Origin of the sequence: Alloalcanivorax dieselolei B5, from assembly GCF_000300005.1 — a bacterium.
Taxonomy (GTDB): domain Bacteria; phylum Pseudomonadota; class Gammaproteobacteria; order Pseudomonadales; family Alcanivoracaceae; genus Alloalcanivorax; species Alloalcanivorax dieselolei.
Genome location: NC_018691.1, coordinates 1716648 through 1774318, shown reverse-complemented (window position 1 = coordinate 1774318; position 57671 = coordinate 1716648). Strand labels below are relative to the sequence as shown.

General features: G+C 60.8%; 50 protein-coding genes (2 of these 50 cut by a window edge). 18 read left to right on the top strand and 32 right to left on the bottom strand.

Annotated features, from left to right (window positions below; all coding sequences use genetic code 11):
• The 7 genes from B5T_RS08140 to B5T_RS08110 all read right to left on the bottom strand — a co-directional run.
• Positions 1-905, bottom strand: partial view of a branched-chain amino acid ABC transporter permease gene (locus B5T_RS08140; protein WP_014994011.1) — the 5' portion only. The gene continues 139 nt to the left of window position 1, outside the view; the window shows 905 of its 1044 coding nt (coding positions 1-905); it begins with the start codon at positions 903-905; its stop codon lies off the left edge, out of view.
• Complete coding sequence (locus tag B5T_RS08135) at positions 905-1768, bottom strand: branched-chain amino acid ABC transporter permease (RefSeq protein WP_014994010.1); 864 nt, start codon at positions 1766-1768, stop codon at positions 905-907. The genes B5T_RS08140 and B5T_RS08135 overlap by 1 nt, the downstream gene beginning before the upstream one ends.
• Before the next feature lie 280 nt (positions 1769-2048).
• Positions 2049-3725 (bottom strand): long-chain fatty acid--CoA ligase, encoded by a 1677-nt coding sequence (locus B5T_RS08130; RefSeq protein ID WP_014994009.1) that lies wholly within the window; start codon positions 3723-3725, stop codon positions 2049-2051.
• Between the two features lie 350 nt (positions 3726-4075).
• Complete coding sequence (surE, locus tag B5T_RS08125; protein ID WP_014994008.1) at positions 4076-4846, bottom strand: 5'/3'-nucleotidase SurE; 771 nt, start codon at positions 4844-4846, stop codon at positions 4076-4078.
• 103 nt (positions 4847-4949) lie between these two features.
• Positions 4950-6008 carry a phosphotransferase family protein gene (locus B5T_RS08120; RefSeq protein WP_014994007.1) on the bottom strand — a complete coding sequence of 353 codons (1059 nt, stop codon included), beginning with the start codon at positions 6006-6008 and terminating at the stop codon, positions 4950-4952.
• A 203-nt stretch (positions 6009-6211) separates the two neighbouring features.
• Positions 6212-6976 (bottom strand): SDR family NAD(P)-dependent oxidoreductase, encoded by a 765-nt coding sequence (locus tag B5T_RS08115; RefSeq protein ID WP_014994006.1) that lies wholly within the window; start codon positions 6974-6976, stop codon positions 6212-6214.
• A gap of 250 nt (positions 6977-7226) precedes the next feature.
• A complete protein-coding gene (locus B5T_RS08110; RefSeq protein WP_014994005.1) occupies positions 7227-7874 on the bottom strand; it encodes a TetR family transcriptional regulator in 648 nt (215 codons plus the stop codon).
• A 159-nt stretch (positions 7875-8033) separates the two neighbouring features.
• Here B5T_RS08110 and B5T_RS08105 point away from each other — a divergent pair, with 159 nt between their 5' ends.
• The 4 genes from B5T_RS08105 to B5T_RS08090 all read left to right on the top strand — a co-directional run bounded on the left by B5T_RS08105 (position 8034) and on the right by B5T_RS08090 (position 15221).
• Complete coding sequence (locus B5T_RS08105) at positions 8034-9233, top strand: efflux RND transporter periplasmic adaptor subunit (protein ID WP_014994004.1); 1200 nt, start codon at positions 8034-8036, stop codon at positions 9231-9233.
• A 12-nt stretch (positions 9234-9245) separates the two neighbouring features.
• Positions 9246-12392: an efflux RND transporter permease subunit gene (locus tag B5T_RS08100; RefSeq protein ID WP_014994003.1), complete on the top strand. Its 3147-nt coding sequence runs from the start codon at positions 9246-9248 to the stop codon at positions 12390-12392.
• Positions 12389-13846 (top strand): efflux transporter outer membrane subunit, encoded by a 1458-nt coding sequence (locus tag B5T_RS08095; RefSeq protein WP_014994002.1) that lies wholly within the window; start codon positions 12389-12391, stop codon positions 13844-13846. The genes B5T_RS08100 and B5T_RS08095 overlap by 4 nt, the downstream gene beginning before the upstream one ends.
• A 217-nt stretch (positions 13847-14063) precedes the next feature.
• A complete protein-coding gene (locus B5T_RS08090; RefSeq protein ID WP_014994001.1) occupies positions 14064-15221 on the top strand; it encodes a porin in 1158 nt (385 codons plus the stop codon).
• Positions 15222-15380: 159 nt separating this feature from the next.
• Here B5T_RS08090 and B5T_RS08085 read toward each other — a convergent pair whose 3' ends face one another.
• From B5T_RS08085 to pedF, 5 genes are all read right to left on the bottom strand, one after another.
• The gene (locus B5T_RS08085) at positions 15381-16364 is read right to left on the bottom strand and encodes a zinc-dependent alcohol dehydrogenase family protein (RefSeq protein ID WP_014994000.1); all 984 of its coding nucleotides are present in this window, start codon (positions 16362-16364) and stop codon (positions 15381-15383) included.
• 171 nt (positions 16365-16535) lie between these two features.
• Positions 16536-18056, bottom strand: coding sequence for an acetaldehyde dehydrogenase ExaC (gene exaC / locus B5T_RS08080; protein ID WP_014993999.1), 1521 nt, complete (start codon positions 18054-18056; stop codon positions 16536-16538).
• 129 nt (positions 18057-18185) lie between these two features.
• On the bottom strand, positions 18186-19172 hold the full coding sequence (locus B5T_RS08075) for a quinoprotein relay system zinc metallohydrolase 1 (RefSeq protein WP_148279230.1): 987 nt from the start codon (positions 19170-19172) through the stop codon (positions 18186-18188).
• Positions 19159-19923 (bottom strand): quinoprotein dehydrogenase-associated SoxYZ-like carrier, encoded by a 765-nt coding sequence (locus B5T_RS08070; RefSeq protein ID WP_014993997.1) that lies wholly within the window; start codon positions 19921-19923, stop codon positions 19159-19161. The genes B5T_RS08075 and B5T_RS08070 overlap by 14 nt, the downstream gene beginning before the upstream one ends.
• 29 nt (positions 19924-19952) lie before the next feature.
• Positions 19953-20396, bottom strand: a complete 444-nt coding sequence (gene pedF / locus B5T_RS08065) for a cytochrome c-550 PedF (protein ID WP_014993996.1) — start codon at positions 20394-20396, stop codon at positions 19953-19955.
• A gap of 364 nt (positions 20397-20760) precedes the next feature.
• On the opposite strand from pedF, the gene B5T_RS08060 reads away from it, so the two are divergent.
• The 3 genes from B5T_RS08060 (at position 20761) to B5T_RS08050 (ending at position 23906) form a co-directional block, all read left to right on the top strand.
• On the top strand, positions 20761-22581 hold the full coding sequence (locus tag B5T_RS08060; protein WP_202803068.1) for a methanol/ethanol family PQQ-dependent dehydrogenase: 1821 nt from the start codon (positions 20761-20763) through the stop codon (positions 22579-22581).
• 100 nt (positions 22582-22681) lie between these two features.
• A complete protein-coding gene (locus tag B5T_RS08055) occupies positions 22682-23356 on the top strand; it encodes a pentapeptide repeat-containing protein (protein ID WP_014993994.1) in 675 nt (224 codons plus the stop codon).
• Position 23357: 1 nt separating this feature from the next.
• Positions 23358-23906, top strand: coding sequence for a rhodanese-like domain-containing protein (locus B5T_RS08050; RefSeq protein WP_202803036.1), 549 nt, complete (start codon positions 23358-23360; stop codon positions 23904-23906).
• 3 nt (positions 23907-23909) lie between these two features.
• Here the strand turns inward: B5T_RS08050 and B5T_RS08045 are convergent, their stop codons facing one another.
• The 6 genes from B5T_RS08045 to B5T_RS08020 form a co-directional block, all read right to left on the bottom strand.
• The gene (locus B5T_RS08045) at positions 23910-25316 is read right to left on the bottom strand and encodes an ATP-binding response regulator (RefSeq protein ID WP_014993992.1); all 1407 of its coding nucleotides are present in this window, start codon (positions 25314-25316) and stop codon (positions 23910-23912) included.
• A complete protein-coding gene (gene nosP / locus B5T_RS08040) occupies positions 25309-26478 on the bottom strand; it encodes a nitric oxide-sensing protein NosP (protein ID WP_014993991.1) in 1170 nt (389 codons plus the stop codon). The genes B5T_RS08045 and nosP overlap by 8 nt, the downstream gene beginning before the upstream one ends.
• Before the next feature lie 73 nt (positions 26479-26551).
• Positions 26552-27253: a response regulator gene (locus B5T_RS08035; protein ID WP_014993990.1), complete on the bottom strand. Its 702-nt coding sequence runs from the start codon at positions 27251-27253 to the stop codon at positions 26552-26554.
• 200 nt (positions 27254-27453) lie between these two features.
• Positions 27454-27921 carry a PaaI family thioesterase gene (locus B5T_RS08030; RefSeq protein ID WP_229682934.1) on the bottom strand — a complete coding sequence of 156 codons (468 nt, stop codon included), beginning with the start codon at positions 27919-27921 and terminating at the stop codon, positions 27454-27456.
• Between the two features lie 43 nt (positions 27922-27964).
• A complete protein-coding gene (locus B5T_RS08025) occupies positions 27965-28774 on the bottom strand; it encodes an IclR family transcriptional regulator (RefSeq protein ID WP_041716938.1) in 810 nt (269 codons plus the stop codon).
• Between the two features lie 129 nt (positions 28775-28903).
• Positions 28904-29692 carry an SDR family NAD(P)-dependent oxidoreductase gene (locus tag B5T_RS08020; RefSeq protein WP_014993987.1) on the bottom strand — a complete coding sequence of 263 codons (789 nt, stop codon included), beginning with the start codon at positions 29690-29692 and terminating at the stop codon, positions 28904-28906.
• A 313-nt stretch (positions 29693-30005) separates the two neighbouring features.
• On the opposite strand from B5T_RS08020, the gene B5T_RS08010 reads away from it, so the two are divergent.
• Both B5T_RS08010 and B5T_RS08005 read left to right on the top strand, forming a co-directional pair.
• A complete protein-coding gene (locus tag B5T_RS08010; protein WP_014993985.1) occupies positions 30006-31430 on the top strand; it encodes an aldehyde dehydrogenase family protein in 1425 nt (474 codons plus the stop codon).
• A gap of 119 nt (positions 31431-31549) precedes the next feature.
• Entirely contained in the window at positions 31550-32941 is a 1392-nt protein-coding gene (locus B5T_RS08005; RefSeq protein WP_014993984.1) for a sigma 54-interacting transcriptional regulator, read from the top strand.
• A gap of 3 nt (positions 32942-32944) precedes the next feature.
• On the opposite strand, the gene B5T_RS08000 is transcribed toward B5T_RS08005, so the two are convergent.
• The 8 genes from B5T_RS08000 to B5T_RS07965 all read right to left on the bottom strand — a co-directional run bounded on the left by B5T_RS08000 (position 32945) and on the right by B5T_RS07965 (position 40773).
• The gene (locus tag B5T_RS08000) at positions 32945-33925 is read right to left on the bottom strand and encodes a carbon-nitrogen hydrolase family protein (protein WP_014993983.1); all 981 of its coding nucleotides are present in this window, start codon (positions 33923-33925) and stop codon (positions 32945-32947) included.
• A 287-nt stretch (positions 33926-34212) separates the two neighbouring features.
• Positions 34213-35130: an SMP-30/gluconolactonase/LRE family protein gene (locus tag B5T_RS07995; protein WP_014993982.1), complete on the bottom strand. Its 918-nt coding sequence runs from the start codon at positions 35128-35130 to the stop codon at positions 34213-34215.
• 36 nt (positions 35131-35166) lie between these two features.
• Positions 35167-35967, bottom strand: coding sequence for an SDR family NAD(P)-dependent oxidoreductase (locus B5T_RS07990; protein WP_014993981.1), 801 nt, complete (start codon positions 35965-35967; stop codon positions 35167-35169).
• A gap of 55 nt (positions 35968-36022) precedes the next feature.
• Positions 36023-36805 (bottom strand): SDR family NAD(P)-dependent oxidoreductase, encoded by a 783-nt coding sequence (locus B5T_RS07985; RefSeq protein ID WP_014993980.1) that lies wholly within the window; start codon positions 36803-36805, stop codon positions 36023-36025.
• Positions 36806-36854: 49 nt separating this feature from the next.
• Entirely contained in the window at positions 36855-37619 is a 765-nt protein-coding gene (locus B5T_RS07980) for an SDR family oxidoreductase (RefSeq protein WP_014993979.1), read from the bottom strand.
• 49 nt (positions 37620-37668) lie between these two features.
• Positions 37669-38700 carry a phosphotransferase family protein gene (locus B5T_RS07975; protein ID WP_014993978.1) on the bottom strand — a complete coding sequence of 344 codons (1032 nt, stop codon included), beginning with the start codon at positions 38698-38700 and terminating at the stop codon, positions 37669-37671.
• 115 nt (positions 38701-38815) lie between these two features.
• Complete coding sequence (locus B5T_RS07970; RefSeq protein ID WP_014993977.1) at positions 38816-40024, bottom strand: acyl-CoA dehydrogenase family protein; 1209 nt, start codon at positions 40022-40024, stop codon at positions 38816-38818.
• A 71-nt stretch (positions 40025-40095) separates the two neighbouring features.
• Positions 40096-40773, bottom strand: a complete 678-nt coding sequence (locus tag B5T_RS07965; RefSeq protein WP_014993976.1) for a histidine phosphatase family protein — start codon at positions 40771-40773, stop codon at positions 40096-40098.
• A gap of 328 nt (positions 40774-41101) precedes the next feature.
• On the opposite strand from B5T_RS07965, the gene B5T_RS07960 reads away from it, so the two are divergent.
• Positions 41102-41872, top strand: coding sequence for an enoyl-CoA hydratase/isomerase family protein (locus B5T_RS07960; RefSeq protein WP_014993975.1), 771 nt, complete (start codon positions 41102-41104; stop codon positions 41870-41872).
• Between the two features lie 94 nt (positions 41873-41966).
• Here B5T_RS07960 and B5T_RS07955 read toward each other — a convergent pair whose 3' ends face one another.
• Complete coding sequence (locus B5T_RS07955; protein ID WP_014993974.1) at positions 41967-42596, bottom strand: TetR/AcrR family transcriptional regulator; 630 nt, start codon at positions 42594-42596, stop codon at positions 41967-41969.
• Between the two features lie 316 nt (positions 42597-42912).
• On the opposite strand from B5T_RS07955, the gene B5T_RS07950 reads away from it, so the two are divergent.
• From B5T_RS07950 to B5T_RS07930, 5 genes are read left to right on the top strand one after another with little or no spacing between them, the layout of a single operon-like run.
• Positions 42913-44097, top strand: a complete 1185-nt coding sequence (locus tag B5T_RS07950) for an acyl-CoA dehydrogenase family protein (protein WP_014993973.1) — start codon at positions 42913-42915, stop codon at positions 44095-44097.
• Positions 44098-44124: 27 nt separating this feature from the next.
• Positions 44125-45210: an acyl-CoA dehydrogenase family protein gene (locus B5T_RS07945; RefSeq protein WP_014993972.1), complete on the top strand. Its 1086-nt coding sequence runs from the start codon at positions 44125-44127 to the stop codon at positions 45208-45210.
• Positions 45211-45265: 55 nt separating this feature from the next.
• Complete coding sequence (locus B5T_RS07940; RefSeq protein WP_014993971.1) at positions 45266-45733, top strand: MaoC family dehydratase; 468 nt, start codon at positions 45266-45268, stop codon at positions 45731-45733.
• A 46-nt stretch (positions 45734-45779) separates the two neighbouring features.
• Positions 45780-46700, top strand: coding sequence for an SDR family oxidoreductase (locus tag B5T_RS07935; RefSeq protein ID WP_014993970.1), 921 nt, complete (start codon positions 45780-45782; stop codon positions 46698-46700).
• A 36-nt stretch (positions 46701-46736) separates the two neighbouring features.
• Positions 46737-47939, top strand: a complete 1203-nt coding sequence (locus tag B5T_RS07930) for an acetyl-CoA C-acyltransferase (protein ID WP_014993969.1) — start codon at positions 46737-46739, stop codon at positions 47937-47939.
• A 330-nt stretch (positions 47940-48269) separates the two neighbouring features.
• Here the strand turns inward: B5T_RS07930 and B5T_RS07925 are convergent, their stop codons facing one another.
• The 5 genes from B5T_RS07925 to B5T_RS07905 all read right to left on the bottom strand — a co-directional run bounded on the left by B5T_RS07925 (position 48270) and on the right by B5T_RS07905 (position 53205).
• Entirely contained in the window at positions 48270-48968 is a 699-nt protein-coding gene (locus B5T_RS07925) for an ABC transporter ATP-binding protein (protein WP_014993968.1), read from the bottom strand.
• Positions 48965-49711: an ABC transporter ATP-binding protein gene (locus tag B5T_RS07920; protein ID WP_014993967.1), complete on the bottom strand. Its 747-nt coding sequence runs from the start codon at positions 49709-49711 to the stop codon at positions 48965-48967. The genes B5T_RS07925 and B5T_RS07920 overlap by 4 nt, the downstream gene beginning before the upstream one ends.
• Positions 49708-50976 (bottom strand): branched-chain amino acid ABC transporter permease, encoded by a 1269-nt coding sequence (locus tag B5T_RS07915; RefSeq protein WP_014993966.1) that lies wholly within the window; start codon positions 50974-50976, stop codon positions 49708-49710. Before B5T_RS07915 ends, B5T_RS07920 begins: the two co-directional genes overlap by 4 nt.
• Positions 50973-51914 carry a branched-chain amino acid ABC transporter permease gene (locus tag B5T_RS07910; protein WP_014993965.1) on the bottom strand — a complete coding sequence of 314 codons (942 nt, stop codon included), beginning with the start codon at positions 51912-51914 and terminating at the stop codon, positions 50973-50975. Before B5T_RS07910 ends, B5T_RS07915 begins: the two co-directional genes overlap by 4 nt.
• Before the next feature lie 67 nt (positions 51915-51981).
• Positions 51982-53205, bottom strand: a complete 1224-nt coding sequence (locus B5T_RS07905) for a branched-chain amino acid ABC transporter substrate-binding protein (protein ID WP_014993964.1) — start codon at positions 53203-53205, stop codon at positions 51982-51984.
• Positions 53206-54513: 1308 nt separating this feature from the next.
• Here B5T_RS07905 and B5T_RS07900 point away from each other — a divergent pair.
• From B5T_RS07900 to B5T_RS07890, 3 genes are all read left to right on the top strand, one after another.
• Positions 54514-56259 (top strand): DUF1302 domain-containing protein, encoded by a 1746-nt coding sequence (locus B5T_RS07900; protein ID WP_041716937.1) that lies wholly within the window; start codon positions 54514-54516, stop codon positions 56257-56259.
• A 55-nt stretch (positions 56260-56314) separates the two neighbouring features.
• On the top strand, positions 56315-56935 hold the full coding sequence (locus tag B5T_RS07895; RefSeq protein WP_014993962.1) for a hypothetical protein: 621 nt from the start codon (positions 56315-56317) through the stop codon (positions 56933-56935).
• A gap of 128 nt (positions 56936-57063) precedes the next feature.
• Positions 57064-57671: the 5' portion of an alpha/beta fold hydrolase gene (locus B5T_RS07890; protein WP_041717421.1), read on the top strand. The gene runs 361 nt beyond the window's last position; the window shows 608 of its 969 coding nt (coding positions 1-608); the start codon lies at positions 57064-57066; the stop codon falls past the right edge of the window.

Genomic DNA, 57671 nt, shown 5'->3' with positions numbered 1-57671 from the left:
GGGAAGAAGATCACCAGAATCACCAGCATCGGGCCGAAGATGATCATGCGGTACTCTTCCAGGGACTGCAGCATCTGCGTCAGCCAGGTGATCGCCAGGGTGCCGAGCAGCGGCCCCATCAAGGTGCCAATACCGCCCACCAGCAGGTAGGTGATCATGTCGAAGGTATGCACCACATCCGCTTCCGCCGGGCCGATGAAACGCACCACACCGGCGTACAAAGCACCGGCCGAGGCGGCGTAAACGGTGGACAGCACGAACGCCAGAACCTTGTTGCGCATCAGATTGATGCCCAGTGATTGCGCCAGGTCGTCACTGATGCGGATGGCCAGGAAAGTCCGGCCCAACAGCGAACGGGAAAGGCGGCTCACCAGCCACACGGACAACACCAGGAACGCCAGCACCAGGTAATAGAACGGCACGGTCTCGGTGAAATCCACCAAACCGAACCCTTCCGGCGGGGCGATGTTGATAATGCCGAGGGAGCCGTGCGTGAGTTCTTCCCATTTCTCCAGCAACAGATAAATGATGAAGCCCACGCACAAGGTGAAGATGGCGAAGTAATGCTCCTTCAGACGCAGGGACACCACGCCAACGAGGAAACCAAAGATGGCGCCGGCCAGACCGGCGGCGATGAACGCCGGCCAGAACGCCCACTCATGATCCACCGTCAGGATCGCCACCACATAGGCGCCGATGGCGAAGAAGCCGCCATGCGCCAGATTCAGCTGACCACAGTAACCGGTGATGATGTTCATGCCGTAGACGGCGATGGCCCAGATAAAGGCCGTGGCCATCACGTAGATGTGGTACTCGTTATCGGAGATCAGCGGAAACACCACCGCCAACACCAGCAAGGCCCATTTCAGCACTGGGCTGACAAAGAAGTTCATCAGGCGATCCATTAGCGCACCCCCTTGGTGAACAGCCCGGTGGGTTTCACCGACAAAATCACCACCAGCAACGCGAAGGCGATGACGTCCTTGTATTCATTGGAGATATAGAAACCGCCCAGGGCTTCGGCGAAGCCGATGATCAAGCCACCGACGATGGCGCCGGGAATGCTGCCCATACCACCGAGAATAATGATCACGAAGGCTTTCATGATCAGCAGGTGTCCCATGGCCGGGTAGACCAGGTTGATCGGTGCGAACAGGGTCGCGCCCACCGCCGCCAACACGCCAGCGATGGCGAACGTCATCATCGCCACGCGGTTGGCGTCGATACCCACCAGGAAGGCGCCTTCCCGGTTTTGCGCCATGGCGATGATGGTGGCGCCGGTCATGGTCTTTTTCAGATACAGGTGCAAGGCGCCCATCAGGCCAAAGGCACCCGCGATGATCAACAGACGCTGGGCCGGAATGGTAAGACCGCCGAAATGCAGGATCTCGTTATAGGGCGTGGGCATGCGGCGGAAATCCGCGCCCCAGTACATCTGCACCACCGCCTCCAGGAACAACAGGATGCCGATGGCGGCGATCTTGTCGTGAATGGGCGGCGCATGACGCAGCGGGTGAAAGACGAGACGCTCACAAAGAACGGAAAGGAAGGCCACTACCGCACCGGCGGCGATCATCGCCAGCCAGTAGTTCAGCCCCAGGTCCACCATGGTGAAGTAAGCCACGTAGGCCCCCACCATATACAGCGCACCGTGGGCGAAATTGGGAACATGGAGAATGCCATAGACCAGGGTCAGGCCCAGGGCAATCAGGCCATATATGCTTCCCAGGGTCAGGCCATTGAGCACTTGCTGCAGAAACAAGTCCAAAACTGCGACTCCTTATAATAATAATGAAACGCGCCTTGTGTCGTTAGCCAGTGACGCTCCACCGCCACTGTCCACTGCCACTCTCTACCGCCAAATGGCACGCTTCACTTTCTGGGTTGTTATGGTACGGACGCTCTCGCCGGCATACTTTCATGCACGATGGTGCATGAAGGCCAAGACGCTAACAGCACCTCACCGAAGCGTCAATATTCGGAATGGTATTTCGCAGTGCGAAAAAGACAACGGCAATCCGCCATGGGAATTGCCGTTGCTCAAAGGATCAGGAGGCGCTTTCGTTCGTCGCCCATTCCTGCTCTTGCAATGCCCGCCACATCACCTTGCCGGTGGGCGAACGAGGCAGCTCATCGCGGAATTCGACGATCTGCGGCACCTTGTAGGCGGCCATCTCATTCTTGCACCAGGTAATGATATCGTCCTCGCTGACGTTATCTTTATCCTTGGCGTTCAAAACCACACAGGCTTTCACCGTTTCGCCACGGCGCTCGTGCGGCGCGGAGATGATGCAGCACTCCTGAATGGCGGGATGGCGGTACATCAGACTTTCCACTTCGGCGGGCCAGACCTTGAAGCCGGACGCATTGATCATCCGTTTCACCCGGTCGACGATGAAGAAATAGCCTTCTTCGTCGTAGTACCCCATGTCTCCGGTACGGAAGAACGGCTTGCCGTCCAGTTCGATGAAGGCCTTCTCGGTTTCCTCCGGACGGTTCCAGTAACCCTGGAAAATCTGCGGGCCGTGGGAAATGATCTCCCCCACTTCCCCGACGCCCAGTTCCTTGCCGGTCTCCTGGTCGATGACGCGGGAATCCACGTCGAAGACCGGAATGCCAAGGCACTGTTTCTTTGGCTTCTCGGCGGGATTGATGTGGGTGGCGGCGATGGTCTCGGAGAGGCCATACCCTTCGATGTAGCGCAGCCCGGTGAGCTTGAACAGCTTGTCGGAGACCGCTTCCGGCATGGCCGCGCCACCACCGCCGATGTTCTGCAAGCTGGACAGATCGAAGGATTCCACCTCCGGATCGGACAGCAGATCGATGGCCATGGTGACGATGTTGGTCCAACTGGTGACCTGATAACGCTGAATCAGGGTGGCCGCGGTACGGCGGTCCCAGCGGGTCATCAGCACGATGCAGGCACCGGTGTAGATGGGCGCGTTCATGGCGCCCTGCATGCCGGTGACATGGAAGTACGGCAGGGTGGAGAGGATGATCCCCTCACTGCCGCCGCCAGAGCGCCAGGCCACGCCATGCACACAGGTGGCCATCACCGACCGGTGGGTATGCATGCAGCCTTTGGGAGCGCCGGTGGTCCCGGAGCTGTAGGGGAACACCGCCAGATCGTCCGGCCCCACCAGCAATTCCCCGGGCGTCTTGCCGGCATCGATGGCGTCGCGCCAGGCGATCGCACCTTCGGTTTGCAAAGGCTGCGCCGGCGCCCGCACTTCCGCGGGAAGGTCCAGATCGGTTTGCGGGTCGATATAGTCGCTGTAGGACGCCACGATGACATGACGCAGCTGCCGGGTGCCGATCAGCGGCACGATATTGGCGAACACTTCTTGCGCCGCCAGCGTCACCGTTGCCTGGGTATCCTCCAGGTAGTGTTCCAGTTCCGCCGTGCGGTTCATCGGGTTGATCGGCACGACGATGGCGTTGGCCCGCAGAATGGCGTAGTAACCGATGATGAATTGAGGAGCGTTCTGCATGTACAGCAGGACGCGGTCACCTTTGTCCACGCCCAATGTTTGCAGGTAGCCGGCCAGAGCGTCGACCTGGCGCTTCAGTTCCCGGTAGGTGATGGTATGGTCGTAATAAATGATGGCCGGTTTTTCCGGGTAGCGCAGCGCGGAGACATCAAGATTGGTGCAGAGGCTGGTTTCCGGAATGGTCAGGTGATGCGGCAGGTTTTCAGGCCAAACGGCAAAATGCCGATCAAACATGCTAACTCTCCCTACGATTCGACTGTGGCGACAAAGGCCACTTTTTTCTTGGGGCCCGCGTTGTGGAGGCTGGTACCCGCTTGTTGTTGCTGCATATGGTGCTGCATAGGCAACAGGTGATACGACGAAACCGCCACTTCCGCCTGGGCGGAAATGCTTCGGAAAACGTCGTTAACCTTCGGCGACCGAGACCCTTTCGAACTCCGCGGCCCGCCAAATGGAATAGCCGGAGAATCTGACACGCGCCCCGCGGGGCGTCAATACTATTTCGGAATATGGTTTCATATTTTCGGCGGTGAATGATCTGATGGGCGTGCCAATCCCGCCGGGTCACTCACCACGCCCCTTTTTTACCACTCGCCTTTCTGCCACAAGGCGTCGGCCAGATCGTCATCACAACGGGAAGGTCTCAGCGGCATCACCGACACACGGCCATCACGCAGAGCCACCACGTCGGACTGCGGGTGATCGATGGAATCCGGATCGCGCTCGAAGGTCAGCCAATGGTAGGACAGATTGCGACCGTCACGTCCGGCCACCAACCGGGCGCGGCGGATGCTGCCGGGCACCTGGCGGGTGATGCGGTTACCCTTGATCCGCGCCAGCGGCAGATCGGGGAAGTTGAGGTTCCAGCAGCAATGCTCGGTGTGACGCTCCCATAATTGCCGGATCAGTCCCGCCGCCAGCTCGCTCACTGGTGCGTAATTGATGGCATCCCGATCCAGAAACGCCTGGCTCAGCGCCACGCCAGGCAACCCCAGATGGGCCGCCGCCAGCACCGCGCCAACGGTACCGGAGTACATCACCGAGTCACTCAGATTGGCGCCACAGTTAACCCCGGACAGCACCAGATCCGGCGGTGTTTCCTCCAGCCACTCCGTCATGGCGAAAAGGACGCAATCCGCCGGCGTACCGGAAACGGCGTAGCGGCGCTCGCCGTGGTGATATACCCGCAACGGGCTGTGCAGCGAAATACTTTGCCCCACCCCGCTTTGATCATGCTCCGGCGCCACCACCCAGACCTCCTCGGCCAGTTCCGCGGCGATCACCTCGGCCACTTTCAGACCGGGGGCGTCGATGCCATCGTCGTTGGTAAGAAGGATACGTTGGAAGGGCTTCATGGTGGCTCCTGTATTGTCCGAATTCTTGTCTACCGACCGCGCCGCCTATGCTGCACGGTCGGAATGAAGCGATGATGACGCCCGAGGGGCTGTCATTAGCTGTTTATTGGTGAGTACGGGCGATTTGCCAGCCGCGCTCGGCCATCAGTCCGGCCCGTTTGCCGACTTCCAACGCATCACGGTTGCTGGCGTTGCCCTGCAGGGCCCGGGCGTAGACCCCCTGCAGGATCGCCGCGGTGCGGAACAGCGCGAAGGCCAGAAATACCGGCCAGTCGCTGATGCCATCGCGGCCACAACCGCGACAGTAACGCTCCAGCAATGCATGCTCATCGGGAATGCCGCGTCCGCTCAGATCCAGACCGTCCAGGCCGCGCACCCCCTGAATACCGTGGGGGAGATGATACGGCAGACAGAAGTAAGCCAGATCCGCCAGCGGATGGCCAATGGTGGCCAGTTCCCAGTCCAGCACCGCCACCACCCCGGGCTGGTCCGGTGCCAGCAGCAGATTGCCCATTCGGAAGTCACCGTGAGCAATGGCGGCACTGTCGTCCTCGGGAATGTGCTCCTCGAGCCAGTCGATCAGGTTGTCCATGGCCGGCAGGTCATCGGTCTTGGAGGCCTGGTACTGAGCCCGCCAGCGTTTCACCTGGCGCGCCACATACCCTTGAGGACGTCCAAAATCCTCCAAGCCGGCGGCCTTGTAGTCAACGCTGTGCAGTTTGGCCAGGGTATCCACCATGGCCTCATAGACGGCGCGGCGCTGTTGATCGGTGGGCAGACTTTCCAGCAGTGGCTCGGAAAACACCCGGCCGGGCACGAAATCCATGACGTAAAAACTGGTGCCGATAACGTCATCGTCCTCGCAGAGCGCACGCATGGCCGGCACCGGCACGTCGCTGTGCTCGCCCAATGCCTTCATCACCCGATATTCGCGGTCCACCTGATGCGCCGAGGGCAACACCTTGCCCGGCGGCTTCTTGCGCAGTACATAGCGGCGCTCGCCACTTTCCAGCAAGTAAGTGGGGTTGGATTGTCCGCCCTGGAACTGTTGCACCCGCAACGCTCCGGCCAGCAGCCCGGCCTGATCCAGATATCGGGACAGGCGGTTTTCATCGAAACGATGGGCCTCAAGGACCGGCACCAGTTCCGGTTGACCTTCCATAAGGAACCTCAAATTAAATCGGCGCTTACACGCAACACGCCGGCACGCTCACGAGCGCGATCCTTGCCTCCAAGGGCTCACAAACCGGCCTTGGGTTTAGCGTGCTAGCGTGTTGCGTGTAAGCGTGCCAGCGAATCATGGGACAACACTGGTCCACGAGCCGCTCCTACAATAGGCGATACGAAGCCGCTGTGGGAGCGCCATCAACAAATGGTTTCGCCGCCGTCCGCCACGATGGTCTGACCGGTCACGTAAGCGCTGCCGGCGCTGGACAGGAACAACGCCACCCCGGCGATATCCACCGGATCGCCGATACGGCGCACCGGTGTGCGTTCCTCGGCGCGCTGACGGCGAACCGGGTCTTCCACCAGAGCCTTGGCGAAATCGGTGCGCACCAGCCCCGGAGCAATGGCGTTGACACGAATATTCTTCGGCCCCCACTCCACCGCCAGGTTGCGGGCAAGCGCCGCTTCCGCCGCCTTGGAGACGCCGTAGGTGCCAATCACGCTGTTGCCGCGCAGTCCGGCGATGCTGGAAATGATCACCACGTTACCACCGCCGTTCTCGGCCATGATCGGCAGTACCCGGTTGCACAGCCAGAACGTGCCCTTGACGTTGGTGTCGAGAATCTTGTCCCAGGCCTCGTCGCTGACTTCCGCGGTGGGGCCGTAAACCGGGTTGGTGGCGGCGTTACAGACCAGAATATCGATCTTGCCAAAGGCCGCCAGGGTTTCATCTACCAGGTTCATCAAATCATCCTTGCTGCCCACGTTACAGGGCACGGCGATGGCCTCGTGACCTTCCGCCTTGATCGCCTCGCACACTTCATGGCAAGGCTCCGGCTTGCGGCTGGAGATGACCACCTTGGCGCCAGCACGGGCCATTTCCTCGGCGATGGCTTTACCGATACCCCGGGTGGATCCGGTGATCAGAGCGACTTTTCCCGTGAGATCAAACAGCTTACTCATCGTTATTCTCCTGTTCCGGTTTCTTCCGGTCACGACGGCGGCACCGGCAACCAACGAACGAGCCTGGTTCCGGGCGCGTATTGCGTTGCCGACATGGCATTGATTTATCGGTTGATGCCCGGGCGGACCAAGGCGATCGCCGCCAGCCCGGAGGGCATACGGCACTGTCCGTGCGGGGGCAAAGAATGTGACATGACCCTTGGGTGGCGTCAATTATTTCAAAATCACGTTCCGAAATCAGAAATCAAAATCAGGAAGGAGAATCCGGGCGCCCGGAAATGGAGGGGCACGACGCCAGCGTGTTGAGATAGCAGTCCACATGATGGGCCGCTTCCTGTTCGAGATCAAAGGTCTCCGGGACCAGCAACCAGACATAAAGAAGGCCACACACTTGCACATGCAGCAAGGTCACGGCACGCTCGATGTTCAGACTTTCAGGCAGTTGCCCGCGCTCGATGGCGCGGCCAAGGATGATTCGCATGGATTTGGAGGCTTCCAGAAAGGATTCCTTCTGGCGGGCCATCAGAGGATCGGTTTCCACAGTAAATTCACATTTTTGGAATATGATCTCCAATACCCGCCGACGGCTCGGATCACGGACGGTTTCACAGAGCACGTAGATCAGGAATTCCCGCAACCGCCCCAGCGGATCCTTCTCTTCAGGGTGCTCCGCCCGCTGCGCCAAAGCCTCCAGCGGCAAACGCTTTCGCTCCAACATGGCGGCAAAAACATCATGTTTGTTTTTGAAATGCCAATAAATGGCACCACGAGTGAACCCCGCCGCGCCGGCGATGTCATTCAAGGAGGTCCTCGATACGCCTTTTTCATGAAAGACGCGCTCCGCCGCGTCGAGTATCTGCTCACGGGTCTCCTGAGCTTCCGCCTTGGTGCGCCTCATGGCCGGACTCCTGTGATCACGCTGATGGCGGAACTATACATACATCTACGAATGTATGTATACTCTTTTCGCTTTTGTGTAATTATCGGGTATCCGCGCTTTCTCGCCGTAACGGAAGCAACCAAAATTCATTGATTTTCATAGGAAACCGAGGTTTCTATGCGCGCACGATCGGTCCATGTTTCTGTCCTTTTCTTTTTTGCCCTCGCCCTGACCGCCTGCGGAAACGACGCGCCTCAGCAGCAAGGTGCCGGCGGTGCGGCGCAGGTGGGTTTCATCACGGTTAAACCGGAACCCTATACCGTCGTCAACGAACTGCCCGGCCGCACCAGCCCCTACGAGGTGGCGGAGATTCGTCCTCAAGTGAGCGGCATTATCAAGGAACGTCTGTTCGATGAAGGCGCCGAAGTTGAGGCCGGGCAGGTGCTTTATCGTATCGACGATCGCCAGTTCAAGGCGGCACTGGCCAGCGCCCAGGCGGATCTGGCCAGCGCCCGTTCCACACTGGAGTCCAACCAGCTGCTGGCCGACCGCTATAAGACTCTGGTGGAAGCGAACGCGGTAAGCCGTCAGGAGTACGACAATGCCCGCGCCAGTCTGGGCACCAACAAAGCGCAGATCGCCGCCGCCCAGGCCGCGGTGGATACCGCTCGCCTGAACCTGGACTACGCCAGTGTCAAGGCGCCGATTTCCGGGCGTATCGGCCGTTCCACCGTCACCGCCGGTGCTCTGGTCACCGCCAACCAGAGCGAGGCGCTGGCCACCATTCGTCAATTGGATCCGATCTATGTGGACCTCACCCAGTCCGCCCGTGCGTTGCGTCAACTGCGCGTGGCCATGGAAAGCGGGCAGTTGGAACAGGTCGGCGAAGACAAGGCGCGCGTCACTCTGGTGTTGGAAGACGGCACCGAGTACGACCAGAGCGGGACCCTGCAATTCTCCGAGTACGCGGTGGATGAAAGCACCGGCTCGATCACCCTGCGCGCCCTGTTCCCCAATCCCGACGGCGACCTGCTGCCCGGTCTGTTCGTGCGCGCCAAGCTGCCCCAGGGACAACGCGACAACGCCATCCTGGTGCCACAGAAAGCGGTCACCCGTGATCCGCAAGGCACCGCCAGTGCCATGGTCATCGGCGACAACAACACGGTGGAAAAACGTCAGGTGGAAACCGTGCGCACGGTGGGCAACCGCTGGTTGATCGGCGCTGGCCTCGCCGCCGGCGACAAACTGATCGTCGACGGCCTGCAAAAGATCGGCCCCGGCATGCCGGTGGAAGGTGTGGACGTCGAGGCGCAAAAGCAGCAAGCGCAGCAAACCCAGGCCCAGGACAACGGCCCGAACAACGCCAACGCCGAGTAATCGGGGAGCAACATGGCCAATTTCTTTATTGATCGACCCATTTTCGCCTGGGTGATCGCCATCGTTCTGATGATGGCGGGCGCCCTGGCGATCAATACTTTGCCGGTGGAGCAGTACCCCACCGTGGCACCGCCGGAAGTCACCATCGAGGCCAGCTACCCCGGGGCCTCGGCGAAAGCCGTGGAAGATTCGGTGACCCAGGTTATCGAACAGCAGATGAACGGTATCGATAACCTGCTGTATATGTCCTCCACCAGTGATTCCTCCGGTAACGCGCAGATCAGCCTGACCTTCGCCGCCGGCACCGATCCGGATATCGCCCAGGTCCAGGTGCAGAACAAACTGCAGCTGGCCACCCCGCGCCTGCCCCAGGTGGTGCAGCAGCAGGGGGTGCAGGTGAGCAAGTCCTCCGACACCTTCCTGATGGTGGTGGCGTTCAACTCCAAATCCGGAGAACTGGATAACGCCGCCCTCGCCGACTACGTGGCGGCCAACATCCAGGATCCGATCAGCCGGGTGCAGGGCGTCGGTACCACCCAGTTGTTCGGTACCCAATACGCCATGCGCGTCTGGCTCGACTCCCAGAAAATGACCGAGTTCGGTCTGACCGCGGCGGATGTCACCCAGGCGATCACGGTACAGAACAACCAGATCACCGGGGGCCAGATCGGCGGCAACCCGGCGGTGGAAGGCCAGCAGTTGAGCGCTTCCATCATCGTGCAGACCTTGCTGCAAACCCCCGAGGAATTCGGGCAAATTCTGCTGCGCGTCAACGATGACGGCTCCCAGCTGCGCCTCAAGGACGTCGCCAACATCGAGTTCGGCAAGGAAAGCTACGATATCACCGGGCGTTACAACGGCACCTCCGCCACCGGCCTGGGGATCAATCTGGCCACCGGCGCCAACGCCCTGGATACCGCCGAACGGGTCAAGTCCACGCTCAACGATCTGAGCCAGTTCTTCCCCGAAGACATGCAAATGGATTTTCCCTACGACACCACGCCGTTCGTGGAAATCTCCATCATGGAAGTGGTGAAGACCCTGTTTGAAGGGATTCTGCTGGTGTTCCTGGTGATGTACCTGTTCCTGCAGAATTTCCGCGCCACTCTGATCCCCACCATCGCCGTGCCGGTGGTGCTGCTGGGGACCTTCGCGGTGCTGTTCGCCTTCGGCTTCTCGATCAACACCCTGACCATGTTCGGCATGGTACTGGCCATCGGGCTTTTGGTGGACGACGCCATCGTGGTGGTGGAAAACGTGGAACGGGTAATGGCGGAAGAGGGTTTGCCCCCCCGTGAAGCCACGCGCAAATCCATGGGCCAGATCACCGGCGCGCTGGTCGGTATCGCCCTGGTGCTGTCCGCGGTGTTCATACCCATGGCGTTCTTCCCCGGCTCCACCGGCGCCATCTATCGTCAGTTCTCCATCACCATCGTTTCGGCCATGGTGTTGTCGGTACTGGTGGCCCTGATCCTGACGCCAGCATTGTGCGCCAGCATGCTCAAGCAGCAGGACGCCTCCCATGAGGACAAGAAAGGCTTCTTCGGCTGGTTCAACCGCAACTTCGATCGTGCCAGCCATGGCTATCACAACAGGGTGGAAAAAATCCTCGGCCGCCGTGGCCGCTACCTGCTGATCTATGTAGCCGTGGTAGCGGTGCTGGCGTTCACCTTCACCCGCCTGCCCACCGCCTTCCTGCCGGAAGAGGACCAGGGCATCATGCTGGCGCAGGTACAGCTGCCGGTGGGTTCCACCCAGGAGCAGACCATCGAAGTACTGAAGAAAATGGAGTACTACTTCCTGGAGGAAGAAAAGGACGCGGTGCAATCCATCTTCACCGTGGCCGGCTTCAGCTTCGCCGGTCGTGGCCAGAACTCAGGGATCGCTTTCGTCCGTCTGCGGGACTGGTCGGATCGTGATCTCAGTACCGACGGCATCGACCAGATCATCGGCCGCGCCATGGGTTACTTCGGCAGTGTTCGCGAGGCGATCATTTTTGCCTTGAACCCGCCGTCGATCCCCGCTCTCGGGGTGGCCAGCGGTTTCAACTTCCAGCTCCAGGACCGTGGTGGCCTGGGCCATGACGCGCTCAACCAGGCCATGGGCCAGCTGCTTGGTCAGGCCAACCAGGATCCGTCGATGGTGCAAGTGCGTTACAACGGGCTGCCCGACGCGCCGCAGTACAAAGTCGACGTGGATCACTTGAAGGCACAGTCCATGGGCGTCTCCATCGCCGACATCAACAACACCATGTCGGTGGCCTGGGGTTCCACCTATGTCAACGACTTCCTCGATCGCGGCCGGATCAAACGGGTCTACGTCCAGGGCGACGCGGAAGACCGCATGCTGCCGGAGGACATCGGCACCTGGTACGTGCGCAACAGCAATAACCAGATGGTGCCCTTCTCCAGCTTCGCCACCGGCGACTGGCAGTACGGTCCGCAACAACTGCAGCGTTATAATGGCGTCTCCTCGGTGAACATCCAGGGCAACGCCAGCCCCGGTTTCAGTACCGGTGACGCCATGATCACTTTGGAAGGTCTGGCGGCGGATCTGCCGGAGGGCTTCGGTTACGAATGGACCGGCCTGTCCTACCAGGAACGCCAGTCCGGCAACCAGGCGCCGGCATTGTACGCCCTGTCGCTGATCGTGGTGTTCCTGTGCCTGGCCGCCCTGTATGAGAGCTGGTCGATTCCGTTCGCGGTGATGCTGGTAGTGCCGCTGGGCGTGATCGGCGCGGTCCTGTTCTCGCTGGGCCGGGGGCTGGAAAATGACGTCTTCTTCCAGGTCGGGCTGCTCACCACCATCGGGCTGGCGGCGAAGAACGCGATTCTGATCGCCGAGTTCGCCAAGGACCTAGAGGATGAGGGGCACTCGCTGTGGAAAGCCACGCTGGAAGCCACGCGAATGCGGCTGCGTCCGATCCTGATGACCTCCATGGCGTTCATGCTCGGGGTGACACCGCTGATGCTAAGCAGCGGTGCCGGCTCCGGCGCCCGTAACGCCATCGGTACCAGCGTGTTTGGCGGCATGTTCACCGCCACCGCCCTGGCCATTTTCTTCATTCCTTTGTTCTACGTGGTGGTTCGTAAACTGTCCGGCGTGCCGTTGAACGGCAAAGGTGACCGTAACGAGCCGTCCGAGGAGACCCGCGGATGACATTGAAACCCGCTTCCATGGCGTTGGCCCTCGCTCTGGCCTTAAGTGGCTGTACGCTGGCGCCCAGCTATGAACAACCCCCGTCGCCTGTGCCGGATCAGTTCCGTGAAGGCGCCGACGCCACGCAGGTCACCCTGCCCGGCTGGCGGGATTTCTTCACCGAACAGGAACTGCAACAGCTGATCCAGACCGCCCTGGCCAACAACCGGGATCTGCGTCTGGCCATGCTGGATGTGGAAGAGTTGCGCGCCCAGTATCGGATTCAGCGTGCCGACCTGTTTCCCAATATCGGCCTCAACGGCACCGGCACCCGGCAACGGGTGCCCGGTGACCTGAACAACACCGGCGAGAGCCAGGTGCAGAGTCAGTATGGCGCCAACGTGGGCATCTCCGCCTACGAGCTGGATCTGTTCGGCCGGGTACGCAGCCTCAAGGATGCCGCCCTGCAGAATTATCTGGCCAGCGAGGAAGCCCAGCGCAGCGCCCACATTACTCTGGTGTCGGAAGTGGCCAACGCTTACCTGTCGCTGGTTGCCGACCGCGAAAACCTGCGCATCAGCGAGGAAACCATGGAGGCCTACCGGGCTTCCCTGGATCTGACCCAGCGCCGCTTCGACCTGGGTGTCGGCTCCGAGCTGGAACTGCGTCAGGCGCAGACCGCGCTGGAAACCGCCCGCGCCAATCGTGCCCGCTTCGCCCGTCTGGTGGCCCAGGACCGTAACGCCCTGGCCACCCTGGTCGGCGCGCCGCTGCCGCCTCTGCCCAGCGATAACCTGGAGGAATCCGGGTTGGTGGACCTGTCGGAGGTGCCTTCCGGGTTGTCTTCCAATGTGCTGCTGGCACGTCCGGACATCATCCGTGCGGAACACTTGCTGCGGGCCGCCAACGCCAACATCGGCGCGGCCCGGGCCGCGTTCTTCCCGAGCATTTCCCTGACCGGGACCTTTGGTACCAGCAGTGCCGAACTGGACGGGTTGTTCGAGAGCGGCTCACGCAGTTGGTCGTTCTCGCCGAGCATTTCCCTGCCGATCTTCACCGGCGGGCGCAACCGCGCCAGCCTGGACGTGGCGGCAGTGCGCCGGGATCAGAGCGTCGCCACCTACGAGCAAACCATCCAGACCGCCTTCCAGGAAGTCTCGGATGCGCTGGTGTCCCGGGAAACCCTGCTGGAACAGGAAATCGCCCAGCAGGCTCTGGTGGATGCCACCCGCCGCTCACTGGAACTGTCCCAGCAGCGCTACGAGCTGGGTGCGGACGACTATCTCGCGGTGCTGGACGCGCAACGCAGTCTGCTTACCGCCCGTCAGGAACTGGTGTCCATCACGCTCAGCAAGCTCGCCAATCAGATCACCCTGTATCGGGCCCTGGGCGGCGGCTGGCTGGAAGATCAGGCCACCGTGATCAATACCGCCCCTGAGCAGGAAGACAGCGACACCTCCAGCACGCAAGGTTGAGTGCTATTGCCCGGCGCGAATGCGCCGGGCTTCTCCTTTCTCCCAGCCCCCTCTCTCTTCGTTCTAGTTCCTGAACCAACCCCCGCGCACGACTTTCGTGCCACCCGACTGGTCGCTGCGGTCTTAAGACGCCTTCCCGACCAAAGCGGGATTCGCCGCCGCCCGTCCCTTTCCATACTGCCCGCTCCGAACGACGCAAAAAAACATGGAGCGAACCATGCACAACAACAAAAGACTGCCCCTTACCTGCGCTCTGCTGGCATCGCTTGCCAGTGCCGGCACCCAGGCGGAAATCAAACTCCACGACGATAATCAGACCACCTTCTCCACCGACGGCTACATCAACGCCTTCTACGTACACAACGAGGTGGACCGCCCCGGCGACCAGTTCGACCGGCGCCAGTCCCGGGTGAAGATGGGATTTCTGCCGAACTGGATCGGCTTCAATTTTTCCCGTCAGGCCGGCGACCTGAAACTCGGGGCTCGCTCCTCGTTCTGGGTCACCATCAACGACAGTGAAACCAACGGCACCGAAACCGGCATCGACGTGCGCCAGTTTTACGGCACCATCGACAGCGGCTGGGGTCAGGTGTTGATCGGTAAGGACTTTGGTTTGTTCGCGCGCTCCAATATTCTGCGCGACGAACTGTTGTCGGGTTTCGGCCAGGCCAGCGATACCCTCGGCCTGATGGACGGCAGCGGCGTGTCCTTTGGCAACATCGGCACCGGCTATCCCTACCCTTTCCCCAGCGCGCAGATCACTTACCGCAGCCCACAGCAACATGCCCTGAAAGTCGCCGTGGGTGTTCTCGATCCCTATGACAGCAACGAAGTGGGAGGCACCGGCAAGGCCTACCAATCGGCACCGCGTTTCGAAACCGAAGTAAGCTACCAGACCGACCTCGGCGCCACCGAACTGTACGCCTGGGTTAATGGCGCCTATCAGACCTCGGAAAACACCGACGGCAGTGTTGAGGATATTACTTCGCGGGGGATTGGTTATGGGGTTCAGGCCAAACTTGGCGACACCTCCCTCACCGCTTCGGGCTTCGATGCCGAAGGCATGCACCCGCTGTTCTCGAACAACCTGGGCCAGGCCAACCTGAAGGAAATCGACAGCTCCGGTTATCTTCTGCAAGTCGGCCAGCAGATCGACAAATTCCGTTTGGCTCTGTCCTATGGTCGTAGCGAGGACGACGGCAATCTGCTTGGCGGCGAAGCCGACTACGAAAACAAAGCCGTGCTGCTCAGTTACGCGGTCAATGACAATCTGAAACTGCTGGGTAATTTCAGCCGCTTCGAAATCGATGACAAGCAGGCTGGCGAGATTGAATCCACCGACACCCTGGCAGTGGGGGCCGCACTCTCCTGGTAGATCCGCCAAGCGGATCCATTCCACTGTGCCATTTGGCCGCCCCTGGGCGGCCTTTTTTATGAATTCAGAGGCCTCTGTAAGAGCTTATCCGGCAAGCGAATCCTCCAATCCCAGGAAACCAGTTCGCCAGCAGGGCTGGCTCCTACGGCAACCTCCTGCTCAAGGCACCAACACCGCCGCGCCGGTGAGACGACCGGTGCGAAGATCGTCCAGCGCTTCGTTTGCCTCATCCAACCGATAGCTCCGCGTCGCGACCTCGATACCCGCCTGCGAGGCGAGACGCAGAAACTGCTCGCCGTCTTCCCGAGTCAGATTGGCGACGGAGCGGACCCCCCGTTCACCCCACAAGTCGGCGTAGGGAAAACCCGGGATATCGCTCATATGAATACCGCCACAGACCACCACGCCGCCTTTGCGCACCGCGCGCAGAGCCACGGGCAGCAAAGCGCCCACCGGAGCGAAAAGAATGGCCGCGTCCAGTTCCACCGGCGGCGCCTGGTCTGATCCGCCGGCCCAGATTGCCCCCGTTTCCCGCGCGAACGCCTGCGCGGCGGCGTCTCCAGGGCGGGTAAACGCGTAGATCTCACGCCCCTGCCAGCAGGCAAGCTGGGTCAGGATGTGCGCCGCCGCGCCGAAGCCGTAGAGCCCCAATCGCGGCGCCTCTCCGGCCATTCGATAGGAGCGGTAGCCGATCAGACCGGCGCACAACAACGGCGCCAGACTGACAGGATCGGGTTCTTCCGGCAGGGCAAAGGCATAATCCTGTGAAGCCACGCAATGTTCGGCATAGCCTCCATCAAGGGTGTAACCGGTGAACCCGGGCGTGTCACAAAGATTCTCCTGGCCCGCTTCACAATAGCGGCATCGTCCACAGCTGTGTCCGAGCCAGGGGATACCAACGCGCTGGCCCATGGAAAAGCGGCTGGCACCCGGCCCCAGCTCCACCACCCGCCCGACGATTTCGTGGCCCGGGATCAGAGGGAGTTTGGCGCCGTTCAACTCGCCGTCCACCACATGCAGATCGGTGCGGCAGACACCGCAGGCCTCGACCTGAAGGCGCAACTGGCCCGGGCCGGGACGAGCCGCCGGGCAATCGATCAATGCGAGTGGTTCGCCATTCTTTCGCAAGATCATGGCTCGCATGGGGACCTCCGTTGTTGTTGGAATACCACACCATGATCCGGTGTAGTGCAAGCGGGATCGTTGATCGCAATCAAGCAACGGAGGGGGAGGGACAGAAAGCAGCGGCCGGGGCCGGCGGAGAGGTCAGGAGAACACGTCCCGTTCCCGCTTCCGCCGGCTTATCCGTTGGCTTCAGAAGAAGCCCAGCGGGTTCACGTCGTAGCTGACCAGAAGGTTCTTGGTCTGTTGGTAATGATCCAGGATCATCTTGTGGGTTTCCCGGCCGATACCGGATTTCTTGTAACCGCCAAAGGCGGCGTGGGCCGGATAGGCATGATAGCAGTTGGTCCAGACCCGGCCGGCCTGAATACCGCGGCCCATGCGGAAGGCCACATTGATGTCGCGGCTCCAGACCCCGGCACCAAGACCGAACTCGGTATCATTGGCGATCTCCAGCGCTTCCGCCTCGTCCTTGAAGGTGGTCACCGCCACCACCGGACCGAAGATTTCCTCCTGGAACACCCGCATCTTGTTATGGCCTTTGAGCAGGGTCGGCTGGATATAGAAGCCTTCGCCGTGTTCACCGGCCAGGGATTCGCGATCACCACCGGCCAGGAACTCGGCACCTTCGCTACGGGCCACTTCCATGTAGGACATGATCTTGTCGAACTGCTCCTGGGAGGCCTGAGCGCCGACCTGGGTTTCGGTGTCCAGCGGATTGCCACGCTTGATCGTGGCGATGCGTGCCACCACCCGTTCCATGAAGTCGTCGTACATGCTTTCCTGGATCAGCGCCCGGGACGGGCAGGTGCAGACCTCGCCCTGGTTGAAGAACGCCAGCACCAGGCCTTCCACCGCCTTGTCGATGAACTCCGGCTCGGCATTGAGGATGTCGGCGAAGTAAATATTGGGCGATTTGCCACCCAGTTCCACGGTGGAGGGAATGATGTTCTCCGCCGCGCACTTGAGGATGTGTGAGCCCACCGGCGTGGAGCCGGTGAAGGCGATCTTGGCGATGCGCTTGCTGGTGGCCAGGGCCTGCCCGGCTTCGTCGCCAAAACCGTTGACCACGTTCAACACACCCGCCGGCAGCAGATCACCGATCAGTTCCATCACCTTGAGGATCGACACCGGAGTTTGTTCCGCCGGCTTCAGCACCACGCAGTTGCCCGCCGCCAGCGCCGGCGCCAGTTTCCAGGCGGCCATCAGGATCGGGAAATTCCAGGGGATGATCTGCCCGACCACACCCAACGGCTCGTGAAAATGATAGGCCACGGTGTTGGCGTCAATATCCGCGAGCGTACCTTCCTGGGCGCGGATACAGCCAGCGAAATAGCGGAAGTGGTCCACCGTCAGAGGGATATCGGCGTTGAGGGTTTCGCGCACCGCCTTGCCGTTATCCCAGGTTTCCGCCACCGCCAGGGACTCCAGGCTGCCCTCGATGCGGTCGGCGATTTTCAGCAACAGATTGGCACGCTCGGCCACCGAGGTTCGCGCCCAGCCCGGAGCGGCGCGGTGAGCGGCGTCCAATGCCAGATCGATGTCTTCGGCGGAGGAACGGGGCACCTGACAAAACACCTTGCCATTGACCGGACTGATGTTGTCGAAGTACCGGCCCTTAACAGGCGCCACCCATTCACCGCCAATGTAGTTGTGGTAGCGCTCCTTGAAGGAGACCAGGGCGCCCTGACTACCGGGATTGTCGTAAATCATAGCCGTACTTCCTCGCTTTTTTATGCTGATCCTGAGTTTTTCCGCCACGCTCTCGGGCGGACTGTCTGGATATTCAGATTAGTGCCGCCCCGGCCACGCCCGCATGCTACCAAGGTACTAATTCGCCCCTTATTTGGTCGTATCCGGTTTGGTCGTATCCGGATCCGCCCACAGCAGCGCTTCCTCATAGTCGGCGTAGAAATGGCTGACACTGCGGGTCAGTTCGTAACGCACCAGCGCCATGCCGGCGAAGCGTTCCGGTAACGGTGCCTGAATCACCTCGTTGCGGGTGGCGCCGCGGGCCGCCCCATTGGTGAGGCGTCGATCCAGCCAATCCAGGTAGTCGAGTGTCTCGACCACCGGGGACTCATCCTTGGCCGCCGGGCCATGGCCTGGCACCAGGACGTCAAACCGCAGCGCGCGCACTTGCCGGAGTTGTTCCCGCCAGATTCCGATCCCGGGGGAATGAGGAGTGGTCGGCGCCCGGTGGTGAAACACCAGATCGCCGGTGAACAACACCCCGGTGGCCGGATCAAGCACCACCAGGTCGGCGCCGGAATGACCGCTGAAGGCAAACAGTCGCAATGGGTAGTCACCGAAACGGGATTCCCCTGCCTCCAGGACGCGGGTCGGCAAGGCGGTTTCCGTACCTCGCACGGCGTCACCCAGCCGTTGATAGAGTGTGGTGCGGAAGCTGTCGGCGTCCCGTTTCAGCGCGGCTATGGTGGCCGGCAACGCGGAAATCTCCGCACCCTCGAAGGCCTGATTGCCGAACACATGATCCGGGTGATGATGGGTGTTGATGACCCAGCGCACCGGCTGGTCGGTGACCGTGGCGATGGCCGCCCGCAACGCCCGGCCGTAACTCAGTGTGCTGCCGGTATCGATAACGATGACGCCGTCACCGGTGGCGATGAACGCGGCATTGGCGATATCACCGCCGTTGTCCTCGGAGAGCTCCTCGCGCCGTCCTTGCACCATCCAGGTGCGCTCCGCCACGGCCACTGGCTTGAGGTGATAGTCGAAGGCCGGCGCCGGGCCGGCGAACAGCGCCAGGCCGACGGACAGCACGGCCTTCACCAACCACGAACGCGTTGCACCGTCAGGGGATGACATGATCAAACTCATTACCGTTGTTGTCCCGGGCCTGGAACCGATAGGCGGTGCCGGCATCGCCCTTGAGGGTCAGCGCCAGTTCCGGGTTCTCACTGACCGAAGCCTGCCATGTCATGCTTGCCACCGGCTCGTCGCCGTGAACAAACGCCACCTGCTCCACATAAAACGGCCGTGTGCTCGGAATCAGACCACTGTCCATGGGGTGAGAGAGCTTTACCCGTACCCGGCTGCCCGACTCATGCCCGAAACGCCGGGCCTTGATCCTGCCGAAGTCCTTTGACCAGTTGTCCTCGGTCTTGGCGATACCCGGTGTAGTGCAGCCGCCGCCCTCGCCTTCGATACGGGTACTGCCGACGTGCCAGACGCCATCACTGAGCACCGCCACCCGCACCGCCGAGGACTGCTCCAGACGCACATTGATGGAAAGACGGCCCAGGCCGTCACTCAAGGGCCGATAGTCGAACACCAGCGGGATCGGGTTCAGCTCCACCCACAACAGCATGCGCTGAAAGCGGCCATTGAAGTCCGAGGCGTCCACATCGATGGGAACCTGCCCGGAATCCTCGGCGAACGCCGGCGCCTGGATACCGACCCGCGAATCAAAACGCACCGGTGTATCGCCAAGAAAACGCTCACGATAGCGTTCCCACATGAACGACCCCAGCGGGTCTTCCCGTGCTTCCTCGGCCACGCTCCAGGGTGCGCCAAGCAGTATCAGCACCGCCAGTAGCGGTTTCAGGTAACCGGCCATGGCCACCCCTCCTTTTGCTCAGCGGCCGCTTAATTGCCGCCGGTGGTTTCCAGGCTGACGGTTTCCAGCCAGGTGCGGATCGCCCACAGCGCTTCCTGGCTGAGGTAGTTGGCCATCGGTGGCATCAATACCCGACCGTTACGGCTGGCGCCATTGATCACGCGCTCCTTGTACCACTCGTCGCCGTAATCGCCGTTTTCCAGCTCACGCAGGTCCGGAGCAATACCGCCGGACTTCGCTTCCAGTCCATGGCAGGCAGCGCAGTTCTGGTTGTAGGCGGACTTGCCCACATCCACCGCCAGTTCATGTTGTGGGTGCGATTCCCGGTAAGGGTTGGTATCGCGCCATTCCTCGCCCAGCTCTTCCAGGCCTCGGATGTTGACCGACTGCGGCGTGACATTACCGTGCCCCCAGGCCAGACCGGCCAGGGACAACAGAGAGGTGATGGTGAGAATAAACATTGTTCTGGTCATTGTCGGGGTCCTTCAGATCGCGGATTGCAATACGGCGGTAAGGCGCGAAGCCGGCTCAAGGGGCTTCACATCGCATTTCAATCTAACGATCCGTCCGCCATCGACCTACTCGTCCTTGGACCAAACCTGTCTACATCCTTGGTAGTAGACCCAATTGGCTAGATTTCTCGGCCTGGTGTCGGTAGCGGCCAATCGTGCCCTCGGAGACTCTAAGAGCCTGTTCACGATCTTTACGCCGCAGCGGGGCGGTAACACTCCGCGACAAATACCAACAAGCCGAGGAACAGGTATGAAAACAACAAGCCGCAATGCACCGTTTTCCGGAAAGGTCAAACACCTTGCCGGCGCGGTTACCCTGGCCACCATGATCGGGGCCAGTATGATCGGAGTAAGTGGCGCCGCGCATGCCACCAGCAAGGAGGTGAGCTGGGAGGACATCGCCAATGATGCCGCCACCACCGACGACGTCCTGATGTACGGCCTGGGCATTCAGGCCCAGCGTTACAGCACCTTGAACAACATCAACACCGACAATGTGTCCATGTTGACGCCAGCCTGGTCGTTCTCGTTTGGCGATGAGAAACAGCGGGGCCAGGAATCCCAGGCGCTGCTCCACGACGGCGTGATCTACGTCACCGGCTCCTATTCCCGGGTATTCGCCATCGACGCCCGTACCGGCAAAAAGCTGTGGGACTATGCCCATCGCCTGCCGGACGACATCCGCCCTTGTTGTGACGTGGTCAACCGTGGCGCCGCTATCTACGGTGACAAGATTTTCTTCGGCACCCTCGATGCCAGCATGGTGGCGCTGAACAAGGACACCGGCAAAGTGGTCTGGCGCAAGAAGTTCGCCGACCACAAGGTGGGTTACACCATGACCGGCGCCCCCACCATCGTGAAGGATCAGAAAACCGGGAAGGTTCTGTTGATCCACGGCTCCTCCGGTGATGAATTCGGCGTGGTCGGCCGGCTGTTCGCGCGCGACCCGGACAGCGGCGAAGAAATCTGGATGCGACCGTTCGTGGAAGGCCACATGGGCCGCCTCAACGGCGAGGAGAGTACGCCCAGCGGTGATCCGCGCGCGCCGTCCTGGCCGGACGATCCCAACAGTGAAACCGGCAAGGCCAAAGCCTGGAGCCACGGCGGCGGCGCGCCCTGGCAGAGCGCCACTTTCGATCCGAACACCAACACCATCGTTATCGGCGCAGGCAACCCGGCGCCCTGGAACGGTTGGGCCCGCACCGCGCCCAACGGTGATCCCAAAGACTACGACAGCCTCTACACCTCCGGGCAGGTCGGCGTGGATCCGAGCACCGGCGAGATCAAGTGGTTCTATCAGCACACCCCCAACGACACCTGGGATTTCTCCGGCAACAACGAGATCGTGCTGTTCGATTACGTCGACAAGAAAGGCAAGCTCCACAAGGCCGGCGCTCACGCCGACCGTAACGGGTTCTTCTACGTCACCGACCGTACCAGCGGCAAACTGTTGAACGCCTTCCCGTTCGTCGACGGCATCACCTGGGCCAAGGGCATCGACTTGAAAACCGGCCGCCCGATCGAGAACAAAGGCCAGCGGCCGGCGCGCCTGAAGAAAGGCGAAACCCGCTCCGAAGCGGTGGAAGTGTCACCGCCGTTCCTGGGCGGCAAGAACTGGAACCCGATGGCCTACAGCCAGGACACCGGCTTGTTCTATGTGCCCGCCAACCACTGGAAAGAGGATTATTGGACCGAGGAAGTGGAGTACACCCCCGGCTCCGCGTACCTGGGCATGGGCTTCCGTATCAAGCGCCTGTTTGACGATCACGTCGGCATCCTGCGCGCCATGGATCCGACCACCGGCAAGGTGGTCTGGCAGCATAAGGAAGAGATGCCGTTGTGGGCAGGCGTCCTGGCCACCAAGGGCAATCTGGTGTTCACCGGTACTGGCGACGGCTACTTCAAGGCCTTCGACGCCAAAACCGGCAAGGAGCTGTGGAAGTTCCAGGTGGGCACCGGGATCATCTCCCCGCCGATCACCTGGGAAATGGACGGCGAGCAGTACATCGGCGTGACCGCCGGCTACGGTGGCGCGGTGCCACTGTGGGGCGGCGACATGGCGGAACTGACCCGGCCGATTTCCCAGGGCGGTTCCTTCTGGGTATTCAAACTGCCCAGCTTCGCCAAGGACATGGCGAAGAAATAACAACGCCCATCAGCGCAAAAGGGAGCGGTGCCCAGAGGTGCCGCGCCTTCACCACAACAACAATACCGGCCCGGCGTAAGCCGGGCCCTGGGAGCATGTCATGGCACTGCGATCAAAACTCCTGCTAAGCAGCCTTCTGGTGGTCGCCGGCGCAATGACGCTGGGCAAATCCCCGCGCGCCGCCGAAGACGACCTCTGGGCGCCACCGGAACACAATGGTTGCGTTCTTGAGGCCCAGACTCATTGTCCCGGCGCGGACCTTTCCGGCGCCGATCTTGCCAACCTGGATTTACGCGGCGCCGATTTCAGCAACGCCAATCTGCGTGGCACCGACCTGCGTCATACCGATCTGCGCGGTGCCAATCTGGAGCGCGCCGACCTGAGCGGCGCCGATCTGACCCGCGCCACGCTGTACAGCACCAACCTGCGCTCCGCCGATCTGAGCCAGGCCAAACTGGTGGCGGTACAAAGCTGGAATCTGTTCGCCCAGAACGCGCGCTTCGATGGCGCCGATCTCACTGGCGCGGACCTGCAGTTCGGCCGTCTCACCCGGGCCAGTTGGCAACACGCCACACTGCGCGCCGCCAACCTGGAGATGGCCTGGATGAACAAGTCAAAACTGCAAAACGCGGACCTGCGCGACGCCAATTTGCAGGAAACCAAACTGAACCTGTCCACTCTGGAAGGCGCCGATGTCACCGGCGCGCGGCTGCGCTTCACCAACTTTCAGGGCACTTACATGAAAAACTGCAGCGGCTGCCCACAGGACTGGTGAAATGATGGGTCGTCTTCTGCTCACCTTGCTCGTCGCCATCGTCGCGCTGCCTGCATTCAGCGGCGACGGCTTCGACGCCGAAGGTTATCGTCTACCGCCCTACCGCTCCCCTACTCCAGAGGCAGTGGAAGGTGCCGTGACACTGAATACCGAGGCACTGAAAACCATGCTGTCGACCGAACCCGGCGTGGTTCTGATCGACGTCTATAACGTTGGTTACGCCAACGGCGGTTTTCTACAGGACACGCCACATTGGACACTGCCCGGAGCAATCTGGTTACCCAACACCGGCAGCACACCGCTGGAGAATCGCTGGCGGGACTATCTGCGGCGGCATCTGAAACGGCTCACGGAAGACGACAAGGATCGCGCTCTGGTGTTTTTCTGTCGCGCGGATTGCTGGTTGTCCTGGAATGTGGCGAAACGTATCGCCGCCGACGGCTATACCGCCGTGTATTGGTATCGCAATGGCGTGGACGGTTGGCGGGAAGCGGACGGCAAGGTGGAAGCGGTGCGGCCGGAGCCGTTTATTGCGGAAATGGCCCAATGAGGTTCATCCGACCAGCACATGCTGCAGCGCCAGCTTCAGCTTCATCGGTTTGACCGGCTTATACAGCAACATATAGCCGTGGGTGGCACAGCGCTGCTTCAGTTCCTGTTCACGGTCGGCGGTGAGCATGATCACCGGTAAGGGTTCGCTGCGTGCGGCGTTGATCCGTCCGGCGACGGTCAAACCGTCGTCGGTGTCCGGGTCCAGATGGTAATCCATGATCAGCACGTGCGCGCCCGCCACACCGACATCCACCTGCTGGCGCAGTTCCGGCAGGGATTCCGCCGCCACCACCTGGCATCCCCACTGTTCCAACAAGGTGCGCATACCGGCGCAGATGGCTCTGTCGTTATCCACCACCCAGACCCGCAAGCCGGTCAAGGCGGAAGGCTCCTCCGAGGACTGCGCCATGGCCTGCTGACGGGCCTGACTCAAGGTAGTCACGGGCAGTCGCAGCAGGAACCGGGAGCCCTGGTTTTCCCGTGACGTCACCGACAGAGGGTGCTCGAGAATACGGCTGATCTTTTCCACGATGGACAGCCCCAGGCCAAGACCGCGCTCATGATATTCCACCGCCCGCTTGCCGCGCTTGAACTCCTGGAAGATGGAATCGATCTGATCCTCGCCAATCCCGATGCCGGTGTCCGCCACCCACACTTCCACTTCGGCACCACGGCGACGGCACCCCAGCAACACCGTGCCCCTGTCGGTATAGCGGATGGCATTGGAGAGCAGGTTACGCATGATACGGCTGAGCAGTTGTGGATCCGAACGCACCACCAGGGAGGTGGGCACGTAGCGGAAACGGAGCCCTTTCAGCGCCGCCATCTGTCTGAATTCCTCCGCCAGCACATCCAGCAACTGGCTTAAAGGGAACGCCATGGTTTCCGCGCTGACCACCCCGGCATCCAGTTTCGAGGCGTCGGACAAGGTGGTGATCAGTGATTCCAGATCGCGCAGCGCGGTGTCGATGTGATTCAACATCGGCGACGCCCGTTCGTCGGAGTCTTCCTGCAAGGCGCTGGTGAACAGACGGGCGGCGTTGAGCGGCTGCATCAGGTCATGACTGACTGCCGCCACGAATTTGGTTTTCGACAGATTGGCCTGCTCCGCTTTATCGGTGGCCTCGCGCAGCCGCTGCTCCACCCGGCGACGCTCCTCGATCTCCGCCATCAGCTGGCGATTGGTTTCACGCAGTGCCTGGGTTCGTTCACGTACCTGCTGGGCCAGGACCACCGAGTGCTGAAACGCCGCGTAGGGCGCGGTGGGCGCCATGCCACTGCCCTCCACGCGTTCGATCAGGGCATCACAGATCCGCCGGAGGCGGGCGTTCTCCGCCATCAGACGCGCTTCGTGCAGATCCCAGGGGGACTGACGGGCGTTGTCGGAATCATTCTTGGCGTCACCCATCGTCGACGCCCATCTTTCGGCCAATCACCACACCGGTCAGGGTGTGGTTAATGTGCATGCCGTTATATTGCTCGCCATAGGTGCAGAACCCCACCACCCGGTGCTGGCGCAACAGCGCCGACGCCTGGGGAATCTCGTCGTCGGCTTCCAGCTCCGCCCGGCGCAGACAGCAGTCACAGCCAATCACCACCCAAGGGGGTCCGAGCCGCGACTCGATGTCATCCAGCGTACTGGTGAGATTGTCGTGCAGCGAGGCGTTGCGCATGGCGGTCAGCACGATGCCGTTCTCCACCGCGCAGTAGAACGACAGGCTCATGTCCCGATTGGCCTTTTGAATGGCGCGGGCGTAGTAGTGATCGTTGATGCGTACCGCCAGCGGGTAGCGGGCGAATACCACGTCATCGAGCTGTTCCACCGGCACCCCGACCAGGCGGGCATAGGCCAGTGCCGCCGGCTCCGCGTCCAGTTCGTGCACCACCCGGCGTTCGGCGTCAGCGGCGGTGACCACCAGTTTCGGCGTCGACGGGTGCAGGTGATGCGTGCTGAACACCTCGAAATCCAGCACCGTACTGATCATCACGACGATGGCGGCGTCGCTGTAGAAGCGGCCATCGCAATAGACATAAGTTTGCGCCAGACGATAGTCATCGCCGGCGGAGCCGCCGAAGCTGGGAATCGACCCCAGTGCCGCATTGAGCGTGGCGATGACGATTTCCTCGTTCACCGACAGGCCATCGAGCAACGTCAATACAAAGGTATTGTCCTCGTTCGGCGTCAGGTTCCGGGCCCGTTCCCGGCATTGTGTCAGCAGACCGTCGGTGAGTTGCTGGGCGTCGAGCAGGCCGAAGCCATCCATGTGCTCGATCAAATGATGGCCAGCGGAGAAGAAGCGGGCATCGAAGCCGATCGCCACCAGTGTATTGCGATCGTAGCCACGGGCGGTGATTTCCCCGGCGGAGGTACAGCCACATAGGGGCAGGTTCTGGAACTCGCCGTTCAGGGCGCCGGCGAGACGATCCAGGTCGTACTCGATGGAACAAAAAAACAGCACGAACCCCAGATGGGGATGAATCAGACTCTCAGCGATCTGGCGCGCCGCCACCTGTTCGTCGCGGGCATCGCTGTAGGCAGTCAACACCGCCTGTGGCGGGGCAGCGGTCATGGTCTACTCCCGGATACTTGTTGTTATTTACCCGGCTTTCGTTACCCGGTTCATGCGTTCCCGGCGGCCGAGGCTAACGGGGACTCACCGCCGAATCCCGCGCCGTTACCGAGGGCGCTTTCAGATAGGCGGAAAAATCGATATCGCTGGCGGACAGGATCGCCTGTACGCGATTGGTGGCGCCGAGCTTGCGCAGTATCGCCGAAACATGGGCCTTGACGGTGCTCTCGGCGATATTGAGCTTATAGGCGATGACCTTGTTGGATTCGCCCTGGGCCATGCGCTCGAACACCTGCAACTGTTTACGGGTCAGTGTTTCCAGCAACGCCGGCAGGAACGAGGGATCGTAACGCCCCGTCGCCGCCCCGGCGCCTTCCGCGCGGATAATGTGCGAAGGCAGATACACCGAGCCATCGAGAATCTGCCGCAACGCCTGGATCATCTGTTTACGGGGCGAGGATTTGGTGATGAAGCCCACCGCGCCATAAGTGATGCATTGCAAAATAACGCTTTTTTCTTCTTCCGCCGAGACGATCACCGCCGGTACCGTGGGAAATTCGTTGCGCAGCCGCACCAGGCCGCTGAGCCCCTGCATACCCGGCATGTGGATATCCAGCAGCACCAGGTCCAGGTCGTCGTTATCGGCCACCAGGCGCAGCGTGGAATCCAGATCCGATGCTTCCAGCAACGTGGTGCCGGGGAAACCATCGTCGATGACGCGGGCGATGGCTTCACGAAACAGCGGATGATCGTCGGCAACCAGAACCTGATACATGGGGTTCCGCTCCTGCCTCAATCGGTCCAAGGTCGGTGTCCCTGCCCGCGGCGGCGCCGCTGGCCAGAGACACTTATACCAAAGAGCATAGCACAGGGTTTTGACGGGCCCCGCCATCAAATGAGGGAATTAGCCGAAAGTACTATAAAGACGCGACTTAGGGATTAAAGGGGCGCCGGCGAGGGAGTCACTGGCTTCTCTCAGTAATCCACCGGCACGCCCTTGGGATCCTCGGAGCCGCCACGCAAGCGGAAAGTACCTTCACCGAATGCCAGCAACCGGTCGTTGGCATCCAGCACTTCCATGGACGAGTTGAAGATGCGGCTGCCGCCGGCCCGCTTCACGCCGATGGCACGTACCAGACCCGGGCCGGCCTGACCGGTGAAGGTGGTGGTCAACGACAGGGTCAGCGCCTTGCGCACCCTGCCCGGATAGGGGCAATAGCTGCCGGAACAGGCTCCGGAAACGTCCAGCAACGTGGCCAGCACACCGCCGTGAATCACGTTGCCCAGATTGAGGTGTTTCTCCACCACATTGAGCCCCAGCACCACCCGGTCTTCTTCCCATTCCAGAAAGTGAAAGCCAATGGTGCCCAAAAACCCGTGTTTGAATTTGTCTGCGGCCTGGTTCAGGGCCGGCACCGCGTCCGGCGTCATACTACTGCTCACTCACTACTCTCCCGGGCCGGACGCGGAGTCGGATCACCGTCCATCACACGTCCCGGCCCTGCAACATTTCCTTGACCTGTCCCACCAGCTCCTTGAGCCGGGGGCCGAGATTTTCCACCAGAATCCGCCGGCTCAAGCGCAGCGAGGAGCCGCCGCAATTGAACGGAATCACGGTGGAGTCGTTATCCAGCACCAGGGGAACCCCCACGGCGCTGATATCGCGGTTCCATTCCCCGTCGGAGGTGCAGAAACCGTATTCTTCATATTCGCGATAAGCCCGTTCCAGACCCTTCTCCCACTCCGGCCAGCCGTCCGGATCGTGCTCGCGGATCAAACGGTGATGAGTGGCGCGATCCTCTTCGGAGAGACCGGCCAGATAGGCCCGGCCCACCGCCGAACCCGCCATCGGCACTCGTGATCCCACGGTCAATCGCAGTACCAGCGGCCCGCTGCCCTGGCACACCTGGATGTAGCTCATCCACGGGCCGTTGGGAGCGGCGATCGCCACCATGCAATCGGTGGCGTCGGCCAGGTCCTGCATGAACGGGCGGGCGATATCGCGGACGCCTTCGCCGGCCAAATAGCGGTAGCCGAGATCCAGCACGCCAGGGCCGAGCCGGTATTTCTCCAGCCGCTCCACATAACGCAGGTAGCCCAGTTGCGTCAGGGTGGCGGTCATCCGCGATACCGTGGGACGGGGAATATTGGTGCGTTTAGCCAGTTCCGCGTTACCCAGGTAATCGTCGGAGGGACCGAAACAGCGCAGGATTTCCAGTCCCCGCGCCAGGGCGGTGACGAAGTTCCGGTCTTTCTCCGCCGACTGGGCCTCTTTACCCATAGGGGCTCGTCGCATCGTGTTCTTTCCTCGGTCAGGCTTCGGGATTATGGCGAGCGGGTTTATCCCGCTCTTTCTTTATAAATGAATTTTATAGTTGTCGATAAAAGCGCCAAATATACCAGACTAGCCCGGTACCCGCGCCAATCAGACTTTCATACCAGGCAGGTTCAACGAAGCGGTATTGCCACCGTCCACCGCCAACGCCTGACCGGTGACGTAACTGGCGTCGTCGCTGGCCAGGAACGCCATGGCGGCGGCGATTTCGGAAGGGCGCCCATAGCGGCGCAGTTCGCAACGGCTGCCCAGCTTTTCCTCTTTGTTGTTTTCGCGGGCGTAATCGAATACCGGCTTGGTCATGCCGGTCTCGATCAATCCCGGGCAGACCGCGTTGACGCGAACGTTATAGCCGCCCAGATCACAGGCGGTGGTTTTGGTCAGGCTGATCACACCAGCCTTGGAAGCGCTGTAGGCGTTACCGCCAGCGCCGGAGCGAATGCCCGCCACGGAGGCGGTATTGACGATGGCACCGCCGCCCTGCTCTTTCATGTAAGGCGCCACCGCGCGGATAAAGAACATGGGACCGAGCAGATTCACGGAAAGGATGGTGTTCCAGTTCTCGGTGTTGTTGTCGGTCACCGGAGAGTGGTCGTTACCGGCGGTGCCGGCGTTGTTGATCAGAACCTGGATGCCGCCGTGGGAAGCGGCGATGTCATCCACCAACGTCTTCACCGCCTGCTCGTCGGCCACATTCACTTCACGCAGCGTGGCCTCGGTCCCGGCGGGCAGCGTTGCCCGGGTTTCCTCGAGACCCGCCAGGTTGCGGTCCACCAGCACCAGGCGCGCGCCTTCCTCGGCGAAACGCAAGGCGGCGGCACGGCCGATGCCGCTGGCGGCACCGGTGATCAAGACGGTCTTCTGATCGAAGCGGTTCATACACTCTCCTCGTTTATTATTCGGAACCCGCTGAAAACCACACCGCGTCGTCGCGGCCAAGACCGGGCCGACGGAACGATTCGGATTGGGAGCGTCCGGGGAAAGAGCGGTGCCGGGCGAAAATGGCCACCGGTTCGTTCAGGGGGTTCCTTGGATTGTCATTTTCCAGGAAGATGACATGAGCGGGCCGGCCGGTCAACATTTTGGAATAGTGTTTCATTAATTTGTTTTGACCCTCTGGCCGCCCCGGGAGCATTGTATTGCCCCTGTCCTCTCACGAATAACTGTATACCAAATAACAAGGAGCACTCTCATGGAGAACCTGGCTCGGTTTTATATTAATGGCGCCTGGGTAAAACCCGGCGACGACGCCCGGGAATACCCCGTCATCAACCCCGCTACCGAGGCCTCCGAGGGCACTCTGTATCTGGCTGGCAAAAGCGACACCGACCGTGCCATCCAGGCCGCGCGCGACGCTTTCGACGGCTTCGCCGCCACTCCGGTGGAAGAGCGTCTGGCGCTGCTGGAAAAAATCCTGGCCGTCTACAAACGCCGCCTGGACGACATGGCCGACGCCATCAGCAAGGAGATGGGCGCGCCGCGTCACGGCCTGGCCGCCAAAGTGCAGGCCCCCACCGGTCTTGGTCATCTGGCCACCGCTCTGGAAGTGGCACGGAATTTCGAGTTCGAAACCAATACCGGCAAAACCCTGATCCGGCATGAACCGGCCGGCGTGGTGTCCATGATCACGCCCTGGAACTGGCCCATGAACCAGGTCACCTGCAAGGTCGGCCCGGCCATCGCCGCCGGCTGCACCATGATTCTCAAGCCCAGCGAGTTCGCACCGCTGTCAGCCTGCGTATTCGCCGAAATCATGGACGAAGCCGGAGTGCCCGCCGGCGTCTTCAACATGATCTACGGTGACGGCGCCGAGATCGGCCCGATGCTCTCCTCCGATCCACGCGTGGACATGGTGTCCCTGACCGGTTCCACCCGCGCCGGCTCTTCGGTGAGCCGTGAAGCCGCCGATACCTTCAAGAAGGTATCGCTGGAACTGGGTGGCAAGTCCGCCAATATCCTGACCACGGACTGCGATCTGGAGAAGGCCGTGACCCACGGCGTCATGTCGATGATGACCAACACCGGGCAAAGCTGTAACGCACCGTCCCGCATGCTGGTGCCGGCGGACAAGCTGGCCCAGGCCGAGGAGATCGCCGCCAAGGTATGCGCCTCCATCAAGGTGGGCTCTTCCGCCGAGAAGGACACGCAGATGGGCCCCATCGCCAACGCCCGCCAGTTCGAGCGAGTGCAAACGCTGATCCAGCGCGGCATCGATGAAGGCGCCAAACTGGTTTGCGGCGGCCCGGGCAAACCGGAAGGTCTGGAGAAAGGCTACTTCGCCCGTCCCACCGTGTTCAGCGAAGTGAACAATCAGATGACCATCGCCCGTGAGGAAATCTTTGGTCCGGTGTTGACCATGCTGCCCTACAACACACTCGACGAAGCGGTGGCCATCGCCAACGACTCCGACTACGGGCTGTCCGGCTATGTCTACGCCGCGGACAAGGACGAGGCCGCCGCCATCGCCCGTCGTCTGCGTACCGGCATGGTGCATCTGAACGGCGCCCAGCTCGATCTCAACGCGCCGTTCGGCGGCTACAAACACTCCGGCGTCGGTCGCGAGTGGGGCAGCCGCGGCCTGGAGGAGTTCACCGAGGTGAAATCCATCATGTTGTAACATTCCAGGGCGGTTGGATCGCGGTCCTTTCCCGGATGGAGAGATAGGGAGAACCGCGATCCTTGCTCCCCCCGACCCGCCCACCCACCTTCCACAATAATGAGAAACGGAGGCGTCCCATGACCGTCTCTCTGTCCGATATCACCAGAGCGGTGGAATCCTCCTACGACGGTATCTGGATCACCGATGCCATCGGCACCACCTTGTTCATCAATGAAGCGATCTGCCGCATCACCCGGCTTAAGCGGGAGAACGTGGTCGGCCTGAACATGCGCACCCTGGTCGAGCGGGGCATGTTCGACGTCAGCGCCACCCTGCTGGCGCTGGAGAAGCAGGACGTCGTCACCATCCTTCAACATGTCAGCACCGGGGTGGAGACCATCGTCACCGCGACACCGGTGTTCAACACCGACGGCACCATCGACAAAGTCATTTCCAACGTGCGCGACATTACCGAACTGAGCGCACTGAAAGAAAAGCTGGAACGGGCCGAGGCCCGCAACCTGGCCTACCAGAACGAAATCGCCCGCCTGAAATCCCGTCTCGAAGAAGACGGTAAGCTGATCGCCGAGGACCAGACCATGCAATCCGTGATGCGCCAGGCCGAACGTATCGCGGCCTTTGAAACGCCGGTGTTACTGCATGGCGAACCCGGCTCCGGCCGGCACCGTCTGGCCCGTTGGATTCATGATCACAGTGAGCGACGACGCCAGCCGTTCATCAAACTCGGCTGCGGCGCCTTGCCCGAGGAGCGGTTGGAGCGGGAACTGTTCGGCAGCGAGGAGATCGACGACACCCAGGGCGCGGCTCGAGTGCGACCGGGGCTGCTGGAGCTGGCCCGGGGCGGCACGCTTTATCTTGAGGATATCGCGGCCCTGCCCGTGGCGATCCAGATGAAGCTGGCCAATGCCTTCTCCTGCGGAGTCCATTATCGCCACGGCGGCGACAAACCGGTTGAGCTGGATTTGAGGGTGTTGTCCTCCAGCACTGACGATCTTGACCAGCAACGGCGCAATGGCGGTATCCGCAACGACTTGTATTACCAAGTCAATGTGTACCGTATCGACATCCCGCCGCTGCGCCGGCGCCGCAAGGACATTCCCCTGCTGGCCCGTCAGTTCCTCGACCAGCTGGCGAAACGCTACGGCAAGAAAATCGGCATCTCCACGGCGCTGTTGGCGAAACTTCGCGATGCGCCCTGGAATGGCAATATCCGCGAATTGCGCAATACCATGGAGCGCCTTTATGTGAACAGCGAAGGCCAAACCATTGTCAGCGGCCTGTCACCGGCGGAAGGCGCCACCCATGCCGCGGAGGGCACGCCGGAAGAGGCGTCGCTGAAACGCATCCTGGAAGACACCGAGCGGCGGGTCCTGCAGCAAGCCTACTCACGGTACGAGACCACCTACGGAGTGGCCAATGCGCTCGGCATCAGCCAGACCTCCGCGGTGAGAAAAGCGCGCAAGTACGCCATCAAGGTGCGCCAGCCGGGCCGGCCAGGAGTGGCCTGAACGTCAGTCATCGAACTCGAAGCTGACGGGTTGGGGACGGGGATTGGAGAAGCCCGTCACCGGTCGCTTGCTGCTATCATCGATGACCAGTCGCGCCACGTCCGGGCGGGCGTAGTGCCCGACGCAGTCGATCATGTGTTTGGCTTTGCGAATATCCCCCAGATCCAGGTCCGCGTAGACGATGCCTTCCTGGTCGGTCAGCGGCGTGCCGACCGGCTCGCCGAACGGGTTGTACACCGCCGCGATACCACCGCCCACGGCAAAGGTGTCCTTCAGTTCCGGGCACAGCTGGTGATAGAAACGCACCTCCTCCTCGCCGATACAGGACGACGACGCCACCACGAAAGTCTGGCCCTCGAAAGCGATGAAGCGGCACACGGTATCGATGGTGCGAGTGCGGTCGCGGGGCTGACTCTTGAAATTGGAGCCGGGCCAGTTCGCCACATGGATCTGCAGTCCCTGGCTATAGAGCGCGTAACGGGACAGTGCCATGGAGTTCTCATAACAAATCAGGCCGCCCAGCCGCCCTATTTCGGTGTCCAGCACCAGCAGATCGCTACCGTCGCCTCGCCCCCATAACGTTCGTTCCTCGCCGGTGGGCACCAGTTTGCGGCGCAGGCCGATCAGATCGCCGCGGTTATCGATAAACGCCTGGCTGTTGTACAGGGTATCGCCACCGATTTCATTGATACCGATGACCACGTGAATATTACGGCGGCGCGCCTGGTAGCAGATCGATTTGAACACATCACCGTGCACATCCACCGATTCCCCGGCCAGGCGCTCGTACAGCTCGAGACGCTTGACGTTATCCACCGCCATCCAGATCCACCACGGATACATGGGCAGAAAGGTTTCCGGGAACACCACCAGCGAAGCGCCCTTGTCCGCCGCTTCGTTGATAATGTCACAGCACTTCTTCGCCGTGGCCTCCAGATCAAAGATCACCGGGGACGCTATCACCGTGGCTATCTTGTGTTTCATTACCGACCTCGCTCGTCTTTATTGTTGGATCATTCGAGCTTAGCGGTCGGCGGGCGATGGCTTCATTACCGGAATCGAACCGCCTTTGGTTTGATTTCGGGAGCGTGAGAGGGGGTTGAAGGCGCCGTCTTGTCGAAACGGTACGTGCGCTGGAAAAGAGTCGTTTTCTACTTAATAAGTTTATTTTGACTTATTGGATTCGCCTGCAGGGCAGGCTCCTACAGGGGCTCCGTAGAGACCTCTGAGGAGCCTGTCGGGGCGGCCCTCCGCCTGCAGGCGAATGGCCCTTATTTATTAAGGAAATTCAGTGCCAGACCGGGCCTTTCCCACGGCACCGCCACCAGCCTTCCGGAGCTGGACAGGGTGATATAAGCGGTGCGCAGATCCTCGCCGCCGAAGCAGATGTTGGTGGTGATGGCGTCGTCGGTGGGGAAATGACGGATGCTGGAGCCGTCGGGAGCGAAAATGGTGATGCCCGGATTGAAGATGGTCGCCACGCAAACATTGCCGTCCCCATCCACCGCCAGGGAGTCAAAGAAGTTCAGCCCTGCGGGGGAGCCGACGAAGCGCCCGGGAAAGGGCCCCGGCGCCCGTTTGATCTCCCCTTCCCCGGCGATCTCGAAGGCCCACAGGCGACCGGGAATGGTGTCCGCCACGAACACGGTTTTCTCATCCGGTGACAGCCCGACGCCATTGGGGCTGACGATGGGGAACACCACTTCCTTGACCATGGAGCCATCGGCCCGGGCGTAGTACAAACCGCCCCGGTCCTGGGTACGGCCACGCCCCTTGCCCAAATCGGTGAACCAGAAACCACCGGCCTTATCGAAAACGATATCGTTGGGGCCCTTGAGCGGTTCGCCGTCCACCTCGGTGTACAGCACTTCGACCTTGCCGGTATTCAGGTCAATGCGCTCGATGCGGCCGCCGCTGTAATCCTTCGGCATATCGCCGGGAAACAGCAAGCCGTTTTTTTCGTGGAAGCGCATGCCACCGTTGTTGCACACATAGCAGGCGCCATCGGGGCCGATGGCGGCGCCATTGGGTCCACCACCGGGCTCGGCCACCACTTCCTTGCGGCCATCAGGGAATACCCGGGTCAAGCAGCCGGCGGCGATTTCCACCAGAATCACACTGCCGTCGGGCATGGCGATGGGGCCTTCAGGAAACTTCAGACCCTCGGCGATCACGCTCATCTCAGACATACGGCCCGTCCTTTTGTTATGGAATCGATGGGAGCCTCAGGGATTCTCGTTGAACATGGCGATACGGCCGCCGTCCACCACCAGATCATGGCTGTTGATGAAGGAACCTTCATCGCTGGCCAGGAACACCGCCGCATAGGCGATATCATCGGCGAAACCGGAACGGGGCATCGGCGTGGCCTTGGCCAGATTGGCCTGCAACTTGGCCATTTTCTTTTCGTTTTCCTCATCGCTGAGGTTTTGAGCGCGCTGGGAACCGCCCCAGAAGATCGGCGTGGCCACGGCGCCCGGCGAGATCGCATTGACGCGAATGCCATAGGGACCGAGATCAGCACCGGCCAGACGGGTCATGTGCGCCACCGCCGCCTTCGCGGCGGAATACAGATAGCCGCCCTGGTTGCGGCGGTGTCCGGCGATGGAGGCGTTGTTGATGATGGCACCGCCGCCGCTGTCCTTCATCACCCGCGCGGCGTGCTTGATGCCGAATGCCGGCGCGCCCACCAGCAGCCGCATGATATGAGCGAATTCCACTTCGTCGAAGGATTCGCAGGAAGTGCGGTCGCCGGCACCGGCATTGTTGAACAGGCAGTCCAGACGGCCGAACTTGTCCACGGTGAAATCCACCAGGGCGGCGATATCGTCTTCCTTCATGACGTCGGTGCGTTTGAACACCGCGCGCTCGCCCAGTTCCTTCGCCAGTTCCTGACCTTTCTCCTTGGAGCGGCCGGCCAGCACCACGGTGGCGCCCTGCTCGATGAAGCGGTGCGCGGTGGCTTCACCAATACCACTGGTGGCGCCGGTAATGATGGTGATCTTATCCGCCAAACGATTGCTCATGATTGTTCTCCTGTTATTTCGCTTGCACGCTTGCAAGCGTGCAAGCGGCCTCTAATCAAAACGCCGAAACTCCGCCGTCCACCGCCAACGCCTGACCATTCATATAGGTATTGGCCGGCGACAACAGCATCATCATCACGGCAACGATTTCCTCGGGGCGGCCCAGCCGTTTCATGGGCGTGCCGGAGGCCATCATCGACAGTGTTTTCTCGGCGTCACCGCCGGAGGCGATGCCGTCGCTGCCTTCCAGCATCGGCGTCAGCGTGTAATAGGGGCACACGGCGTTGACGCGAATATTGCGCCGGCCGTAGTCCACCGCCGCGGTGCGGGTGACACCGATCACCGCGTGTTTGGCGGCGGCATAGGGCGCCAGCTTGGGCGCGCCGCCGATACCAGCCATGGAGGCGGTGTTGACCACGGCGCCGCCACCGGCTTCGATCAACGCCGGCAGCTGGTATTTCATGCCGAAGATCACGCCTTTGACATTGACGTTGATCTGCCGGTCCAGCAGCGCTTCGTCGATGTCGTGCATGGCGACGAAGTCATGGGCGATGCCGGCGTTATTCACCGCCATGTCCAGGCGGCCGAACTCCTTCACGGCGGTGTCCACCATGGCCTTGCAGTCCGCTTCCCGTGACACGTCACAACGCAGTGCGCGCACCGGAATATCCTGCCCGGCCAGTTCCTCCGCCACCTGCCGCAAGGCGGTTTCATTGATATCCCCGATCACCAGGGAGGCGCCACGGTGCCCCAGTTCCTCGGCCAGCATCTTGCCGAAGCCACTGGCGGCGCCGGTGATCAGTCCTACCTTGCCGGTGAAGTCCAGCATCGGATCCATGGTTGTTCTCCTCAATTACTCACCAGCCTCAATAACTCACCGGTCAGAGTCAGATGGTGAAACCACCGTCCACCACCACGCATTCACCGGTGACATAACTGGAAGCATCGGACACCAGGTACAGCACCGTGCCCGCCATTTCACGCGGCTCGGCGTGACGGTGCATGGGAATTTGAGCGATGGCGCTGTTGTAGATTTCTTCCTGCTCGAATAGCGCGCCGGCGAACTTGGTTTTGGTCAGACCCGGCAGCAGAGCATTGACCCGCACATTGAACTGCGCGCATTCCTGGGCGAAGGATTTGGTCATGCTGATCACCGCCGCCTTGGAGATGGAATAGATACCCTGCATGTTGCCCGGCGACAGACCGTTGATGGAGGCGGTGTTAACGATAGCGCCACCGCCATGGTCACGCATCAGTTTGGCACCTTCCACGGACATGTAGAAATAGCCGCGCAGGTTCACGTCCACGGTCTTGTCGAACGCGGTGACCGGGGTATCGAGGATGTGGCCGAAGTACGGGTTGGCCGCGGCATTGTTGATCAGGATGTCCAGCTTGCCATGCTTTTCCTTGATGAAGCCGAAGATGGCTTCGATCTGTCCCATTTCACCGATATGACAAGCGAAAGCCTCGGCACTGCCGCCAGCTCCGTTGATAGCGTCCGCCACCGCCTGGCAGCCATCAATCTTGCGGCTGGAGACGATCACGTGAGCGCCCTGCTCCGCCAGCAGCTTGGCGATTTCTTCACCGATGCCACGGCTGGCGCCGGTGACCAGGGCGATTTTTCCATTCAGATCAAACAGGTTGGTGCTCATTCATGCTCTCCGTAAAAAATTCTTGGAAGGACCTTAATCCTTTGCTATCTCAGGCGCCCTCGCGGACCACCTGCATGGCCATCTGTGATAGCGGCTCCACCACTTGGGCGGCCCACCCGGCGGTTTTGCTGGAAGCGTTACCGTCCAGAGCGCGCTTGGCCACGCCCTGGGCAATCGCCGCCAGGCGGAAGAAACTGAACGCCAGATAGAATTCCCAATGGTCGATGCCGTCGATACCGCGCCGTTCGCAATACGCCGCCACATACTCTTTTTCCGAGGGAATACCCAGGGCCGCCCGATCCTTGCCCTGCAGGCCGGACAGGTTGCCGCTCTTCGGCGGCATGCGCAGCTGCATGCACTGATAGGCCAGATCCGCCAGCGGGTGTCCCAGGGTGGACAGCTCCCAGTCAAGTACCGCGATGACGCGGCTTTCCTTGGGAGCCCACATCATGTTGTCCAGACGATAGTCGCCGTGCACCAGCGAGACCTGACCGTCATCGGCGGGCTGATTCGCTTCCAGCCAGGTCATCAGTTCCTCCATCGCTTCGATGCGACGGGTTTCGGAAGCCCGGTACTGCTTACCCCAGCGGCCCAGCTGGCGCTCGAAATAATTGCCGGGCTTGCCGTAATCGGCCAGCCCCACCGCCGCCGGATCCACACTGTGCAAAGCGGCCAGCACGCGGTTCATTTCAGTGTACATAGTGGTACGCTGGGCGTTGTCCACTTCGGGAATCGCCGCGTCCCAGAAGATCCGGCCTTCACAGAACTCCATCAGATAGAACATGGAGCCGATCACGTCACGGTCCTCGCACAGATGAAATACCTTGGGCACCGGCACTTCGGTGTTCTTCAGCGCTTCCATCACGCGGTATTCCCGGTCCACCGCGTGGGCGGACTTGAGCAGCTTGCCCGGTGGCTGCCGGCGCAGTACATACTCGCCGGAACCGGCCTTGATGCGAAAAGTGGGATTGGATTGACCGCCGGCGAATTTTTCCGCGGTGACCGGGCCTTTGAACCCGTCCACATGCTGTTGCAAATAGTCCGCCAGACGTTGGGTATCCAGGGTATCCACCTGGGACATGCGATTCCTCCTTATAGCAAAGGCGACAATCCGATACGCAAAAGCCGGCAGCGTCGCTAAGCGACGCCGCCGGCGTTTGATTCAGCGTAACTCAGTGATAACCGGAAATCCGGCTTCAGCCGAGTTGTTTGGCCAGGTTACGACCCAACTGCATCATATGCACCTGATCCGGACCGTCGGCCAGACGCAGGGTACGGGCGTAGGCGAAGAAGCCGGCCAGCGGGGTGTCCTGGCTGAGACCCACGGCACCGTGAATCTGCATGGCCCGGTCGATCACTCGCAGCGCCATGTTCGGAGCGATGACCTTGATCATGGCGATCAGATCCTTCGCTTCCTTGTTACCGAAGCGATCCATGGCGTCCGCCGCTTTCAGCGTCAGCAGACGAGCCTGTTCGATCTCGCAGGCGCTCTTGGCGATGTCCTCACGCACGGAACCATGCTTGATCATCGGCTGACCGAACACCACGCGCTCGTTGGCACGCTTGCACATCAGCTCCAGGGCGCGCTGGGAAGCGCCGATCAGACGCATGCAGTGGTGAATCCGGCCCGGGCCGAGGCGGCCCTGGGCGATTTCGAAACCACGCCCTTCACCCAGAATCATGTTTTCTTTCGGCACGCGCACGTTCTCGAAGATCACTTCGGCGTGACCTTCCGGCGCGTCCACTGAGCCCAGCACCTGCATCGCCCGTTTAACGGTAACACCCGGGGTGTTGGTGGGCACCAGAATCTGCGACTGCTGCTGGTGGCGGTTGGGGTTGTCCGGATCGGTCTTGCCCATCACGATCATGATTTCGCAGGACTTGCGCATGGCGCCGCTGATGTAGAATTTGCGGCCGTTGATGAGGTAATCGTCGCCATCGCGGGTAATCGAGGTCTCGATATTGGTGGCGTCGGAAGAGGCCACTTCCGGCTCGGTCATGGCGAAGGCGGAACGGATCTTGCCTTCCAGCAGCGGTTTCAGCCATTGCTCCTGCTGCTGGGCGTTACCGTACTTGGCCAGCACTTCCATATTGCCGGTGTCCGGCGCGGCGCAGTTGAACGCCTCGGAAGCGATGTGGTGGCGCCCCATCAGTTCGGCCAGCGGCGCGTATTCCAGGTTGGTCAGGCCGGCGGTGAAATCACCGTGCTCCCGGGGCAGGAACAGGTTCCACAGCCCTTTCGCCTTGGCTTTCTCTTTCAGTTGATCCAGCACCGGCGGCGTTTCCCAGGGATTTTTCGCCAGTTGCTCTTCATAGGTCGGTTCCGCCGGCACCACTTCATTGTCGATGAAGTCGCGCACCTGGACGATCAGTTCCTTAACCTTATCGGAATACTCGAAGTTCATTTCTCTCTCCCCGGGGGTTGGCACCCCGTGTCACTGATTACGGCGTGTTTGTCATCACCGGCGGGGCCGGATCAGGTATAGGTGACGGCGTCCTGCCGGTCTTCGCGATCCAGGTGCGGAACCTGATTGAACGCGGACAGGCGAAACGCCTTCTGGTTGAAGAACCCTTCCGTGACGCTGGTGTTACGTATTTGCAGATTCAGCTCCACCACGGTCTCGTCAGCGGTTCTGAGCAAATGATGCATCCACATGGCGATGGCGCCGCCGGAGCTGACCACCAGCACTCGCTCGTGATCGCTATAACGGCCCTGCAGGTGAGTCATGGCGGCGGCCACGCGATCGGAGAATTCACGCCAAGTCTCCGGCAAATTGCCGCTCAGACGTTGTTCCCGCCATTCCACCATGGCCCGTTTGAGCAGGCGGTAAAAGGCGGCGACCGGCGCACCGGGCTCCGGCATTTGATCCGGGTAGGCGCTGAGATAGGCATCCACCAGGGCATGGAACTGGAATTCATTGAGGCCGGGTTGCCGGTCGGTGGGCAGGTCCTGCCCCAGCCCTTCGCAGATACCGGCGCCGGTTTCCACGTGGCGTACCAGATCGCCACTGATCAGGGCATCGAAGCGCACGCCCCGCTCGCGGAAATACTCACCCAGCCAGCGGGATTGCTGGTGTCCCAGATCAGAGAGCTTGTCATAATTCGCCGCGCCGAAGGACGCCTGACCATGCCGGATGAGATAGAAACGGGCCATGTAACAACTCTGCCTGTGAGCAAATGATGGTCACAGCCTAGAACAGGGGGGAAAGTTAGTGAAATTGATATTTTGAATTCCAGCGCATTAGTTTGATGCATGGAAGGCACCAACACGCTTGCACGCCAATAATAGCGTTGCCAGGCCTCACTACCTGTCAACCCCCGCTGAGATCAACATCAGCGCGACAGACAGGTCATCCCCTCATTTGCGTGCCAGCGTGCCGGCGTGTTGCATGCTAGCGCTCTTTTCTGTTGCAAAACGAAACCGAATTCCGATATTTTCCCAAGCCCTGCCCCACACAAATGATGCCAACCGGGAGACCGAAATGAGTTCACTGGAACTGAAAAGCGGCCACATCCGCGTTACCGAACACGACGCCCTGATGCAGGTCACCCTGGATCGCGCCGACAAACTGAACGCGCTCACCGCCGAAATGTACCGGGATCTGGCCCGCGCCGTGGACCATTTCCGTGACCGTGATGACCTCAACGCGCTGTTGATCGACGGTGACGGCCGCTCCTTCTGTGCTGGCAACGACATCGGTGACTTTCTCAACGCCGACCCGGAATCCCGCAAGAACGGCAAGATCAGTCCCGCCATGGAAGTGGTGCACCGCCTGATCGATCTGGACAAGCCCGTGCTGGCCGCCGTACAAGGCAACTGCACCGGTATCGGCACTACTCTGCTGCTGCATTGCGACCTGGTACTGGCCGCCGACAGCGCCCGTTTCTATACTGCCTTCATTAATCTGGGCCTGGTGCCGGAGGCCGGTTCCAGCCTGATTCTTCCGGGCCTGTTGGGCCGCCAGAACGCCAATCGTCTGCTCATCGCCGGCGACACCCTGACCGCCGAGGAAGCCGAACGCATGGGCCTGATCGCCTACCGGGTGAGTGATGAGGAACTGCGCGAGCGCGCTCTGGAACTGGGCAAGAAGGTAGCGGCCAAGCCACCGCAGGCAATGCAGTACACCAAGCAACTGACCCGCCATGGCGCTGATGCCATCCGTGAACAAATCAAACGGGAAACCGTGCTGTTCGCCGACCGTCTGTTCAGCGACGAGACACGCGCCATTTTTGACCGGTTCCTGAAGAAGTAACGCCGGCACCCTCCCATTCGCGGCCAAGGCCGCTTCCCACAGCGACTCCGTAGTGCCCTCTGTGGGAAGCGGCCTTGGCCGCGAAGTCAGCAGGCTATCCCTTACCCGGCACCACGACGCCGGCCAGGGCCACCCGCACCACTTCCTCGACGACCTCGTCACGCGCCCCCGGCCCGCTTTCCCGGCGTGGCTGGTACCAATTGATCACCGAGTTGAGCGCGCCGAACAGGGGCTTGATGGCAATGCGCGGCTGCTCCGCCCGTAATTTGCCTTCGCCGATGCCCTGCTCCAGCACCTCCAGGAACATTTGTTCATAACGGCGGCGGCGGTTCTGCAGACGGGTCAGTTGGGCTCTCTGGGCGCGGGTGGTGCTGATACGCAAATGCATTTGCACACCTTCAGCCACCGCACGCTGGTAATGCTGGGTCTGAATCAGGGAATGGACATGGGCCGCACTCATGGCCCGCAGTTTGCTCACGGCGTCATCCGTGCCCTCGGACAAGGGCTCCACGGCCTTGAACAGCGCATCCATGCCGATCTGATGGATCTCGAAGAACAGATCCGCTTTAGAGGAAAAGTAGTGATACACCATGCCTTTGGTGGCGCCCAGGCGACTGGCGATGTCGTCAATGCTGGTGGCGTTGAAGCCACGATCCATGAAGCAGCGCGCGGCGGCATCCAGGATGGTATCGCGGGGGCTCGCGGTGAGGTCGATGTCCGTCATGGTTCTGGTTATTCCCTATTGGGGCGTTGGAAAGGCCTCATTCTGCCACAGCCGGTGAGGACCGACATATTATTGGCGAAAACGGACATTATGGCCTATTCGTTCCAATCTTTGCATTGGCCTAAGGTCTACGCTCACTTGGCGTTGAGGCCTTTAAATACGCCCTCCCGCCTCCATCGGGCGGCATGTCGCTTTTCACCAATGACACAACTGCCTTTGCCAATGGCGTTTTTCACACTGGACGCTCCACACCCCGCCTCACATACTTCCGGCCGTGTCCATAAATGAAAAACTATTTCAAAAGAGGAGGTGGACGGTGTCGGACCTTGAACAGTTCCGTGCGGAAACCCGGGAATGGTTGCAAGCCAACTGTCCCGAAGAAATGCGCCAACCCGTACGCGGCCCCGAGGACCACTGCTGGGGCGGTCGCAAATGGCAATTCCAATCCGACGCCCAGCGCGTCTGGATGGAGCGGATGGCCGAGAAAGGCTGGACCGCGCCACAATGGCCGCAAGAGTATGGCGGCGGTGGTCTGACGCCGGAACAGGCGGCGATCCTCGATGAAGAAATGAAGCGCATCAATGCGCGTTCGCCGGTGAGCAACTTCGGTTTCTGGATGCTTGGCCCGGCTCTGCTGAAGTTCGGTAGCGACGAACTCAAGCGCAAACATCTGCCGCCGATCTGCCGCGGCGAAATCCGCTGGTGCCAGGGTTATTCCGAACCGAATGCCGGTTCCGACCTGGCCAGCCTGCAAACCCGCGCCGAAGACAAAGGCGACCATTTCCTGGTCAACGGCCAGAAGATCTGGACCTCCTACGCGGACAAAGCGGATTGGATTTTCTGCCTGGTGCGCACCGACCCCAACGCCACCAAACACAACGGCATTTCCTTTGTGCTGTTCGACATGGAAACCCCGGGCGTGACCACTCGCCCGATCGAGCTGATCTCCGGCGAATCACCGTTCTGCGAAACCTTCTTTGACGACGTCAAAGTGGAAAAAGACGCGGTGGTCGGTGAACTGAATCGTGGCTGGGATGTGGCCAAATACCTGCTGACCCACGAGCGCAACAACATCGGCGGTGAGCCGCCGGGCTACCTGAAAGGCCGTGCCCTGGGGCCGCTGGCCGCCGAGCACGTGGGCACCGAGAACGGCAAGCTGGCGGACAGCGCCCTGCGCGCCGACATCGCCCGCCTGGAAACCGACCACATGGCGTTCCGCGCCCTGGTCGCCAAGGTGCGTGCGGAAGCGGAAGCCGGCGAAGGGGTCGGTGCCTTGTCCGCGGTACTCAAATACTACGGCACCGAACTCAACAAGCGCCGCTATGAGCTGATGATGGACGCCATGGGCGCCGAAGGGCTGGAATGGGAAAGCGAGCGCACCCAGGGCGGCATGTTCGCCAGTGAGTGGCTGCGCTCCAAGGGTAACTCCATCGAAGGCGGTACCTCCGAGGTGATGCTGGGCATCGTTTCCAAACGGGTACTGGGTCTGCCGGACGCTTAAGGAGCCCCTTTTCTGGGAGTAAAGAATATGAGACTGAACGACGAACAACAGATGCTCCAGGACTCCGTGGCCCGGCTGATGGCCGACAAAGGCCCGGTGTCCCGCCTGCGCGAACTGCGTGACAGCCGCGACGAGAAAGGCTATGACCAACCGCTGTGGCAGGCCATGGTGGAAGCCGGCCTGACCGGCATTCTGGTGCCCGAGGAACAGGGCGGCATCGCCTTTGGCCTGGTCGGCGCCGGCCTGGTGGCCCAGGAAATCGGCCGCAACCTCTCGGTGACCCCGTTCCTGTCCACCGCGGTCCTGGGCGCCACCGCCCTGAGCACCGGCGCCACCGCCGAGCAGCAAAGCAAATGGCTGCCGGCCATCGCCGAAGGCACCGCGCTGGTGGCTCTGGCCGTGGACGAAGGCGCCAAACACCGTCCCGACAGCCTGAACACCCGCTATGAAGGCGGCAAGATCAGCGGCGACAAACTGCTGGTCCTGGACGGCCATGTGGCCGACCTGCTGCTGGTCGCCGCCACCGACGGCAGCGACAGCGCCCTCTACCTGGTGGATCCGAAAGCGTCCGGCGTTACCATCGAACGGACCATCATGGCCGACAATCGTAACGCCGCCCGCATCCAGTTCGACAACGTCGAAGCGGAACCCATGGCCGACGGCGCCGCCGCTTTGCAGGCCGCTCTGCGCGCCGGCCGCGCGGTACTGGCCGCGGAACTGGCGGGCTTGTCCCGGGAGGTGTTCGAGCGCACCCTGGGCTACCTCAAGGAACGCAAACAGTTTGGCCGCCTGATCGGTACTTTCCAGGCATTGCAGCATCGTGCCGCGCAGTTGATGATCGATGTCACCATGACCGAAGCGCTGGCGCTGCAGGCCCTGGATGCCTGCGATAACAACGCCGACGATGCCGACGCCCAAGTGTTCGCCGCCAAGGGCAAGGCCGCCCGCACCGCCCTGCTGGCCGGTCAGGAAGGCGTGCAGATGCATGGTGGTATCGGCATGACCGACGAGTTCGATATCGGCTTCTTCCTCAAGCGCGCCCGCGCCGGTGGCGAAACCCTCGGTGACGCCAACTTCTGCGCCGACCGCTTCGCCACACTCGGCGGTTATTGAGCCCGGACCGGAGCGGGCCCGCCCGCTCCTTCAGTGACGATCAGGAGACAATAATATGTTCAACAACAAACTCAGCGTCGAACAACTGCGGGCCAAGGTGGGTGAGGATCTGGGCACCTCCCGTTGGTTTCCGGTATCCCAGGAACGCATCGATCAATTCGCCGACCTCACCGAGGATCCGCAGTGGATTCACATCGATCCGGAGCGGGCCGCCAAGGAAACGCCTTTCGGCGGCACCATCGCCCACGGTTTTCTGAGCCTGTCCCTGCTTTCCGCCATGGCCATGGACGTGGTGCCCGGCGTGCAAGGCACGGTGATGGGCATCAACTACGGGTTCGACAAGATTCGTTTTCTCAACCCGGTACGCTCCGGCTCCCAGGTGCGCGGTCACTTCAAGCTGGCCCAGGTGGAACCCCGGGGCGACAACCAGCTGTTGATCCGCTATGCCATCTCCGTGGAGATCGACGGCGTGGACAAGCCCGCCATCGCCTGCGAATGGCTGAGCCTGGTGGTATTGGGTTAAGCACCGCGGTTAATCCGGTGCGCGAAGAAAAATCAGGAGAACATCGATGAGCATTAATTTCGAAGGCCGGGTGGCGATCGTCACCGGTGCCGCCAACGGCCTGGGCCGTTCCCACGCTCTGGAACTGGCCCGGCTGGGCGCCAAGGTGGTGGTCAATGATTTTGGCGGCGCCCGCGACGGCACTGGTGGCTCCAGCGAGGCCGCGGAAAAAGTCGTGGCGGAAATCATCGAAGCCGGCGGTGAAGCCATTGCCAACGGTGCCGACGTATCCAATCAGGAGCAGGTGCAGGCCATGGTCCAGCAGACCCTGGATCAGTGGGGCCGCATCGACATTCTGGTCAACAACGCCGGCATCCTGCGCGACAAAAGCTTCGCCAAGATGGAGATGAGCGACTGGGACAAAGTGATCGCCGTGCACCTTACCGGCTCCGCCATCTGCACCCGCGCTGTCTGGCCGGTGATGCGTGAACAAGGCTACGGCCGGGTGATCATGACCACGTCCACCTCCGGTCTGTATGGCAACTTCGGCCAGACCAACTACGGCGCCGCCAAGATGGGCGTGGCCGGAATGATGAACACCCTCTGTCTGGAAGGCGAGAAGTACGACATCAAGATCAACTGCGTGGCTCCCACCGCCGCCACCCGCATGACCGAGGATCTGATGCCCAAGGAAGTGCTGGCCCTGCTGGAACCCAGCGAGATCACTCCCGCGGTATTGTTCCTGGCCAGCGACCAGGCCCCCAACCGTCGCATCCTGCTGGCCGGCGCCGGCTGTTACGCCACCGTGCGTCTGATGGAGAGCGAAGGTATCTATCTGCAGGAAGGCGAGCGCACGCCGGACGCCATCGCCGCCCATTTCGAGGAACTCGCAGACATGAGCAACGCCCGTGAAATGCACAACGGCGGCGAACATGTCTCCAAGATCCTGACCAAAGCCGCCCAGGCCAAAGGCATTAAACTGGGCTAATCTGAACCCCCTTTTATTTGAGCAACGAGGCCCATCATGAGAGAAGCTGTCATTGTTTCCACCGCTCGTACCCCCATCGGCAAAGCCTACCGGGGTGCCTTCAACGATACCCAGGCCCAGGCCCTGGGTGGACACGCCATCAAGCACGCCGTCGAGCGCGCCAAGATCGATCCGGAAACCATCCAGGACGTGATCATGGGCGCCGCCCTGCAGCAAGGCAGCAGCGGCGGCAACACCGCTCGTCAGTGTGCCCTGCGCGCCGGCCTGCCGACTTCCGTTTCCGCCATGACCATGGACCGTCAGTGCTCTTCCGGCCTGATGTCCATCGCCACCGCCGCCAAGCAAATCATCGTCGATAACATGGACGTGGCCGTGGCCGGTGGCCTGGAGTCCATCTCCCTGGTGCAGAATGACAAGATGAACACTTTCCGCGCCGCCGATCCGTGGCTGAGAGAACATCGTCCGGACATCTACATCAGCATGCTGGAAACCGCCGAGCTGGTTGCTGACCGCTACAACGTTTCCCGTGAAGCCCAGGACGAATACGCTTATCAGTCCCAGATGCGCACCGCCGCCGCCCAGGAAGCCGGCAAGTTCGACGACGAAATCGCTCCCATGACCACCATCATGAAGGTCATGAACAAGGAGACCAAAGAGGTTTCCGACCAGGAAGTGACCCTGTCCAAGGACGAAGGCAACCGTCCGCAAACCAAACTCGAAGACCTGCAGAAACTGCAGCCGGTGTTCAAGGACGGCCAGCAAGTGAAAGAGGGCCGCTTCATCACCGCCGGTAACGCCTCCCAGCTGTCCGACGGCGCCAGCGCCAGCGTGCTGATGGAAGCCAAGGAAGCCGAGCGTCTCGGCCTGCAGCCGCTGGGCGCTTACCGTGGCATGGCCGTGGCCGGCTGTGACCCGGACGAAATGGGCATTGGTCCGGTGTTCGCCATTCCCAAACTGCTGCAACGCTTCGGGCTGAAAGTCGATGACATTGGTCTGTGGGAACTGAACGAAGCCTTCGCCAGCCAGTGCCTCTACTGCCGTGACGAGCTCGGCATCGACCCGGAGAAGTACAACGTCAATGGCGGCGCTATCTCCATCGGTCACCCCTACGGCATGTCCGGGGCTCGCATGGTCGGCCACGCGCTGATCGAAGGTAAGCGTCGCGGCGCCAAGTACGTGGTGGTGAGCATGTGCATCGGCGGCGGCATGGGTGGCGCTGGTCTGTTCGAAGTATTCTGATCCTGCCCTCGCGATAATCATCCGGCGGTCTTCCCCGTCCGCCGGATTCCCGGTTTTACCGCACCAGCCTGGACGGCCTCCCAACCGGCCGTCCGCGTTGGCCGTGCCCCTACCCTCTCCTGGGTACCCTTCCCCGGGCACGACCACATCATGAGGGCCGCTGGTGCGGTTTTTTTATGGCCGCCGTCCGTGGCGGTTTCAGCCGATCAAGAAGAAGGCAATCCTTTTTCTCTGAACCGTGACAAAAAAACCCGTCCAGAGGACGGGTCAGCTCATTGCTCAATGGAATGCGTAAAGAGTAGCGATGGCGGCCAGGGCCGCCACCGGAATTCACACTTCAAGCCACTCCTTGCGGATCGCATCGTCAGCACGCAGCTCTTCCGGCGTGCCCTCGAATACGATCTGGCCATGGCCCATTACCAGCACCCGGTGTGAAATGTCCATGGCGATGGAGAGCTTCTGTTCCACCAGCAGAATGGACACACCGGCGTTGGCGATGTCACTGATCAGTTCACCGATCTGTTTGACGATCAACGGCGCCAGCCCTTCGGTGGGTTCGTCGATCATCATCAGTTCCGGATCGCCCATCAGGGTCCGGCACATGGTCAGCATCTGCTTTTCGCCGCCGGAGAGCACCCCGGCCGGAGACTCCGCGCGGCGGGCCAGGTTGGGGAACATGTCCAGCATCTGCTGGACTTTCCACTTACCGGGCTTTCTCGGATTCTTGATGCCCAATTCCAGGTTCTGGCGCACCGTCAGGGTGGGAAAAATATCCCGGTCTTCCGGCACATACCCCAACCCACGCCGGGCGATGGCATGGCTGGGCAATCCGGCGATTTCCTTGCCACGGAAACGGATCGATCCCTGCGGCGGCACTTCACCCATGATCGACTTCACCGTGGTGGATCGCCCCACCCCGTTACGTCCCAGCAGTGAAACCACTTCGCCTTCGTTGAGATGGAAATTCACCCCATTGAGAATGTGACTTTTGCCGTAGTAGGCGTGCAAATCGTTCACTTCCAGCATCATGCCGCCTCCTCGCCGAGATAAGCTTCCCGCACCTTCGGATCATTGCGAATATCCTCCGGTTTGCCGGTGGCGATGATCTTGCCGTACACCAGTACCGAAATACGGTCGGCCAGCTCGAACACCACCCCCATATCGTGCTCCACGATCATCAGGGTCCGGCCTTCGGCCACCTGGCGAATCAGCTTGATGGCCTGGGCGGTCTCGGTGTTGCTCATGCCCGCCGTGGGCTCATCCAGCAGCACCACCGGTGCGTCGCAGGCAATGGTCATACCGATTTCCAGGGCACGCTGGCTGGCATACGGCAAAGAACCCGCCGGTACATCACGCAGCGCCTGCAAGCCGATCATCTCCAGCACTTCCTCGGCACGCCGATTGGCTTCGCGCACCCGCGCCGCCGAACGCCAGAACACGTAACCGGCACGGCTTTGCTTGAAGCAGGCGCAGCGCAGGTTCTCGAACACACTGAGATTGCCGAACACGTTGCTGACCTGGAAGGAACGGGACAGCCCTCGTTGCTGGATCTTCTCCGGCGACAGACCGTCGATACGTTCACCGTACAACTGGATTTCCCCGCTGGTCGGAGGAAAAGCGCCGGAAAGCAGATTGAAGAACGTGGATTTACCGGCCCCGTTGGGGCCGATCACAGCGTGAACCTCGTTCTTTTCCACCACCAGATCCACGCCACAGATGACTTCCGCGGGGCCGAACTGCTTCTTCAACCCCTTGATATTCAAGGCGCTCATGCGTTCACCTCCCGATTTTTCCTGGTCGCTCGCATTACCAGCACACCGACCACCAGGGCCACCACGCCGGTCAGCCAGCCAGTGGCACCACCGGCCTGGAACTGGATGCCGAAGACGTCCACGGTATCGCCGCCGCCATGGCCGGCGAACAGCATTTCGATGACGATAATCAGGCCCAGGGCGATCAACAGCACCGCCGCGGCGCCTCCGAGCCAGCCAGGCAGACGCCGCGCCAGGCTGCCTTCACGATAAGCGGTCCGCACATGCTCGATACCGCCGCCCAGACCACGCGGGGCGAACATCACGATGGACAGGAAGATCAGTCCCACATACAAAATGGAGGCATCCGAGTAATCGCTCAGCAATGAGTTCATCAGCGTCACCAGCACCGCACCGACGATCGGACCATAAAACACACCCAGACCACCCACCGCGGCCATCAGCAACGCCAGGCCAGAGGGAATCAGGCCCAGCGATTCCGGCGTGATGATCTCGTAGTTCACCGCCGCCATGCCGCCAGCCAGCCCGCCAAAGGAGCCGGATGCGATGAATACCAGAAAGCGAATGTTACGTGGCTGGTAACCGATGAACTGCAAACGATCGGCGTTATCACGCACGGCGTTGGACAAGCGCCCCAGAGGCGTGCGGGTGAATGCCCACATGGCCAATACGCCGGCGAAGGTCCAGAATGCGATGAACCAATACACGTCCGCCGCCTGCGCCAACTCCAGACCGAACCATTGCGGTCCGACCATGCGATTGCCATAGATACCCGCTTCGCCGCCGAACACCGAAGGGAACATCTGACCAGCGGCGGCGATCATCTCGCCGAGCCCGAGCGTAATCATGGCGAAGGCGGTACCAGCGCGGCGGCAGAACGGCCAGCCCAACACCAGCGCCACCAGGCCGCCGCCGATCATGCCGATCAGCGGCATGGCGACCACCGGCACATGCGCCCAGAAGCCTTCGCCGGCATAGGAGGCGTCGTCGATGGCGATCATCGCGTGCATGGCGGCGTAGCTGCCCAGACCAAAAAACACCGCGTGACCAAAGGACAGCATGCCGCCCTGGCCCAACAGCATATTGTACGACAGGGCGAAGACGATATTGATGCCGATGGCGTTCATCAGCGTGAAGCTGAAGCCATCGGTAAAGATGAAAGGCAGGATCAACAGCACCGCGGCGAATACCAGCCACGGCACCAGCCCGCGCAGGGCAAAACGTTGATTGGAGCGGGTCATGGTAGCAGTCATGTCGTCACTCATGGTTCAAGCTCTCCCATCAGACCGCGGGGCCGGAAGATCAGCATCAGCACCAGCAGAATGAATGGTGTCATCGGAGCCAGGTTGGCCAGGGTGATACGCGCCACTTCGCCGTACGGGTCGATCTGCAATCCGAAAATGCCGAGGATGTCGGCGACGGAGGCATCGATAGCCACGAAGAAGGTCTGCAGCAGACCGATCAGCAAAGAGGCATAGAAGGCACCGGGCAACGAGCCCATACCGCCCACCACGACCACCACGAACACAATCGGTCCCAGAGTGGCCGCCATGCCCGGTTCCGTGGCCAGCAGAGGGCCACCGATCACCCCGGCGAGCCCGGCCAGGGCGCAGCCGAAACCGAACACCAACATGAACAGCCGCGGTACGTTATGCCCCAGATGGCCGACCATGGCGCCATGGGTCAGGGCGGCGCGGATCATCATGCCGACCCGGGTTTTCTTCAGCAAGTACCACAGCGCCACGAACATCAAAATGGAAATCAGGATGACCACGCCACGGAAAATGGAGTAGTCGGTACCGAACAGGGTGAACAGGGGCTCACGCAAATAGTCCGGCTCGCGGTATGGCACCGCCACCGTGCCCCAGGTGAGTTGCACCAGTTCGTCGATGACATAGGCCAGACCGAAGGTAAAAAGCAGCTCCGCCACGTGGCCGTTGGCGTGCACCCGGCGCAGACCGAAACGCTCCACCAGACTACCTACCGCGCCCACCAGGATGGGGGCCAGGATAAGAGCCGCCCAGAACCCGGTATGCATGCCCAGGGTGTAAGCAAAATAGGCACCCAGCATATAGAAACTGGCATGGGCGAAGTTAAGCACCCCCATCATGGAGAAGATCAGGGTGAGGCCACTGGACAGCATGAACAGCAAAAGACCGTACAAAATACCGTTCAGCAGGGAAAAGAGGATAATTTCGAGCATGAGCAGGCTCCCGGGGCAGCGGAATCTCCGCTGCCCTTACTGCATCAACAAGGAGTCATGGCCGCCTTTAGTTGGGACGGCGCATGCGGCAAGTGGTGGGCAGGGTCACGTCGTCACGAGCAATCTCCGCGACCTTGTGGAAGTTGTAGTCCGTGCCTTCCGCGCCGTACTTCATGCCGTCTTTCATCACCGAAATGAACATCGGCAACTGGATCTGGTGATCCTCGGCCCGCATGGTCACTTCACCGGTGGGAGTTTCAATGCTCAGGCCTTCCAACGCCTTGGCCAGATCCTTCGGATCGGTGGAGCCGGCTTTGTCAGCGGCGGCCTTGAGCATGTCGAGCATGGTGCTCAACCGCAGATAGTAGAAATCCCAATTGGTTTTCTCGTACATCTCCACTTGACGCTTGGCCATCTCCGGATCTTCGAAATCACCGTAGTACTCGTTGATTTGATAGATCCGGTCCACGCCCTTGTCACCCAACTGGGTCACCACGCCGGAGCTCGCACCGTAGTAGGTGTAAAACGGCGCTTTCAGACCGAATTCGGCGGCCGCTTTCACCAGCAGGGTGATGTCCTGCCCCCAGTTGCCTGAAATCACCGCGTCGGCGCCGGAAGCCTGAATCTTGGACACATACGGAGTGAAGTCCTTGACCTTGGCCAGCGGGTGGAAGTCATTGCCAACGATTTCGATATCCGGACGCTTCTGCTTCAGCATTTCCTGGGCGGACTTGGAAACCGCATGACCGAAGCTGTAGTCCTGGTTGATCAGATAGACTTTGTGGATATCTTCATTGTTGGCGATGTAGTTGGTCAGCGCGTTCATCTTCATGTCCGCGTTGGCGTCGAAACGGAAATGCCAGTAGGAACAGCGCTCATTGGTGAAAGCCGGGTCCACCGCCGCGTAGTTCAGATACAACACTTCCTTGCCCGGGTTACGGCGGTTGTGTTTCTCCACGGAAGTAATCAGCGCGGACGCAACGGAGGAACCGTTACCCTGGGTCACCAGTTGGACGCCATCGTTGATGGCCTTCTGCAGTTGTACCAGGCTCTCCTGCGGGTTGACCTTGTTATCCAGGCCAACGATTTCCAATTTGGCGCCATTCAGGCCGCCATTGGCGTTGATACGTTCAGCTTCAAGCTTGAGGTGCTCGAACGCCGGCTGGCCGGCGGCGGCCATAGGGCCGGTTAGCGGGTCGATCAAAGCGAGTTTCACCGTCTCCGCGGCGCTGACGGCACTACCTGCCAGCAGCAAGGAGGCGGTGACGAGGGTACGAACGGGCTTCAACATTTAAGCTCTCCACTTTGTTGTTGTTTTGCCGTTTTATTTCATCGCCGCGGGCACGCGACGATCCACTTTCGTGGAACATCCTTCCGTTTCACAGGCCAGGGATATTCCTTTAATGATGCCAAAGAGGCATTCAATGTCATTTCCACGTTACCACCAAGGGCAGCGGACGCGGGCATGCCGTTAAGTATGTTCCTAAGTTTTTTTACCTGTCCAGCCCCATCGTGCCTCCAATTTAAGAACACTAAGTTGCTGTTTTTCCTTCATCTTTCTTCTATTTCCGCCTCTATTTCTAAAGTAATGTGCCGCCCCCCGTCCACCAGCAAAACCGATAGAAATACGGTGAAAACCGTCATCCTTTAGTTCTTCCTGACCCATTTCCACTAATGACTGTCCGGTCATAACAAACGAAAGCAAAAGGCCAACGGCTTTTCCACACGAAACCCTTCATGTTTCGGCGAATTTACCGTCTTTACGCAGCAGACCGCCCCCGATTTTCAGCATGTGTTACCTTTTTTCCCACAAACAGTAACAGCGCTCCTCCCTCCGCATTCGCGTCCTGTTTTTTCGTAGCACTCTCGTACCACACCGCGCTTTCCCCGCTTGCCTGCCCGTCATCCGCCGGACACCCGGAGTGTTACGTAAAGTAGCACCCAAGGAAAACAGATATACATTTCTGTTGGATTCTTCTCTTATTGTCTTCTTTTTAATCAAAAATACGCCAAATAGATCATTTTTCGATCAAAACAACTTACTTGTCCTTGTTGACCCTCCCCCCAGTGAGAGGTTGAATGCGCCCTCCCGGCGATTTTCAAAACACTGATTCACAAAATCGTCGGGAACGATTTTGGACGTCGCCTGCGACGGCCCGAAGGGTGACCGCCATGGACGGTGGTCACACAAAATCGTCGGGAACGATTTTGGACATCGCTTTAACGATAGTCCGGAGGATGGCCGCCATGGACGGTGGCCACACAAAATCGTCGAGAACGATTTTGGACGTCGCCTGCGACGGCCCGAAGGGTGACCGCCACGGACGGCGGCCAAAGCAAAAGAACAATGCCTGCCTGCTCCATTTTCGGCGTCATGGGATGTGGCCGGTCTTGCCGGACCACTCCCCCGCCGATATGGCCAGCCCCGGTGCCTTTCCCGGCACCGGCCCCCACTCCGAAGGATCGTTTTCTTGGTGCGGACGGTGACGTCGTCCGATTTTCACCGTTGGTCAGGACAGACCGGTTTGTCGTGACGCACAGAGAAAAACAGCAACGATCAGGGGCCGTTCGAGCGGCCCCCAGTGGAGAGTGAAATACAATGAGGATAAGAGTCTTGGCCGGGGTGGCCTGCACCCTCGGCACCCTGCCCCTGTGTATGCCGGCCTGGGCCGGCGAAAACCAACTGGGCGAGGACGCCAGCGTCGCCTGGACGGTGAAGGGCGCCCTCGGTACCGCCATGCGGGTGCAGTCCGCCAACAAGGACCTGCTGTTCGCGCCGGACGTGCCCAGTGGCGGCCAAACCAATTCGGCGGTGGCCGACGACGGCAATATGAACTACGACGCCGGCGATCTGGTCAATGGCGTGGCGCAATTGTTCGGTCGCTTCGACTTCAAATACCGAAATTATGGCGCGGTGATCAGCGCCAAGGCCTGGTATGACTATGTCCTCAAGGAACAGGACGTTCCCCATGGCCATTTCCCCAACGACTATCAGCCGGATACGCCGCTCAACGATGACGACTTCGACCGGCGCGCCCGATTTTCCGGCGGCAACCTTCAGGAAGCTTACGTTTACGGTAACTTCGAGGTGAACGGCCGGCCGTTGTCGGTGAAGGTCGGGGATCAGTTCCTGATGTGGGGCCGCAGCCTGTATTCCCGTGGTTCACTGTCGTCATTGAACGCGGTGGATCTGGCCGCATTGCACCGGCCGGGCTCCGGTTATCAGGAATATCTGATTCCCTCCGGCATGGTGAGCCTGGAATTCAGTCCGTTCGAGCACCTTTCCGCCAAGGCTTTCTACCAATATGACTGGGAGAAAGCCGTGCTGGACGGCTGCGGGACTTTCTATTCCTCCCTGGACAACACCGCCATTGGCTGTAACGGCACCTTCTCCGGCAGCACACCGCTACCGAGCCAGGACGCCAAGGAACAGGACCTGTATTTCGTGCGGGAAGGAGACGACGACGCTCGCGGCAACGGCCAGTACGGCTTCAAGTTCGACTACCAGTTCGCCAAAGCCAGGGCCAAGGTCGGCGCCTATTATTTCAACTACCACATGCGTTTGCCGATCTACTCCACCCGTAAACTGGATACGCCCAGTGCACAGCCGGCACCGTTCAACCAGGTACACTATTTCTACGAATATCCGGAAGACATCAAGGTGTTTGGTCTGACCGCCGACAAGACCTTCGCCGGCATCGGCAACCTGTCCATGAACCTGAGCTACCTGAAGGACATGCCGATCCAGATCAACACCTCGGACCTGACCTCGCAAACCGCCAGCAGCACTCTCGGCGGTAACAACGCCAAAGTACCCTCCGGCACTCAGGACTACATCAACGGCGTTGCATCGGGCGATGTGGTTCACGGCTACCGGGAGTTCGACATCCAGCGAGCCGAGTTCACCTTCACCACGGTAATTCCTGAGTTTCTCAAGGCGCAAAAAACAGTGCTGTCCCTGCAAACCGCGTTTGAATGGATTCCGGACTTGCCCAGCACCAGCGAGATGCGTTTCCGCCGTCACACCCAGTACGGCGTCGGCGACCCGGGCGACAAAGGCTACGTAGCCGATTTCAGCTGGGGCTATCAGGTCTCGGTGAAATCCACCTACGCCAACCTGATTGGTCCGGTCACCGTAACCCCGGGACTGTCGTTCCGTCATGGCGTGGACGGTTACGCCAGCGATGACGCCCTGCAGGAAGACCAGCGCTCGCTGGGCCTGTCGCTGGGCTTCGATTACCGCAACACCACCACCACGCTGTCCTACACCACTTATAATGATCAGGCCTACAGCACCGTATCCGATCGTGATTACGTGGCCCTGAGCACCAGCGTGACCTTCTGACTTTTTTCACAAGGAAACCGGCGGCCAGGGTCGCCGGCAGGCAAGAGGAAAACCGATGAAAGCATGGAAATACGCCCTCCCCGCTCTGTTGTTGACGTTACTGAGCGGCTGTCTTTCGGTGTACAGCAACACCAGGCTGGTGGAGGTGAAACCCAACACCGAAAAGACGGCCCGGCCTCCTTACCAATCGGTGGTGGTGGGCCTGCTGGTGGATCATGAAATACGGCCATTGCTGGAACACGCCATCGTTGAGCGGCTGCGCGCCCGGGGCATCGACGCCCGCGCGGCCCTGGATGTTTACGGCCACAAAGGCATTGAAGGTAAAAGCCGTGACTATCTTGCGCAGCGCATGCGTGACGAGGGTTTCGACAGTGCCGTGGCGATTCATTTACTCGACAAAAATGTCGAAGATGTGCACGTGGGTGGCGAGGCGTCCTCCCAGGCACCGGTCACCGCCGGCCTCACCATGCAACCGGAAACCTTTGGCCCGGATTTCTTCATTACCGAAACCCTGTATGTGACCCGCACCGATTTCTGGGACGTGGCGCAACAGGCGATTGTCTGGCAGGGCACCACGGTAACGGCGAATCAACGCGGCCTGGAAGCCGGCGCGGATAAATTCGCCAACACCATCGCCAACGGCCTGGTCGAGGCGGGCTTGTTTCACCGCCAATAGACCCAGGCCCCGGGCGGAGCATCCGGCGTTTTTGTTTTGTTCCGCCCATTCCCCACGGTATGCTGTTGTTCCTGTCGGGCCGGGACAAGCCGCGCCCCCATTCCAATAACAGCAGGCAGCATTTCGACATGGCAAACGCTACAGAGCAGCGCGTGGAAGCAAACGGTCTCACGTTCCACGTCAGTGAATACGGTGAACGGGGCCGTCCCGCCATTATTCTGTTGCACGGTTTCCCCGAGTGCGGGTACTCCTGGCGTTATCAGGCGCCCTTTCTCGCCGGGCAAGGCTATCACGTGCTGGTACCGGATCTGCGCGGCTACGGCTACAGCGACGCGCCCAAGGAGCCGATGGCCTACCGGCAAAGCGAACTGGTCAAGGACGTGATCGGCATTCTCGATGCTTTCGGCGCCGGGCAAGCAGTGGTGATCGGCCACGACTGGGGCTGTGCCCTGGCCTGGCAGGTGGCCCGTGAGTATCCGCAACGGGTCCGTGCCGTGGTCGGACTTTCCGTTCCTTATCCCGGCATCGGTCCGCGCCGGCCTACCGAGCAAATGCGCCAGGCCTTCGGCGAGCGTTTCTTCTACCAACTGTATTTCCAGCAACCACAAATCCCGGAACAGGAACTGGAAGCGGATGTGCGCGATTTCCTGCGCCGTATGTATCATGCGTTATCCGGCCCCGGTATGCGGGAAAAACACCGCGCCGCCAAGCCAGTCACCGGCTTCCTGGACATTCT

Excerpts from the sequence above, each read along its gene's own strand:
- B5T_RS08090 (WP_014994001.1), top strand. The coding sequence starts at position 14,064 with ATGCACAACAACAAAAGACTGCCCCTTACCTGCGCTCTGCTGGCATCG.
- B5T_RS08070 (WP_014993997.1), bottom strand. The coding sequence starts at position 19,923 with ATGGCCGGTTACCTGAAACCGCTACTGGCGGTGCTGATACTGCTTGGC.
- B5T_RS07985 (WP_014993980.1), bottom strand. The coding sequence starts at position 36,805 with ATGGATCCGATGCTGGACTTCACCGGCAAGGTAGGACTGATCACCGGC.
- B5T_RS08120 (WP_014994007.1), bottom strand. The coding sequence starts at position 6,008 with ATGGAAGGTCAACCGGAACTGGTGCCGGTCCTTGAGGCCCATCGTTTC.
- pedF (WP_014993996.1), bottom strand. The coding sequence starts at position 20,396 with ATGACCAGAACAATGTTTATTCTCACCATCACCTCTCTGTTGTCCCTG.
- B5T_RS08000 (WP_014993983.1), bottom strand. The coding sequence starts at position 33,925 with ATGAAACACAAGATAGCCACGGTGATAGCGTCCCCGGTGATCTTTGAT.
- B5T_RS08105 (WP_014994004.1), top strand. The coding sequence starts at position 8,034 with ATGCGCGCACGATCGGTCCATGTTTCTGTCCTTTTCTTTTTTGCCCTC.
- B5T_RS08075 (WP_148279230.1), bottom strand. The coding sequence starts at position 19,172 with ATGTCATCCCCTGACGGTGCAACGCGTTCGTGGTTGGTGAAGGCCGTG.
- B5T_RS08020 (WP_014993987.1), bottom strand. The coding sequence starts at position 29,692 with ATGAACCGCTTCGATCAGAAGACCGTCTTGATCACCGGTGCCGCCAGC.
- B5T_RS08035 (WP_014993990.1), bottom strand. The coding sequence starts at position 27,253 with ATGTATCAGGTTCTGGTTGCCGACGATCATCCGCTGTTTCGTGAAGCC.
- B5T_RS08115 (WP_014994006.1), bottom strand. The coding sequence starts at position 6,976 with ATGAGTAAGCTGTTTGATCTCACGGGAAAAGTCGCTCTGATCACCGGA.
- B5T_RS07975 (WP_014993978.1), bottom strand. The coding sequence starts at position 38,700 with ATGTCCCAGGTGGATACCCTGGATACCCAACGTCTGGCGGACTATTTG.
- B5T_RS07900 (WP_041716937.1), top strand. The coding sequence starts at position 54,514 with ATGAGGATAAGAGTCTTGGCCGGGGTGGCCTGCACCCTCGGCACCCTG.
- B5T_RS08100 (WP_014994003.1), top strand. The coding sequence starts at position 9,246 with ATGGCCAATTTCTTTATTGATCGACCCATTTTCGCCTGGGTGATCGCC.
- B5T_RS08095 (WP_014994002.1), top strand. The coding sequence starts at position 12,389 with ATGACATTGAAACCCGCTTCCATGGCGTTGGCCCTCGCTCTGGCCTTA.
- B5T_RS07955 (WP_014993974.1), bottom strand. The coding sequence starts at position 42,596 with ATGACGGACATCGACCTCACCGCGAGCCCCCGCGATACCATCCTGGAT.
- B5T_RS07965 (WP_014993976.1), bottom strand. The coding sequence starts at position 40,773 with ATGGCCCGTTTCTATCTCATCCGGCATGGTCAGGCGTCCTTCGGCGCG.
- B5T_RS07935 (WP_014993970.1), top strand. The coding sequence starts at position 45,780 with ATGAGCATTAATTTCGAAGGCCGGGTGGCGATCGTCACCGGTGCCGCC.
- B5T_RS07970 (WP_014993977.1), bottom strand. The coding sequence starts at position 40,024 with ATGAACTTCGAGTATTCCGATAAGGTTAAGGAACTGATCGTCCAGGTG.
- B5T_RS08050 (WP_202803036.1), top strand. The coding sequence starts at position 23,358 with ATGATGGGTCGTCTTCTGCTCACCTTGCTCGTCGCCATCGTCGCGCTG.
- B5T_RS07930 (WP_014993969.1), top strand. The coding sequence starts at position 46,737 with ATGAGAGAAGCTGTCATTGTTTCCACCGCTCGTACCCCCATCGGCAAA.
- B5T_RS07990 (WP_014993981.1), bottom strand. The coding sequence starts at position 35,967 with ATGAGCAATCGTTTGGCGGATAAGATCACCATCATTACCGGCGCCACC.
- B5T_RS08110 (WP_014994005.1), bottom strand. The coding sequence starts at position 7,874 with ATGAGGCGCACCAAGGCGGAAGCTCAGGAGACCCGTGAGCAGATACTC.
- B5T_RS07915 (WP_014993966.1), bottom strand. The coding sequence starts at position 50,976 with ATGAGTGACGACATGACTGCTACCATGACCCGCTCCAATCAACGTTTT.
- B5T_RS07960 (WP_014993975.1), top strand. The coding sequence starts at position 41,102 with ATGAGTTCACTGGAACTGAAAAGCGGCCACATCCGCGTTACCGAACAC.
- B5T_RS08045 (WP_014993992.1), bottom strand. The coding sequence starts at position 25,316 with ATGGGTGACGCCAAGAATGATTCCGACAACGCCCGTCAGTCCCCCTGG.
- B5T_RS07905 (WP_014993964.1), bottom strand. The coding sequence starts at position 53,205 with ATGTTGAAGCCCGTTCGTACCCTCGTCACCGCCTCCTTGCTGCTGGCA.
- B5T_RS07910 (WP_014993965.1), bottom strand. The coding sequence starts at position 51,914 with ATGCTCGAAATTATCCTCTTTTCCCTGCTGAACGGTATTTTGTACGGT.
- surE (WP_014994008.1), bottom strand. The coding sequence starts at position 4,846 with ATGAAGCCCTTCCAACGTATCCTTCTTACCAACGACGATGGCATCGAC.
- B5T_RS07895 (WP_014993962.1), top strand. The coding sequence starts at position 56,315 with ATGAAAGCATGGAAATACGCCCTCCCCGCTCTGTTGTTGACGTTACTG.
- B5T_RS08010 (WP_014993985.1), top strand. The coding sequence starts at position 30,006 with ATGGAGAACCTGGCTCGGTTTTATATTAATGGCGCCTGGGTAAAACCC.
- B5T_RS08060 (WP_202803068.1), top strand. The coding sequence starts at position 20,761 with ATGATCGGGGCCAGTATGATCGGAGTAAGTGGCGCCGCGCATGCCACC.
- B5T_RS08130 (WP_014994009.1), bottom strand. The coding sequence starts at position 3,725 with ATGTTTGATCGGCATTTTGCCGTTTGGCCTGAAAACCTGCCGCATCAC.
- B5T_RS07940 (WP_014993971.1), top strand. The coding sequence starts at position 45,266 with ATGTTCAACAACAAACTCAGCGTCGAACAACTGCGGGCCAAGGTGGGT.
- B5T_RS07920 (WP_014993967.1), bottom strand. The coding sequence starts at position 49,711 with ATGAGCGCCTTGAATATCAAGGGGTTGAAGAAGCAGTTCGGCCCCGCG.
- exaC (WP_014993999.1), bottom strand. The coding sequence starts at position 18,056 with ATGATTTACGACAATCCCGGTAGTCAGGGCGCCCTGGTCTCCTTCAAG.
- B5T_RS08025 (WP_041716938.1), bottom strand. The coding sequence starts at position 28,774 with ATGCGACGAGCCCCTATGGGTAAAGAGGCCCAGTCGGCGGAGAAAGAC.
- B5T_RS08055 (WP_014993994.1), top strand. The coding sequence starts at position 22,682 with ATGGCACTGCGATCAAAACTCCTGCTAAGCAGCCTTCTGGTGGTCGCC.
- B5T_RS07980 (WP_014993979.1), bottom strand. The coding sequence starts at position 37,619 with ATGAGCACCAACCTGTTTGATCTGAATGGAAAAATCGCCCTGGTCACC.
- B5T_RS07925 (WP_014993968.1), bottom strand. The coding sequence starts at position 48,968 with ATGATGCTGGAAGTGAACGATTTGCACGCCTACTACGGCAAAAGTCAC.
- B5T_RS07945 (WP_014993972.1), top strand. The coding sequence starts at position 44,125 with ATGAGACTGAACGACGAACAACAGATGCTCCAGGACTCCGTGGCCCGG.
- nosP (WP_014993991.1), bottom strand. The coding sequence starts at position 26,478 with ATGACCGCTGCCCCGCCACAGGCGGTGTTGACTGCCTACAGCGATGCC.
- B5T_RS08005 (WP_014993984.1), top strand. The coding sequence starts at position 31,550 with ATGACCGTCTCTCTGTCCGATATCACCAGAGCGGTGGAATCCTCCTAC.
- B5T_RS07995 (WP_014993982.1), bottom strand. The coding sequence starts at position 35,130 with ATGTCTGAGATGAGCGTGATCGCCGAGGGTCTGAAGTTTCCTGAAGGC.
- B5T_RS08085 (WP_014994000.1), bottom strand. The coding sequence starts at position 16,364 with ATGCGAGCCATGATCTTGCGAAAGAATGGCGAACCACTCGCATTGATC.